Annotated in this window: 59 protein-coding genes (2 of these 59 only partly in view); 27 read left to right on the forward strand and 32 right to left on the reverse strand. The window is 33.1% G+C overall.

Annotated elements, in window-relative coordinates:
- The 4 genes from ACWA1B_RS15315 to ACWA1B_RS15330 all read left to right on the forward strand — a co-directional run.
- Window positions 1-145, forward strand: the end of a protein-coding gene (locus tag ACWA1B_RS15315) for a DUF1573 domain-containing protein (protein WP_142450457.1). It extends 284 nt beyond the left edge of the window; the window shows 145 of its 429 coding nt (coding positions 285-429); its start codon lies beyond the left edge, outside the window; the stop codon is at window positions 143-145.
- A gap of 81 nt (window positions 146-226) precedes the next feature.
- Window positions 227-769 carry an RNA methyltransferase gene (locus ACWA1B_RS15320; RefSeq protein ID WP_456908343.1) on the forward strand — a complete coding sequence of 181 codons (543 nt, stop codon included), beginning with the start codon at window positions 227-229 and terminating at the stop codon, window positions 767-769.
- A gap of 105 nt (window positions 770-874) precedes the next feature.
- Window positions 875-2,956, forward strand: a complete 2,082-nt coding sequence (locus tag ACWA1B_RS15325) for an Ig-like domain-containing protein (protein WP_456908345.1) — start codon at window positions 875-877, stop codon at window positions 2,954-2,956.
- 2 nt (window positions 2,957-2,958) lie between these two features.
- Window positions 2,959-3,309, forward strand: coding sequence for an MmcQ/YjbR family DNA-binding protein (locus ACWA1B_RS15330; protein WP_456908347.1), 351 nt, complete (start codon window positions 2,959-2,961; stop codon window positions 3,307-3,309).
- 67 nt (window positions 3,310-3,376) lie between these two features.
- Here ACWA1B_RS15330 and folK read toward each other — a convergent pair whose 3' ends face one another.
- The gene (gene folK, locus ACWA1B_RS15335; protein WP_456908349.1) at window positions 3,377-4,516 is read right to left on the reverse strand and encodes a 2-amino-4-hydroxy-6-hydroxymethyldihydropteridine diphosphokinase; all 1,140 of its coding nucleotides are present in this window, start codon (window positions 4,514-4,516) and stop codon (window positions 3,377-3,379) included.
- A gap of 169 nt (window positions 4,517-4,685) precedes the next feature.
- On the opposite strand from folK, the gene sppA reads away from it, so the two are divergent.
- From sppA to ACWA1B_RS15350, 3 genes are all read left to right on the forward strand, one after another.
- Entirely contained in the window at window positions 4,686-6,443 is a 1,758-nt protein-coding gene (sppA, locus tag ACWA1B_RS15340; RefSeq protein ID WP_456908351.1) for a signal peptide peptidase SppA, read from the forward strand.
- A 15-nt stretch (window positions 6,444-6,458) separates the two neighbouring features.
- Window positions 6,459-7,406 (forward strand): alpha/beta hydrolase, encoded by a 948-nt coding sequence (locus ACWA1B_RS15345; RefSeq protein ID WP_456908353.1) that lies wholly within the window; start codon window positions 6,459-6,461, stop codon window positions 7,404-7,406.
- 163 nt (window positions 7,407-7,569) lie between these two features.
- Window positions 7,570-10,170 carry an AsmA family protein gene (locus tag ACWA1B_RS15350; protein WP_456908355.1) on the forward strand — a complete coding sequence of 867 codons (2,601 nt, stop codon included), beginning with the start codon at window positions 7,570-7,572 and terminating at the stop codon, window positions 10,168-10,170.
- A 47-nt stretch (window positions 10,171-10,217) separates the two neighbouring features.
- Here the strand turns inward: ACWA1B_RS15350 and ACWA1B_RS15355 are convergent, their stop codons facing one another.
- Both ACWA1B_RS15355 and ACWA1B_RS15360 read right to left on the reverse strand, forming a co-directional pair.
- Window positions 10,218-11,300, reverse strand: a complete 1,083-nt coding sequence (locus tag ACWA1B_RS15355) for a glycosyltransferase family 9 protein (protein ID WP_456908357.1) — start codon at window positions 11,298-11,300, stop codon at window positions 10,218-10,220.
- A 261-nt stretch (window positions 11,301-11,561) separates the two neighbouring features.
- Window positions 11,562-12,356 (reverse strand): DUF2797 domain-containing protein, encoded by a 795-nt coding sequence (locus tag ACWA1B_RS15360; protein ID WP_456908359.1) that lies wholly within the window; start codon window positions 12,354-12,356, stop codon window positions 11,562-11,564.
- A 246-nt stretch (window positions 12,357-12,602) separates the two neighbouring features.
- Here ACWA1B_RS15360 and ACWA1B_RS15365 point away from each other — a divergent pair, with 246 nt between their 5' ends.
- Window positions 12,603-14,111: a GH3 auxin-responsive promoter family protein gene (locus ACWA1B_RS15365; RefSeq protein WP_456908361.1), complete on the forward strand. Its 1,509-nt coding sequence runs from the start codon at window positions 12,603-12,605 to the stop codon at window positions 14,109-14,111.
- A 283-nt stretch (window positions 14,112-14,394) separates the two neighbouring features.
- On the forward strand, window positions 14,395-14,679 hold the full coding sequence (locus ACWA1B_RS15370; RefSeq protein ID WP_456908363.1) for a PsbP-related protein: 285 nt from the start codon (window positions 14,395-14,397) through the stop codon (window positions 14,677-14,679).
- Window positions 14,680-15,120: 441 nt separating this feature from the next.
- Here the strand turns inward: ACWA1B_RS15370 and serB are convergent, their stop codons facing one another.
- From serB to ACWA1B_RS15400, 6 genes are all read right to left on the reverse strand, one after another.
- A complete protein-coding gene (serB, locus tag ACWA1B_RS15375) occupies window positions 15,121-16,350 on the reverse strand; it encodes a phosphoserine phosphatase SerB (protein WP_456908365.1) in 1,230 nt (409 codons plus the stop codon).
- 157 nt (window positions 16,351-16,507) lie between these two features.
- Window positions 16,508-16,945 (reverse strand): VOC family protein, encoded by a 438-nt coding sequence (locus tag ACWA1B_RS15380; RefSeq protein ID WP_456908367.1) that lies wholly within the window; start codon window positions 16,943-16,945, stop codon window positions 16,508-16,510.
- A 54-nt stretch (window positions 16,946-16,999) separates the two neighbouring features.
- Entirely contained in the window at window positions 17,000-17,437 is a 438-nt protein-coding gene (locus ACWA1B_RS15385) for an SRPBCC family protein (protein WP_456908369.1), read from the reverse strand.
- A 2-nt stretch (window positions 17,438-17,439) separates the two neighbouring features.
- Complete coding sequence (locus tag ACWA1B_RS15390; protein WP_456908371.1) at window positions 17,440-17,847, reverse strand: VOC family protein; 408 nt, start codon at window positions 17,845-17,847, stop codon at window positions 17,440-17,442.
- A gap of 122 nt (window positions 17,848-17,969) precedes the next feature.
- Window positions 17,970-18,374 carry an SRPBCC family protein gene (locus tag ACWA1B_RS15395; protein WP_456908373.1) on the reverse strand — a complete coding sequence of 135 codons (405 nt, stop codon included), beginning with the start codon at window positions 18,372-18,374 and terminating at the stop codon, window positions 17,970-17,972.
- Window positions 18,375-18,446: 72 nt separating this feature from the next.
- Window positions 18,447-18,857, reverse strand: a complete 411-nt coding sequence (locus ACWA1B_RS15400) for a VOC family protein (protein ID WP_456908375.1) — start codon at window positions 18,855-18,857, stop codon at window positions 18,447-18,449.
- Between the two features lie 141 nt (window positions 18,858-18,998).
- Here ACWA1B_RS15400 and ACWA1B_RS15405 point away from each other — a divergent pair, with 141 nt between their 5' ends.
- Complete coding sequence (locus tag ACWA1B_RS15405) at window positions 18,999-19,964, forward strand: GlxA family transcriptional regulator (protein WP_456908377.1); 966 nt, start codon at window positions 18,999-19,001, stop codon at window positions 19,962-19,964.
- 140 nt (window positions 19,965-20,104) lie between these two features.
- Here the strand turns inward: ACWA1B_RS15405 and ACWA1B_RS15410 are convergent, their stop codons facing one another.
- From ACWA1B_RS15410 to ACWA1B_RS15440, 7 genes are all read right to left on the reverse strand, one after another.
- On the reverse strand, window positions 20,105-20,758 hold the full coding sequence (locus ACWA1B_RS15410) for a murein L,D-transpeptidase catalytic domain-containing protein (protein ID WP_456908379.1): 654 nt from the start codon (window positions 20,756-20,758) through the stop codon (window positions 20,105-20,107).
- 123 nt (window positions 20,759-20,881) lie between these two features.
- A complete protein-coding gene (gene clpX, locus ACWA1B_RS15415) occupies window positions 20,882-22,114 on the reverse strand; it encodes an ATP-dependent Clp protease ATP-binding subunit ClpX (protein WP_035651600.1) in 1,233 nt (410 codons plus the stop codon).
- A 165-nt stretch (window positions 22,115-22,279) separates the two neighbouring features.
- A complete protein-coding gene (gene clpP / locus ACWA1B_RS15420) occupies window positions 22,280-22,954 on the reverse strand; it encodes an ATP-dependent Clp endopeptidase proteolytic subunit ClpP (RefSeq protein ID WP_456908382.1) in 675 nt (224 codons plus the stop codon).
- 343 nt (window positions 22,955-23,297) lie between these two features.
- Window positions 23,298-24,620: a trigger factor gene (locus ACWA1B_RS15425; protein ID WP_456908384.1), complete on the reverse strand. Its 1,323-nt coding sequence runs from the start codon at window positions 24,618-24,620 to the stop codon at window positions 23,298-23,300.
- Window positions 24,621-24,733: 113 nt separating this feature from the next.
- Entirely contained in the window at window positions 24,734-25,078 is a 345-nt protein-coding gene (locus tag ACWA1B_RS15430; RefSeq protein WP_081909381.1) for a phage holin family protein, read from the reverse strand.
- Between the two features lie 53 nt (window positions 25,079-25,131).
- Complete coding sequence (locus ACWA1B_RS15435) at window positions 25,132-25,896, reverse strand: alpha/beta fold hydrolase (protein ID WP_456908387.1); 765 nt, start codon at window positions 25,894-25,896, stop codon at window positions 25,132-25,134.
- A gap of 23 nt (window positions 25,897-25,919) precedes the next feature.
- Window positions 25,920-26,633 carry a pyridoxine 5'-phosphate synthase gene (locus tag ACWA1B_RS15440; RefSeq protein WP_456908389.1) on the reverse strand — a complete coding sequence of 238 codons (714 nt, stop codon included), beginning with the start codon at window positions 26,631-26,633 and terminating at the stop codon, window positions 25,920-25,922.
- A gap of 117 nt (window positions 26,634-26,750) precedes the next feature.
- On the opposite strand from ACWA1B_RS15440, the gene ACWA1B_RS15445 reads away from it, so the two are divergent.
- The 8 genes from ACWA1B_RS15445 to murI all read left to right on the forward strand — a co-directional run bounded on the left by ACWA1B_RS15445 (window position 26,751) and on the right by murI (window position 35,194).
- Window positions 26,751-27,410 carry a CBS domain-containing protein gene (locus ACWA1B_RS15445; protein ID WP_426486379.1) on the forward strand — a complete coding sequence of 220 codons (660 nt, stop codon included), beginning with the start codon at window positions 26,751-26,753 and terminating at the stop codon, window positions 27,408-27,410.
- Window positions 27,411-27,509: 99 nt separating this feature from the next.
- A complete protein-coding gene (locus ACWA1B_RS15450) occupies window positions 27,510-28,394 on the forward strand; it encodes an NAD kinase (protein ID WP_456908391.1) in 885 nt (294 codons plus the stop codon).
- 173 nt (window positions 28,395-28,567) lie between these two features.
- Window positions 28,568-29,251 carry a type IX secretion system protein PorG gene (porG, locus tag ACWA1B_RS15455; protein WP_456908393.1) on the forward strand — a complete coding sequence of 228 codons (684 nt, stop codon included), beginning with the start codon at window positions 28,568-28,570 and terminating at the stop codon, window positions 29,249-29,251.
- Window positions 29,252-29,255: 4 nt separating this feature from the next.
- On the forward strand, window positions 29,256-29,996 hold the full coding sequence (locus tag ACWA1B_RS15460; protein WP_456908395.1) for an isoprenyl transferase: 741 nt from the start codon (window positions 29,256-29,258) through the stop codon (window positions 29,994-29,996).
- Complete coding sequence (locus ACWA1B_RS15465; protein WP_456908397.1) at window positions 29,929-32,682, forward strand: BamA/OMP85 family outer membrane protein; 2,754 nt, start codon at window positions 29,929-29,931, stop codon at window positions 32,680-32,682. The genes ACWA1B_RS15460 and ACWA1B_RS15465 overlap by 68 nt, the downstream gene beginning before the upstream one ends.
- Window positions 32,683-32,723: 41 nt before the next feature.
- Window positions 32,724-33,749 carry an OmpH/Skp family outer membrane protein gene (locus ACWA1B_RS15470; protein WP_426486381.1) on the forward strand — a complete coding sequence of 342 codons (1,026 nt, stop codon included), beginning with the start codon at window positions 32,724-32,726 and terminating at the stop codon, window positions 33,747-33,749.
- 14 nt (window positions 33,750-33,763) lie between these two features.
- On the forward strand, window positions 33,764-34,267 hold the full coding sequence (locus ACWA1B_RS15475; protein WP_193745234.1) for an OmpH/Skp family outer membrane protein: 504 nt from the start codon (window positions 33,764-33,766) through the stop codon (window positions 34,265-34,267).
- Between the two features lie 150 nt (window positions 34,268-34,417).
- The gene (gene murI / locus ACWA1B_RS15480) at window positions 34,418-35,194 is read left to right on the forward strand and encodes a glutamate racemase (protein ID WP_456908400.1); all 777 of its coding nucleotides are present in this window, start codon (window positions 34,418-34,420) and stop codon (window positions 35,192-35,194) included.
- A 2-nt stretch (window positions 35,195-35,196) separates the two neighbouring features.
- On the opposite strand, the gene ACWA1B_RS15485 is transcribed toward murI, so the two are convergent.
- Window positions 35,197-36,432 carry an aromatic hydrocarbon degradation protein gene (locus ACWA1B_RS15485; RefSeq protein ID WP_456908402.1) on the reverse strand — a complete coding sequence of 412 codons (1,236 nt, stop codon included), beginning with the start codon at window positions 36,430-36,432 and terminating at the stop codon, window positions 35,197-35,199.
- Window positions 36,433-37,764 carry a DUF4270 family protein gene (locus ACWA1B_RS15490; RefSeq protein ID WP_456908404.1) on the reverse strand — a complete coding sequence of 444 codons (1,332 nt, stop codon included), beginning with the start codon at window positions 37,762-37,764 and terminating at the stop codon, window positions 36,433-36,435.
- A gap of 281 nt (window positions 37,765-38,045) precedes the next feature.
- On the opposite strand from ACWA1B_RS15490, the gene ACWA1B_RS15495 reads away from it, so the two are divergent.
- The 5 genes from ACWA1B_RS15495 to ACWA1B_RS15515 all read left to right on the forward strand — a co-directional run bounded on the left by ACWA1B_RS15495 (window position 38,046) and on the right by ACWA1B_RS15515 (window position 42,141).
- Window positions 38,046-38,828, forward strand: coding sequence for a DUF6268 family outer membrane beta-barrel protein (locus tag ACWA1B_RS15495; RefSeq protein ID WP_456908406.1), 783 nt, complete (start codon window positions 38,046-38,048; stop codon window positions 38,826-38,828).
- Between the two features lie 16 nt (window positions 38,829-38,844).
- Window positions 38,845-39,852 (forward strand): Kelch repeat-containing protein, encoded by a 1,008-nt coding sequence (locus ACWA1B_RS15500; protein ID WP_456908408.1) that lies wholly within the window; start codon window positions 38,845-38,847, stop codon window positions 39,850-39,852.
- Entirely contained in the window at window positions 39,842-40,174 is a 333-nt protein-coding gene (locus ACWA1B_RS15505) for a DUF4907 domain-containing protein (RefSeq protein ID WP_456908410.1), read from the forward strand. Before ACWA1B_RS15500 ends, ACWA1B_RS15505 begins: the two co-directional genes overlap by 11 nt.
- Window positions 40,175-41,281 carry a sensor histidine kinase gene (locus ACWA1B_RS15510; protein ID WP_456908412.1) on the forward strand — a complete coding sequence of 369 codons (1,107 nt, stop codon included), beginning with the start codon at window positions 40,175-40,177 and terminating at the stop codon, window positions 41,279-41,281. It begins immediately after the preceding gene.
- A gap of 143 nt (window positions 41,282-41,424) precedes the next feature.
- Window positions 41,425-42,141: a LytR/AlgR family response regulator transcription factor gene (locus ACWA1B_RS15515; protein ID WP_035651556.1), complete on the forward strand. Its 717-nt coding sequence runs from the start codon at window positions 41,425-41,427 to the stop codon at window positions 42,139-42,141.
- Between the two features lie 60 nt (window positions 42,142-42,201).
- On the opposite strand, the gene ACWA1B_RS15520 is transcribed toward ACWA1B_RS15515, so the two are convergent.
- Together ACWA1B_RS15520 and ACWA1B_RS15525 are read right to left on the reverse strand one after the other, a co-directional pair.
- On the reverse strand, window positions 42,202-42,720 hold the full coding sequence (locus ACWA1B_RS15520) for a gamma carbonic anhydrase family protein (protein WP_035651550.1): 519 nt from the start codon (window positions 42,718-42,720) through the stop codon (window positions 42,202-42,204).
- Window positions 42,721-42,726: 6 nt separating this feature from the next.
- Window positions 42,727-43,716 (reverse strand): PorP/SprF family type IX secretion system membrane protein, encoded by a 990-nt coding sequence (locus ACWA1B_RS15525; RefSeq protein ID WP_456908415.1) that lies wholly within the window; start codon window positions 43,714-43,716, stop codon window positions 42,727-42,729.
- Between the two features lie 143 nt (window positions 43,717-43,859).
- Here ACWA1B_RS15525 and ACWA1B_RS15530 point away from each other — a divergent pair, with 143 nt between their 5' ends.
- The 3 genes from ACWA1B_RS15530 to ACWA1B_RS15540 all read left to right on the forward strand — a co-directional run bounded on the left by ACWA1B_RS15530 (window position 43,860) and on the right by ACWA1B_RS15540 (window position 46,202).
- The gene (locus ACWA1B_RS15530; protein ID WP_456908417.1) at window positions 43,860-44,759 is read left to right on the forward strand and encodes a NifU family protein; all 900 of its coding nucleotides are present in this window, start codon (window positions 43,860-43,862) and stop codon (window positions 44,757-44,759) included.
- A 154-nt stretch (window positions 44,760-44,913) separates the two neighbouring features.
- The gene (locus ACWA1B_RS15535) at window positions 44,914-45,297 is read left to right on the forward strand and encodes a YtxH domain-containing protein (protein WP_456908419.1); all 384 of its coding nucleotides are present in this window, start codon (window positions 44,914-44,916) and stop codon (window positions 45,295-45,297) included.
- A gap of 98 nt (window positions 45,298-45,395) precedes the next feature.
- Window positions 45,396-46,202: a mechanosensitive ion channel family protein gene (locus ACWA1B_RS15540; protein ID WP_456908421.1), complete on the forward strand. Its 807-nt coding sequence runs from the start codon at window positions 45,396-45,398 to the stop codon at window positions 46,200-46,202.
- A 6-nt stretch (window positions 46,203-46,208) separates the two neighbouring features.
- On the opposite strand, the gene tsaB is transcribed toward ACWA1B_RS15540, so the two are convergent.
- The 8 genes from tsaB to ACWA1B_RS15580 form a co-directional block, all read right to left on the reverse strand.
- Window positions 46,209-46,883, reverse strand: a complete 675-nt coding sequence (gene tsaB / locus ACWA1B_RS15545) for a tRNA (adenosine(37)-N6)-threonylcarbamoyltransferase complex dimerization subunit type 1 TsaB (protein ID WP_456908423.1) — start codon at window positions 46,881-46,883, stop codon at window positions 46,209-46,211.
- Between the two features lie 24 nt (window positions 46,884-46,907).
- Complete coding sequence (locus ACWA1B_RS15550; protein WP_142450415.1) at window positions 46,908-47,174, reverse strand: hypothetical protein; 267 nt, start codon at window positions 47,172-47,174, stop codon at window positions 46,908-46,910.
- Window positions 47,175-47,180: 6 nt separating this feature from the next.
- Window positions 47,181-48,473, reverse strand: a complete 1,293-nt coding sequence (locus tag ACWA1B_RS15555) for an efflux RND transporter periplasmic adaptor subunit (RefSeq protein ID WP_426486393.1) — start codon at window positions 48,471-48,473, stop codon at window positions 47,181-47,183.
- 7 nt (window positions 48,474-48,480) lie between these two features.
- Window positions 48,481-49,863: a TolC family protein gene (locus ACWA1B_RS15560; protein ID WP_456908425.1), complete on the reverse strand. Its 1,383-nt coding sequence runs from the start codon at window positions 49,861-49,863 to the stop codon at window positions 48,481-48,483.
- 79 nt (window positions 49,864-49,942) lie between these two features.
- On the reverse strand, window positions 49,943-51,064 hold the full coding sequence (locus tag ACWA1B_RS15565) for an efflux RND transporter periplasmic adaptor subunit (protein ID WP_456908427.1): 1,122 nt from the start codon (window positions 51,062-51,064) through the stop codon (window positions 49,943-49,945).
- 39 nt (window positions 51,065-51,103) lie between these two features.
- Window positions 51,104-52,369: an ABC transporter permease gene (locus tag ACWA1B_RS15570; RefSeq protein ID WP_426486395.1), complete on the reverse strand. Its 1,266-nt coding sequence runs from the start codon at window positions 52,367-52,369 to the stop codon at window positions 51,104-51,106.
- Between the two features lie 2 nt (window positions 52,370-52,371).
- The gene (locus ACWA1B_RS15575; RefSeq protein ID WP_456908429.1) at window positions 52,372-53,616 is read right to left on the reverse strand and encodes an ABC transporter permease; all 1,245 of its coding nucleotides are present in this window, start codon (window positions 53,614-53,616) and stop codon (window positions 52,372-52,374) included.
- Complete coding sequence (locus ACWA1B_RS15580; RefSeq protein WP_035651510.1) at window positions 53,609-54,310, reverse strand: ABC transporter ATP-binding protein; 702 nt, start codon at window positions 54,308-54,310, stop codon at window positions 53,609-53,611. Before ACWA1B_RS15580 ends, ACWA1B_RS15575 begins: the two co-directional genes overlap by 8 nt.
- Window positions 54,311-54,485: 175 nt before the next feature.
- On the opposite strand from ACWA1B_RS15580, the gene ACWA1B_RS15585 reads away from it, so the two are divergent.
- Window positions 54,486-55,895, forward strand: coding sequence for a DUF4403 family protein (locus ACWA1B_RS15585; protein ID WP_456908431.1), 1,410 nt, complete (start codon window positions 54,486-54,488; stop codon window positions 55,893-55,895).
- Window positions 55,896-55,911: 16 nt separating this feature from the next.
- Here ACWA1B_RS15585 and ACWA1B_RS15590 read toward each other — a convergent pair whose 3' ends face one another.
- The 4 genes in view from ACWA1B_RS15590 to ACWA1B_RS15605 are tightly spaced (at most 11 nt apart) and all read right to left on the reverse strand, a layout consistent with a single transcriptional unit that may run on beyond the window.
- Window positions 55,912-56,181: a hypothetical protein gene (locus ACWA1B_RS15590; RefSeq protein ID WP_456908433.1), complete on the reverse strand. Its 270-nt coding sequence runs from the start codon at window positions 56,179-56,181 to the stop codon at window positions 55,912-55,914.
- On the reverse strand, window positions 56,171-56,713 hold the full coding sequence (locus tag ACWA1B_RS15595; protein WP_456908435.1) for a DUF420 domain-containing protein: 543 nt from the start codon (window positions 56,711-56,713) through the stop codon (window positions 56,171-56,173). Before ACWA1B_RS15595 ends, ACWA1B_RS15590 begins: the two co-directional genes overlap by 11 nt.
- Before the next feature lies 1 nt (window position 56,714).
- Entirely contained in the window at window positions 56,715-57,404 is a 690-nt protein-coding gene (locus ACWA1B_RS15600; protein ID WP_456908437.1) for an SCO family protein, read from the reverse strand.
- An 11-nt stretch (window positions 57,405-57,415) separates the two neighbouring features.
- A protein-coding gene (locus ACWA1B_RS15605; RefSeq protein ID WP_456908439.1) for a hypothetical protein crosses the window boundary here: on the reverse strand, window positions 57,416-57,671 show its end. 386 nt of this gene lie beyond the right edge of the window; only the last 256 of its 642 coding nucleotides appear in the window; the start codon falls outside the window, past its right edge; it ends in the stop codon at window positions 57,416-57,418.

Consider the following 57,671-nt stretch of genomic DNA (forward strand, 5'->3'; position numbering starts at 1 on the left):
TAAAGGAATCATTGGTGTAAAATATGCTACTGACAGAGTTGGACAATTTACAAAAACTGTAACTGTTACTTCTAACGCTGAAGGACAGCCAACAAAAGTACTTACTATTAAAGGTACAGTTTTACCAGATCCAGTAAAAAGCTAATCTGAAAATAAAACAAAATAAAATAATTGAAAAAGCTTCCTTATCTTTGGAAGCTTTTTTTATGATTAGAATACAGCAAAAATGAGAAAACTAGAAAATAGCGAATTGGACCGCAAATCGATTGAAGATTTTAAAAAATCAGACAAAACCCCTTTAATTTTAGTTTTGGATGACATTCGCAGCTTACACAATATTGGTTCTGTTTTTAGAACGGCCGATGCTTTTTTGATTGAAAAAATCATTTTATGCGGTATTACAGCTACTCCCCCAAATAAGGAAATTCACAAAACTGCTCTTGGCGCTACAGAAACCGTAGCTTGGGAGCATCATGAAAATGTTTTGGAAGTTATACAAAATCTTAAAAAAGAAAATGTCCTAACTCTAGCTATAGAACAAGTTGAAAGTGCTGTTTTTCTTCAGGATTTTAAAACAGAAAAAAATCAGAAATACGCTTTGGTTTTTGGCAATGAAGTTTATGGCGTCGCACAAGAAGCTGTAGCTATTTGCGATGGCTGTATTGAGATACCGCAATTAGGAACTAAACATTCTTTAAATATTGCTGTAAGTGCCGGAATTGTAGTTTGGGATTTATTTCAAAAACTAAACTGGCCAGCAAACAATTAAGAATATTTTTACTTAAAAATTGTGATTATTACCTCATTTTTAGACTTTAATTGTTAGAAATTGAAATATTTTTTTTTATTATTATAAAAGTGATACTTTTATAAAATGAAAAAAAATAGTTCTCTTAATCTATATATCTTATTTATTTTATTACTGTCCAGCTCTTTTGGATTTGCTCAAATTACGACAACTGCTCCTGTTGTTAAAGCAACCGGAGATCAGCCTTATTGTCCTCAAAATACAATAAAAATTGTAACAGATTTCTCCATTACACACGACCCTTTAGAAACAGGAACTAAAGGCGTTTTTATTCAGGTTTCATCTGGTTACTCAAGCGGTTTTGATCAGCTTGCTCTTGCAAATCCAGCGTCACATCCTAACGTAACTACAGGCTGGGATTCAACAGCAGGAAAATTAAGTATAACAAGTTCAAGTTCAACAGGCGGTGATGTTTTATATTCTGACTTAGTTGCTGCAGTAAAAGATGTGGTTTTCACAAATCCTTCAGTGTCAGCTTCCGGAACCAGAACGTTTTCAATAACAATTGGTAATGCTAATTATTTACCTTCAACTCAGCATTTTTATTTATATATACCAAATACCGGCATTACCTGGACTTCAGCACGAGATGCTGCCGCTGCAAGCACTTATTACGGGCTTAAAGGATATTTGGCTACCATATTATCAGCAGATGAAGCCAAACTAATTGGCGAGCAAGCATCAGGAACGGGATGGATTGGTGGAAGCGACGCAGAAACCGAAGGAGTTTGGAAATGGGTAACAGGTCCTGAAACAGGGACTGTAATGACTTATACTTTCTGGAATAATGGAGAACCAAATAATCAAGGAGATGAAGATTATGCACATATAACACAGCCAGGAGTAGGACTACGAGGTTCTTGGAATGACTTATCAAATACGGGATCATTAACTCCCGGAGATAATTATCAGCCTAAAGGTTATGTCGTTGAATATGGCGGATCTGCAGGAGAATCGCCATTAGAAATTGCTGCAAGCACTAAAATTACAATACCTGAAGCAAACGTATTGACACCAAATCCAATTTGTGATTCGGGGAGTTTTACTATAAATGCAACAGCTACTGCTGGAGTAACAATCAGCTGGTACAATCAGGCAACCGGAGGAACAGCAATTGCGACAGGAAGTTCTTATACAACACCAGTAATAAATAGCACGACAACTTATTATGTAGATGCTGGTTGCGAATCCAACCGAAAATCAGTTACAGCTGTAGTGAATAAAACTCCTAATACACCAACTGTGGCTTCATCAAATGTTTCGCGTTGTGGTCCAGGAAGTGTCGACCTTCAAGCAACAACTAATGTTGGCGTTATTAATTGGTATACTTCTTCAACAGGAGGAACAAGCATTTTTACAGGAAATAATTTTACAACACCAACAATTAGTACATCAACTATTTATTATGCCGAGGCATCAAACAGTGGTTGTTTAAATACCAATCGTACTCCTGTAAGCATTACCATTTACACACCACCGGCTGTTACGGACGAAACTGTCGTGTTATGTCAATCTAAAAAGAAAATACTCAATGCCGGAATAGCTGGTATGACTTATTTGTGGTCAACGGGAGCTACTACTCAAACTATTGAGATAGGAATTGGTGGCACCTATACTGTTGATGTGACAAGTCCAGCCCCTCAAAGCTGCACAAGCCGAAAAACAATTGTAGTTGAAGAACATGAAATTCCGCAAATAGATCGTATTGATGTTGAAGGAACAAGAGCCATAATTTATCTTAAAAAAGAGCAGTCATATTTTGAATATTCTGTTGATGGTTCAAACTTTCAAGATTCTAATATTTTTTACGATGTTCCAGGCGGATTGCAAACTGCTTATGTAAGAGAAAAAGGCGGTTGCGGCGGCACGGCGAAAAACTTTGTAGTTTTAGTTTTCCCTGCTTTCTTCACCCCAAACAACGATAGTTATAATGATGTCTGGGAAGTAACAGGAATGGAGAATTATCCTCAGGCACAAGTGACCATTTTTGATCGCTATGGAAAACTATTAGCGCAATTAAGTGCTTCAAGAATGAGCTGGGATGGAACTTTTAATAAAATACAACTTCCTGCTTCAGATTATTGGTATGCTTTAAAAATTGACGATACGCACCCTATTTTACGAGGTCATTTTTCATTAAAAAGATAAAAATGGATATAGAAACAATTCGCGAAATATGTCAAAAACTGGCTGGAACAACAGAAGACATAAAATGGGATCATGATCTTGTTTTTTCAGTTGGAACTAAAATGTATTGTGTTGTTGGTCTTGACCAAAATCCAACTTCGGCTTCTTTTAAAGTTTTGGATGAAGAGTTTGAAGAAATGAGCAATAAACCGGGATTTAAACCTGCTCCTTATGTTGCCAAATACAAATGGGTTTTGATTGATGATATTTCAAGAATGAAAAAATCAGAATGGGAAAAATACATTCACCAATCGTATCGTCTGGTTAACGAAAAACTATCTGCAAAACTGAGAAAACAACTTGGAATATTATAATTAGATAATGTGTCAATTAGAAAATTAGATAATTCTAAAAAGAGTCGGAGACAAATTTTCTAATTATCTAATTAAAATTCAGTTTCTTCTTAATTTCATTTAATATAAAAAGATAATCCTCATGTTTTTTTACAAAATCACGATCTGAAACATCTATAATCAAAACATTCAAATCGGTTTGTGATTTTATGTAATCCAAATATCCTGTATTGATTTTCTCCAAATAACTAGCTTCTATATTTTGTTCATAGCTGCGGCCGCGTTTCTTAATATTTTGAAGCAAGCGTTCTGTGTTTTGATACAAATAAATATACAAATCGGGTTTTGGCATTTCTTTGTAGATAATATCGAACAGATTTCTGTACAAACGATATTCATCTTCTCCAAGTGTAATTTTGGAAAAAATCAGTGATTTAAAGATATGATAATCGGCTACAATAAAATCTTTAAACAAATCAAATTGTTTCAAATCATCGGCTAATTGCTGATAACGATCGGCCAAAAAAGACATTTCTAACGGAAAAGCATATCGGTTTTGGTCTTTATAAAATTTAGGCAAAAACGGATTATCAGCGAAACCTTCCAATATAGTTTTAGCATTAAAATCTTCAGCAATTTTATAAACCAATGTTGTTTTACCGGCACCAATATTTCCTTCAAAAGCAATATAATTGAATTTTTCCAATGCAATTTCCTGCAACGGACTTTTCAAGTTTTGAACGGCTGTACAAATGCTATCGTCTGGAGAAATTGCAATTAATTCTGAAATAGTTTTCTGAAAAATTGGATGTTTCCAATCTAACTTTAAATCCTGAACCGGCAATAACACAAAATTTCTGTTTTGCATCAGCGGATGCGGAATCTGCAATTTTTCAGTTTCTATAATTTCATCATCAAAAGCAATTAAATCAACGTCGATAATTCGGGATTGATATCCCTCTTGATTGGATCTGATTCTTCCTAATTGTTTTTCAACTTTTAAAACCTGATTTAATATTTTTTGCGCCGATGAAGTACTGTGCAAGAGAAGCGCACAATTATAAAAAGCATCACTTTCAAATCCCCAGGCAGGAGTTTCATATAGCTTTGAAACCCTGATAACAGTTCCTACTTCCTGATGTATTAAGGCAATACAACTTTCAATATTTGCTAATCTGTTTCCCTGATTGCTTCCTATAGATAAAACGACTTGATGCTGTGACTTCATAATTAATGCAAAGTAACTAAAACTATTTTAGAATTGAATACATTATTTAGTTGGTTTAAAAAATGTAGAATCAACAAATATTTAATAAATCGTATAACGGAGTTAATTCGTATTTAGATATATTTGTAACGAAGCAGTCTTTTTTGCTACTTATTAAAAAAATATACTTATGAAATTTTTAGGAAATGTAATTGCCACTGTAATTGGTATTTTTGTATTTATCATGTTATTCTTTTTCGGAGTAATCCTTATTGGGGCTATTTTTGGAGGAGATGATGCGGTTTCCGTAAAAAGCGATTCGGTTATCGAACTGAATTTAAAAGATATTAAAAATGACTATGCCGGAAAGTATAAGGATCCTTGGGTAACAGTTTTTTCAGAACAAAAAGGAATCGGAATCTCTGACGTTATCAACGCTATTGAAGCTGCAAAAACAGATGATAAAATTAAAGGAATTTCTATTTTAAACGATGAATCTTCGCTTGGTCTTGCTCAATACAAAGACCTAAGAAATGCTCTTGAAAGCTTTAAAAAATCAGGGAAATTTGTTTGGGCTTACGCCAATACTTATTCTCAAAAAGAATACTATTTGAATTCTGTAGCCAATACTGTTTATATAAATCCTGCTGGCGATTTAGATTTCAAAGGCCTTTCGTCTGAAGTAATGTTTTTTAAAGATTTTCAGGACAAATCTGGAATTCATATGGAAGTTATTCGTCACGGAAAATATAAAAGTGCGGTAGAACCATTTTTAGAAAATAAAATGAGCGATGCCAACAGAGAACAAGTTACTGCTTTATTAAATTCTATTTGGGCGACAGTTTCTGCTGACATTTCAAAAAGCCGAAATATTCCGCTTCCAAGATTAAACGAAATTGCAAATGGTTTGCTTGCAAGAACTCCAGAATTGGCAAAAGCAAATGGTTTAGTTGATATTATAGCTTATGAAGATGTTTATCACAACGCGATCAAAAAACAGTTAAAAGTAACTGGCGATGATGATTACAATAAAATATCAATTGAAGATTATACGCAAAACAATGTAACAACAGCGCTAACCAATACAGCAACTGACGAAATCGCCATTATTTACGCTCAAGGCGAAATTGAAAGCGGCGAAGGTGATGTTACCGTTATTGGAGAAGGTTCAATGCGACGTGCACTTCAGGAAGCCAGAAAAAATGATGACGTAAAAGCAATTGTTTTAAGAATTGACAGCCCGGGAGGAAGCGCTTTAACTTCAGATTTAATTTGGAGAGAAATTGAAGTAACTAAAAAAGTGAAACCTGTTGTGGTTTCTATGGGGAATTACGCAGCTTCTGGCGGTTATTATATTGCCTGCAACGCTGATAAAATTTTCGCAGAAAGCAACACAATTACAGGTTCTATCGGGGTTTTTGGAATATTGCCAAATTTCAGTCCGTTAGCTAATAAATTAGGAATTAATACAGAACAGGTAAAAACACACGAAAACTCAGCAAATTATAGTCCGTTTGTTCCTGTTGACGAGAAATTCAAAGCTTTTACTTTAGAAGGTGTTGAACATATTTACAAAACTTTTGTAACGCATGTTGCCGAAGGACGAAAAATGACTTTTGCTCAAGTTGATGCTATTGCTCAGGGAAGAGTATGGTCTGGAAGTCAAGCTTTGAAAATTGGTTTAGTAGATAAAATCGGTGGTTTGAATGATGCGATAGCTGAAGCTGCGAAAATGGCTAAAATAAAAACATACAGCACTCAAAATTATCCAGAATATGAAAAAACATTTGGTGATATTTTATCAAAAATGCCTTTTGCGAAGTCCAAAGAAGCCTTCATTAAAGAAGAAATTGGAGAAGAAAATTATCTGATGATTGAACAGATTAAAAAACTTCAAAAACAAAAAGGAGTTCAGGCGATGATGCCTTTTGGAATTAATATTAAGTAATTCAAATCTTAAAAAATGAAAAAGATATTTTTGTTTTTGAGCGTTTTATTTCTTTCTGCAACAAATGCGCAAAACGCAAAGCAAGGCACTTTTAAAGAAACCAATGTAACTTTAAAAATCAATATCGACCAGCTTTACGGGACATTGACCATTCCTGATGTCGCCAAAAAATGTCCTGTTGCTTTAATCATTGCAGGTTCAGGACCAACGGATCGAAACGGGAATAATCCGATGATGAAAAACAATTCGCTGAAAATGCTGGCGGAAGCTTTAGCAAAAAACGGAATTGCATCTTTACGATATGACAAAAGAGGAATTGGCGAAAGCAAAGCTTCAGCTGTATCAGAATCAACTTTAGTTTTTGAAAATTATACCGAAGATGCCAAAAGCTGGATTAATTTTTTAAAACAAGACAAACGCTTTTCTCAATTAATTGTAATTGGACATAGCGAAGGATCATTAATTGGAATGATAGCCGGAGCAAAAGCAAATAAATTCATTTCGATTGCCGGTGCCGGCGAATCTGCCGACAAATTATTGAAAGAACAAATTTCTTCAAAATCAAATAAACAAATTGAAGACATGACTTTCCCAATTATTGACAGTTTAAAAAACGGTAATAAAGTAAACAAAGTTGATCCTCTTTTAAATTCGCTTTTCAGACCAGGCATTCAGCCTTATCTGATTTCGTGGTTTAAATACGATCCGCAGACAGAAATAAAAAAGTTAACGGTTCCTGTTTTAATCATTCAGGGAAATAAAGATTTGCAGGTAAATGTTGCAGATGCTGAAAGTTTATCAAAAGCAAGCAAAAATGCTGAATTGGCAATTGTTGACAAAATGAACCACATTTTAAAAATTATTGACGGCGACAATAAAGCCAATTTTGAAAGTTACAACAATGAAAACCTTCCTATTTCGGAGGAATTAACTAATAAAATTGTATCGTTCATCAAAAAATAAAACAACGTTAAAAAGCAAATCCGTTTGAATGTATCAAGCGGATTTTTTATTTCTGTAAAAATAATCCATTTCTTACTTTTTAAGAAAACTTTATCTTCACCCTTTGGCAAAAAAAACTATTTTTGCAATATCCGATTTTAAGTAAACCCTCAAATCTATAAATATGTTTAAGAAAATTTTAAAAGTAACCGCCATTGTAATTGTGGTTTTTGTGGCCGCCCTATTCGCCATTCCTTACTTCTTTAAAGACCAAATCAAAGCAAAGATTTCTGAAGCAATTAATGAAAGTGTCGATGCTAAGGTAAGTTTTGCAGATGCCGATTTAAGTTTGTTCCGAAACTTTCCAAACGCCGCAGTCGGGATTGAAAAACTGGTGATAATCAACAAAGCTCCTTTTGAAGGTGATACTTTGGTTTCATTAGGACAATTAAACTTGAAAATGAGTATTAAAGAGCTTTTTAAAGGAAAAGATGAGCCTTTAAACATTCAGGGAATTACATCTGAAAATGGTTTGATTAATATTATTTTCAATAAAGATGGTGTTGGAAACTTCGATATTGCTTTAAAAGACAAAAAAGAAGAAACCAAAGATGAGAATAGCAAACCGCTTTCTTTAAAAATACAGAATTACAAAATTGAAAATTTTACGTTCCGATATATCGATCAGGGATCTAAAATCAAAATGGTAATTGACAGCCTAAACCACGAAGGAACAGGAGATTTTACCAACTCAAAATTAGATTTAACTACAAAATCTACTGCAAAAGTATCTTTGGATATGGATAAAGTAAATTACATGAAAAATGTAAAATTGACTTTAGATGCTGTTTTAGGAATTGACCTTGATAAAAGCAAATATACTTTTAAAGAAAATAAAGCTTTAATTAATCAATTGCCGTTAGAGTTTGACGGATTCATTCAGATGACTGATAAAGCGCAGATTTATGATTTAAAATTCAAGACTCCAACATCTTCATTTACAAACTTCTTAGGTCTAATTCCGTCAGCTTATGCAGCTGGTTTAGATGGTGTAAAAACAACTGGAGATTTTACCGTTTCAGGTTTTGCAAAAGGAGAATTAACAGATACGACAGTACCAAAATTCAATATTGCAATTGCATCAAACAACGGTTCATTTCAGTATCCGAACTTGCCAAAATCAGTTCAAAATATCGTAATTGATACAAAAATCATCAACGAAACAGGAATTCTAAATGATACCTACGTCAACTTAGACAAACTGACTTTCAGGATTGATCAGGACGTTTTCAGCGCTAAAGCAAGTATCAAAAATATTACGGTAAATCCAATTGTTGATGCCGCTTTAAAAGGAACAATCAATTTGGCCAATCTTTCAAAAGCATATCCAATTAAAATGGATAAACCGCTTGCAGGTATTTTAAAAGCTGATGTTACTACAAATTTTGATATGGCTTCTGTAGAAAAAAGTCAATATCAAAACATTAAAAATGCAGGAACGATGAGTTTGTCAGGATTTAAATATACGGATGAAAACAATAAATCGATGAACATCAGCATTGCGCAGGTCGAGTTCAATCCGAGTAAAATCAACCTAAAACAGTTCAATGCTACAACAGGAAAAAGTGACATTGCCATCAACGGAATTTTAGAAAACTTCTATGGTTTCATGTTTAAAAAACAGGAATTAAGAGGAAACTTCAATATGAGTTCAAATCAATTGGCTGTTGATGATTTTATGACGGCTGGCGAACCTGCAAAAGAAGAAACAAAAACAGCTGCAAAACCAGCTGAGGCAATGAAAATTCCTGCTTTCTTAAACTGTACATTAAACGCAAAAGCAAATACTGTTTTATATGATAACTTAAAACTAAAAGATGTTTCTGGAAAACTGATCATTAAAGATGAAAAAGCACTTTTAGAGAACTTTAAAACATCGATTTTTGGAGGAACAATTGGTTTGACCGGAGCGGTTTCTACAAAAGAAAAAGTACCAACTTTTGATATGAATTTAGGTTTTAACCAAGTTGATATTGCGCAGACTTTTACGCAATTAGATATGATGAAAAAAATTGCACCTATAGCAGGAATCATCAACGGTAAATTGAATTCTACTATCAAATTGAATGGAAATCTGGATGCTAATGAATTGACTCCGGATCTAAAATCAATTTCGGGAGATTTGCTTGGACAATTGCTTTCGACAACTGTAAATGCTAAAAATTCAACTTTACTTAATGCACTTGGTTCAAACATTAAATTTATTGATATGAACAAAGTGAATTTAAATGATATTAAAGCTGCTTTAACTTTTGATAACGGTAAAGTAAATGTAAAACCTTTCGACATTAAATATCAAGATATTAAAGTTACAGTTGGCGGAACTCACGGTTTTGACCAAACAATGAACTACAACTTGAAATTTGACGTTCCGGCTAAATATTTAGGAAGCGAAGCAAATGCTTTCATTGCAAAAATGTCACCTGCTGATGCTGCAAAACTGGAAAATATTCCAATTAATGCCTTGATCACTGGTAATTTTTCTAGCCCAAAAATCAGCACTGATATGAAAACGGCTGTTAGCAGTTTAGCGACTCAGGTTGCAAATCAGCAAAAAGAGAAATTAACACAAAAAGGTACTGCTGCTTTAACTGATTTGATTAATAAAAACACAAAAGCAAAAGATACTACGCAAGCTGCAAAAACAGAAAAAGAACAAAAAACTCAGGAAGTAACCAAAAAAGCAAGCGACCTGCTTAATGGATTATTTAAGAAAAAGAATTAAATTAAAAAAAGGCATCCGAATGGATGCCTTTTTTTATTGTTTTAACTTTATATTGCTTTTGAATAGGTATTTAGTCTACCGTTATTCAAAATCGAATTTATAGTTTTGATATATTCTCTTTTTGTATAAGTATTGATATCTATTGCGATGCTGCAATTATCGTATGGTTCATATTTTTTAATGTTTGCGCCCGAAAACAATCCTATAGTTGGAGTCTGAACTGAACTTGACAAATGCATAATACCACTATCAGCACCAATAAATAAATCTCCATTTGCAATCACAGATCCTATCTCCCGAATATCTTTACTATAAAATGTTGGCGCTTTAAATCCAATTTGTGAAACATTTTCGACAGGCAAAATTTCAACGATATTGTAATCTTTATATTCTGTTGTTATTTGTTTATAGAACTTCCCCCACCAATCTTCGGAAAGACATTTTGCTCCGGTCGCATATGTGAAAATGAAGATTGTTCTTTTATCATTGTTTACCAATTCATTTAAAATCTTTCTTCCATTGGCGATTTCAGAAGCCGACAATTTTAAATCTAAAGGAGCAATTATTTTATTGCTGTTTGTAAACAATCTCAATTTTGTTAAATAATGTCGGAAATTATAAACCGGATATTTTGCAATATGCTCAAAATCCTTTTTTTTCTGATCCTGTTCATCTATTGCATCTCCAAAGAATTTATATTTTGCATTCGAAAACTGAACCGCCAATCTTCCTGATGAAGAGTTTTGATCAACATTAATTACCATATCATAGGATTCATTTTTTATTGAAATCCAAACCTTTAAATACTGAAACAAGCTTTTAAAAGGTTTTTTAGGCAAGTGAATTGTTTTATTGACAACAGGATAATTTTCAAAAATAATGGGTGCTAATGTGCCTTTTACAAACAAATCGATTTTACAATTTGGAAACGTTTCTGCAACTTCCTGAACGAGAGGTGTGATCAATAAAAGATTGCCTAACCTTCCGTTGGGTCTACAAATTAGAACTTTTTTAATTTCAGCTTTATCAACCAAAATAAAATCATCCTGCATCTTTGGTTTCCCAATGTTCTTAGTCAAATTGCGCATTATATTGCGTCTGTAAACATTTACTTTGCTTAAAACACTCATCTATCAAATAATTTACGAATTATTAAATCTAAATCTAATTTTAGTAGTAAAACCTGAAATGATTATGACTCAAATCTAAGGTCTTTTACTTTTTAAAATTAAATTCTTCCAATAAGCATTTGTTACAAAATTGTAACCAAATGTACCAACATTCACATATTTGTGTTCTTGGAAATCGACTTAAAATTACAGCAAATTATTTAATTATCAACAACTTAATATACTATTAAGCAAAAAACAATCGACGATTGAGGGAATTTTCTAGACGTTTATTGTGACAACATAACCTTCGGAACCGCGAATATTAAAAACCGTTCCGTTCTCAAATAATAAATATTGTCCTTTAATTCCAACTAGTTTTCCTTGAAAAGAAGGTGTTTTATCTAAATTCAAACTATTGATTTTTGCAGGATAATTTAGTACAGGATAATTTAATTCGTAAAGATCATTTTTTTGGCTGTAGAAATAATCTTTTGCTTCAACTGGAATTAAGTTCTCCACTTTTGCTTTCTCAACGATAAGATCACATGTTTCTGATGTAGCTTGAAGCATTTTTCTCCAGTTTGTTTTATCTGTATAATGATCTTTTAGAGCGACTTCGGTAATTCCGGCTAAATAACGATTTGGAACCTCAACGATAGAAATAGCCTGAGTTGCGCCCTGATCGATCCATCTTGTCGGAACTTGAGATTTTCTCGTAACGCCTACTTTTACTTCTGTTGAAAAAGCCAGATATACAACGTGAGGCTGAAGCTGCGCTTTTGATTCAAATTCTAAATCACGATCTGCAATTCCTAAATGAGCAGTACTCAATTCAGGTCTCATAATCCAATCACCAGCCGCTGCGCTTGAATAAAAACAATCATAACAAAAACCTTGTCTGTATATTTTTTTCTTTTTTCCGCAATTTAAACATTGAAAACCCACAAAATTTATTTCAATATCTTTATTTAATAATTGATTCATACTTAAGAAACTATCTTCGAAAACCAAATAATATTGAATTGGATTTCCAATTTCAGTTTGCATTTTTGTAAGTACGCCTTGATAAGTCATTGTATTTTAGATTGCTGATTTTAGATTTTAGATTTGCTTCTTTGAGTTCAGAATTTAATTTCTAATTCAATTTAATTAGAATCTTTACTCAAAATAGAATGGTTTTTTTTACAAAAAAATACTATTTTTGATAATATGACAAAGTTAGTGTTTGTCTATTGATATTCAAATTTTAAATTTCTTGATTTTGCGCAAAACGTTAAATCTAAAATCTAAAATCATCAATCTAAAATCTAAAATTCACTCATGCCTGTATCAATCATAAATTCTTTCGCATCTTGGGTCCTTAAACAAAGGATACACCAAATCGAACTTTTTCTAAAATATCCGAATGAAGTTCAGGAAGAGCTATTGCATAATTTATTGACGGCTTCAGAAAATACTGTTGTGGGGAAAAAATATGATTTTGCATCGATAAATTCATACAAGACTTTTAGCGAAAGAGTTCCCATTTCGACGTATGAAGAATTACAGCCTTTAATTGAGCGCACGCGTCAAGGCGAGCAAGGCGTTTTTTGGGAAACACCAATAAAATGGTTTGCAAAATCAAGTGGTACCACAAATGCCAAAAGCAAATTCATTCCGGTAAGTAACGAGGCTCTTGAAGATTGTCATTATAAAGGAAGCAAAGATTTGCTCTGTTTGTATTTGAATAATAATGAAGATTCTGAATTGTTTTTAGGAAAAAGTCTTCGCTTGGGCGGAAGTTCTCAAATTTACGAAAACAATAATACTTTCTTTGGCGATTTATCAGCAATTTTGATCGAAAACATGCCTATTTGGGCTGAATTCAGCAGTACGCCAAGCAGCAAAACTTCGCTTATGAGCGAATGGGAAAGCAAAATTGCAGCAATTATAAATGAAACCAAAAACGAAAATGTAACTAGTTTTGCAGGAGTTCCGTCCTGGATGCTGGTTTTAATGAATAAAGTTTTAGAAAATACTGGCAATCAAAATTTGCTTGAACTTTGGCCAAATCTTGAAGTTTACTTTCATGGAGGCGTAAGTTTTTCTCCTTATAAAGAACAATACAAGAAAATCTTGCCTAGTTCTGATTTTAAATACTACGAAATTTACAATGCTTCCGAAGGCTTTTTTGCTATTCAGGACTTGAATTATTCTAGCGATTTATTACTGATGCTGGATTACGGAATTTTCTATGAATTTATTCCAATGGACACTTTTGGAACTCTCAACCAAAAAGTAGTACGTTTAGCAGATGTTGAACTCAATAAAAACTATGCAATTGTTATTACTACCAATTCTGGTTTGTGGCGTTACTTAATTGGCGACACCGTTCGATTTACATCATTAAATCCATACCGAATTCGAGTTACCGGAAGAACCAAGCATCATATTAATGTTTTTGGCGAAGAATTAATGGTCGAAAATACAGATCAGGCGATTGCTAAAGCCTGTCAAATAACCCAAACTGAAGTTATCGATTATACGGTTGCTCCTATTTTTATGCACGATAAAGAAAAAGGTGCGCACGAATGGATGATTGAATTCAAGAAAAAACCGGCTGATGTTGGTCTTTTCCAAAAAGTGCTCGACGAAACCTTACAGACTTTAAATTCTGACTACGAAGCGAAACGCTACAACAATATGACTTTAAATCCTTTGGTGATAAATGTTGCGCGTGAAAACTTGTTTTATGATTGGTTGAAAGAACGTGATAAATTAGGTGGGCAACATAAGATTCCTAGACTTTCAAATCAGAGGGATTATTTGGAGCAGTTGAAGGAGATGTAGATTCTCTGTCATTACTTAAATTATAATAATCGTAAATCAAAAAAACTGTTTCATGAAATTTAAATTGTTATTGTTATCACTTATCATTTTTCAATTTATTAATTCTCAATCGAAATCAACAAATAATTTGAAAGAAATAAATAGAAATGGCTATAAGATTTTTTATAGTCCTGATTTAAGATTAGATGAAAGTGGAAAAAACGGAACAGAATTTTAATTATTTATTCAAAAAGAAAATCAGGAAGACAATTTCGCAGAGAATATAAACTTAATGATTCAAAATTTGGAAACTTTAAATATTGACTTAAATAAGTTTGTAGAAATATCTGAAAAACAAATTAATACTTATGGTAAACTAATTGAAAGCAAACGAAATAAAATTGGTCAAAATGAATTTCATCTATTTCTTTATGAAGCAAAAATGAATGGCTTTGAATTAAAATTTTTGCAATATGATTTTGTAAAAAATAATAAAGCATATATTTTGACTTATACGGGTAAAAAAGATGATTTTGAAAAGTTCAAAAACCAAATGGAAAAAATCATGCAGAGTTTCAAACTAATATAATTTATTCGAACGGCTTCTTTTTCTACAACAATTTCATTTTCATAAAACATTTATCAAAAATTACTCTTTCTTTTAAAAACACATAATTCCACTAGACTCGCATGAGGGATAGAAGTGGAAATCCTTTTGTGTCTCGTTTCTTTAACGAGACACAAAAGATTGAAACGGATAGCCCGACCCGGAGGGGCATGCCATTATTAAGATTCTGAGACTCTAAGTTGCTAAGCTTTTCTCAATATTGTCATTTCGACGAAGGAGAAATCTTCGTGAGAAACTCAACAAAGATTGGATCATCTTTACGGAGCTACTTGCGAAGATTTCTCCTTCGTCGAAATGACAAAAATGAACTGAATTTTGTCTTTATTTCGATTGTCAGGCTGAGCGAAGTCGAATCCCTTTTCAACAATAAAGCCTTCGACTTCGCTCAGGGTGACAATTGTATTACATCATATCAATATATCGATCGTGATATCCTAAAAGATACAAAACACCGTCAAGTCCTAAACTTGAAATTGACGTTGAAGCGCTTTCTTTAACTTTTGGTTTTGCGTGAAAAGCGATTCCGAGGCCGGCTAAGTTTAGCATTGGCAAATCATTTGCTCCGTCTCCAACTGCGATGGTTTGATTGATGTGAATTCCCTCTTTTTCGGCGATTGCTTTTAGTAATTCGGCTTTCTTTTCTCCGTTTATAATATCACCTAAATATTTACCGGTTAATTTACCGTCTTTAATTTCCAGTTGATTGGCATGAACGTAGTCGATTCCTAATTCTTTTTGCAGATAATCTCCAAAATAAGTGAAACCTCCCGAAAGAATTGCAGTTTTATATCCGTAATACTTAAGCGCTTTCATCAAACGATGTGCCCCTTGGGTAATTGGTAAATTGATGGCAACATTTTGTAAAACTTCTTCGCTCAAACCTTCCAGTAAAGCCATTCGTTGTTTGAAACTTTCGTTGAAATCAATTTCACCATTCATCGCCGACTCAGTAATTGCACGTACCTGATCGCCTACTCCATTTAATTCTGCCAATTCGTCAATAACTTCAGTTTGAATTAAAGTCGAATCCATATCGAAACAAACCAAACGACGGTTTCTTCTGTAAATATTATCTTCCTGGAACGAAATATCGACGTTTAATGTTCTTGAAATCTCCATAAAACTTGCCGTCATGACAATTTTATTTACAATTTCGCCCGTAACCGATAATTGAATACAAGAACGCGGATATTCTTCTTTTTCAACAATTGAAGTTCTTCCTGTTAATCGTATAATTGAATCAATATTCAGATTTTGATCTGACATAATTTTAGTCACTGCAGCCAATTGAGAAGCAGCCAGTTTTTCGCCTAAAATATTGATTATATAACGTTGTTTTGATTGTGATTTTACCCATGTTTCGTAGTCTTCGATAGAAATTGGAATAAATTTCACTTTAATTTCTAATTCGTAAGCCTTGAACAATAAGTCTTTTAAAACGGGCGCTGAAGATGAACCTGCAGCAATTTCAAACAAAATTCCTAAAGAAAGTGTATCGTGAATATCGGCTTGACCGATATCTAAAATATTAGCATCATAAGTCGCCAATACAGCTGTTAAACCAGCTGTCACTCCTATTTTATCGTGTCCTGAAACTTTTAATAAAATAATTTCTTTATCCTCTATTGCCATTTTTTCTTTATTGATTTTGAAGCGACAAAAATCGGCAATCTATTGGTGATAAAAAAGAATAATCTTTGTTTTTTTTGCAAACAAAAAGCGCATATACATGCGCTTTTTCAAGTAATTTAACAATTATGTTCCGCTTTTAGAATAACATAACTTATTGTTATTTAGCTGGCTGATTTTCGTCAAAGTTTACCATCCAGTTGATTCCAAACTTATCTTTGAACATTCCGAAATAAGCACCCCAAAATGTTTTATTCATAGGCATTTCTACTTTTCCGCCTGCTGAAAGTCCGTTAAAAATTCGATCTGCTTCTTCAGTACTTTCAGTATTAATCGAAATTGAGAAATTTTCTCCAAAAGGCAAATCGCCAAATCGTGTCGAACTGTCGCTTCCCATTAAAATAGTATCGCCAATTGGCAATGAAACGTGCATAATTCTTTCAGCATCTGCTTCAGAAACTTCGTCACAGCCTTCTTCTTTAGGCATGTCTTTAAATTTTCCGATGTATGGAAATTCACCTCCAAAAACGGATTTGTAAAATAGAAATGCTTCTTCGCAATTTCCATTAAATAATAAATAAGGGTTTACTGCTGCCATGATTTTTTTTATTTATTGTTGATTGTTAATTATTTTTTTTTGATTCTTTCTATTCTATTTCTCTGCTAATTCTTTTACTTTCTCTAAACCTTTTGGAAAAGCTTCTTTAAAATAATCAATATACTTTTCGACAACATCAACTTGGGCTGTCAAATCAGTAAATTCATTATCTGATGCTAGTCTATAGGTTTCCATTGCTCCGCTCCATTTTTTAGTCTCTTCGTCAAGAGGCAATTCTTTAAAATCTTTGATCTCTCCGATATGTTTGAAGGCCATATATTCATTTGGAATTTTAGTTTCAATAATGCTGTTCATTCCTTCGCCATTTGGTGACATAAAATGTATTTTGTCGCCTTCATTCCAATCACTTATTGCATACGAACCTTCGCAAAAAGCGCCCGTCCATTCTCTATAAGTGGCATCGTTCCATAAAATCTCCCAAACTTTTGGAGAAGGAGCTTTAATTCTAATTTTAAATTCCAATTTTTCCATAACTACGATAGTTTACTAAAATCCATAAACAAAACATTCCAGCGATGTCCGTCTAAATCTGCAAATCCACAGCCATACATCCAGCCCTGGCTTTCTGCTGGTTCTGCAAAAACAGTTCCTCCGGCCTCAGTCACTTTCTTGGCTAATTCGTCAACTTCTTCTCTGCTTTCTGCATCAATTGAAATCAGAACCTCAGAACTTGATTTTGTATCTGTAATAGCATTTTGCGAAAAACTTGAAAAAAGCATTTCTTCAAAAAGCATTACCACAAAATGTCCTTCACCAACCACCATACAAGTAGAACTTGGCGTATCATGCTGTTCATTGAACGAAAAACCTATTTTCCAGAAAAAATCTTTCGCTTTTGCAATATTCGTAACCGGCAAATTCAACCATATTTGTTTTGTCATTTTTTGATTTTTTTTGTTAAACAATTTATTTTAAACCATATAAGTTATGTAAGTCAATTTAGGTTTAATCTGTATTATAATCTTTGAACCTCTGCACCTTTGAGACTTTGCATCTAAAAAAACTAATTATTCTCTATATAATTTTTAAAATTATCTAAAATCGCCTGCCAGCCTGCGCGCTGCATTTCTTCAGGATTTACTGTTTCCGGATCAAAACTTTCAACGATTTCAACACCTTCTGTCGTTTGAGTAAAAGTAATTTCAACTTTTCTTCCGTCAGCCATAACATACGAAAGCGCTTCATTTGGTTTCACCAAAGTAAATTCACCTTCAAAATCAAAGCTCATGCTTCCGTCTTTTGCCGCCATTGTTGATTTGAATTTTCCTCCTTCTCTCACATCAGCTTCTGCGTAAGGCGTATGCCAGTCTGGAGAAGCAAAACTCCATTTTGTAATATGTTCCGGCGTATTCCAAAACTTCCAAACTTTTTCTGCAGATGCATTAACCGTGCTTTTTATTGTTATCATTATATATTAAATTTAGTTTTAAAATTTTTCTGTATATTTTTTAAAGTTATCATTATTGTTCAATTAAATTGATTACATCTCATTTGGTATTTTGCTTTCATCCATATAGAAAACTTCCCAATGATGTCCGTCAACATCAAGAAAAGTTCTTTGATACATCCATCCGTAATCTTTTGCAGGAATATAATCTACTCCACCAGCTTTAATCGCTTTTTCTATCATTTCATCAACTTGTTCACGAGAATCCAAAGAAATTGAGATAAGAACTTCACTAGTTGTAGCCGTATCGCAAATTTGCTTTTTAGTAAACGTTTTATAAAACTCTTCGACCAAAATCATTACATTAATATTTTCATCAATAACAATGCAAGCTCCCTTTTCATTTGTGAATTGTGAATTGACTGAAAAGCCAATTTCAGTAAAAAAAGAAATCGCCTTATTTAAATCTTTTACCGCAAGATTTAAGAATATCTTTGTTTTCATCTTTATAAAATTACAAATTAATAAAAACAAATTTAAAATTTTAGGATTAACTTAAAGTTACATAAAAAGTCATTTTTAGGGTCATTTAAGACAAATTACTTACTTTTGTAAGAATGCTAATCTTTCAAAAAGAAAAACATCATGAGCAAAAAAACAGGTTTAATAGTGCCCCACGACTATAAATTGTTGAGCATAGCAGCGATATTAGAAGTTTTTGAAACAGCCAATAAATTGAGTAAAGAACATGAAAAACCTTTTGAAATTATGGTTTTTCAATCGGCTAAGCAAATTACTCAAGAACAATTATTTGGCTATAAAGTTCATACTATTGAAAATTCAGATATTGCTCTAGATTTGATTTTGATTCCGGCTTTTACCACAGATAATATGAGCGAAATGATTGCAAAGAATAAAGATTTTATTCCGTGGCTAAAAAAACAACATCAAAACGGAGCCGAATTAGCCAGTTTTTGTACCGGTGCTTTTTTGTTTGCTGCTTCAGGATTATTGAATGAAAAATTAGCAACTACGCATGTTGACGCTTGCAGTGCTTTCACAAAAGCTTTTCCGTTAGTAAAATTAAAACCTGAAGAAACTTTAACTGCCGATGGAAGTTTATATACCAGTGGCGGCTCAACCTCAACATTTCATTTATTGATTCTTTTGGTTCAGAAATATTGTGGAAATGAAATTGCAGTTCAGATTGCCAAAATTTTCTCAATTGACTTAAATCGATACAAACAAAGTTATTTTAGCACTTTTAGACCAAATCATTTGCACAACGATACTTTGGTCGCGATGTTGCAGCAAAAAATCGAAAGCCAATACCATTCAATTGAAAAACTGGAAGAAATCACCAAAGATATTCCAACCAGCGCTCGCAATATGACACGCAGATTCAAGCAAGTAACCGGAATTCCCCCAATTGAATATCTGCAAAATATTAGAGTCGAAAGCTCAAAAAAATATTTGGAACAAACACAGCTTTCAATTTCAGAAATTATCGAAAAAACGGGTTATAACGATCCAAAAGCATTCCGAAAAGTGTTTTATAAAATGGTTGGAATGAAACCTATTGAATACCGAGAGAAATTCAGAGTTCAGTAATTTTTAGGAGCAGAAATATTTCTTTTCAAAAGAAGTTCTGTCCTGCTCTACACTATATCTTTTGCTCTGAACGCCAGAGCAAAAGGATGCCGTTTCGATCAGGGCTAAACGAGAAGTTTCATTTTCATGACATCCGTAAATTAGGATTTAATAATCCACATCAAAACTTTTTTGTTCGTTTTCAAAAGTTCATCGATTTCTTTCATGCTTTCATTTGAAACCGCCGGACAACCCCAGCCTTCAGGAGTTCCTTCTGGATAAACTTCATTTTCAGAAACTGCCTCCCAGGAATGCAAAACGATTGCACGATTTCTCGCATTTGAATTGGTTTTGTCTTTTCCCTGCAAAATGTAATTGACTCTAATTCCCCATTGACTTACGCCTCGATCTAAAATAACATATTTACCGATCGACGAACAATGCGAATCAAATTCATTACTGATCTGTACTTTCTCTTTAGTCGCTGTCGCGCCCCATCTATTATCTCCGCAACCGTGACTAACCATACAAGATTTCACAATTGTATTCTTTTGAAAATCATAAATAAAAAATCTTTTATATCCAGAATGCAATCCCAAATCAATTAAAATAAATTTATCGTTAATTAAATTGTTTCGAAGAGCGTACTCTTTTGCTTCTTTGTAAAATTTACTGTAATCAACTTCGACTCGGGGTTTGGGCTCTCTAATTATTTCAGTTTTATTTTCATTTTTAGAAACCATAATTTCTTTCTTATCCTTTTGATTACAAGATAAAATCAAAACCGAACCAATTACAAAAATCACGTTTTTCATGTCTACAATTTACATAAAATCTCAAACGAAAATCTTGCTTAAAAATTATAAAAAAAACCTGTTCAAATAAATGAACAGGTTTAAAAGAGATTTGCCAAAACTTGACAAAGTTATTTTTATAATTTACGAAGCAATTTCCATACGCTTCAATAAGTTTTTACTTAAAGTATGTTCTGCATATTCTTTGTCGATTGTCAGAGTTGTATCATTAGAACTTGGCAATTCGTACATCGCATCAGTTAAGATAGCTTCACATAACGAACGCAATCCACGAGCGCCTAATTTGTATTCTAAAGCTTTATCAACAATAAAATCCAATGCTTCATCAGTAATACTAAATTCAACATCATCCATTAAAAATAATTTCTGATATTGTTTTACCAATGCATTTTTAGGTTGTGTCAAAATTGCACGCAAAGTTTCTCTGTCTAAAGGATCCATATGCGTCAATACTGGCAAACGACCAATAATCTCCGGAATCAAACCAAAATCTTTAATATCTTTTGGAATAATATATTGCAATAAATTGTTTTTATCAATATTATCGACATTTTTAGAAGTTGAATAACCAACTGCCTGACGATTCAAACGTTTTGAAATAATACGTTCTACTCCGTCAAAAGCACCACCGGCAATAAACAAAATATTTTGAGTATTAACCTCAACAAATTTTTGATCCGGATGTTTACGTCCTCCTTTTGGCGGTACGTTTACAACTGTTCCTTCTAATAATTTCAATAAAGCCTGCTGTACACCTTCACCAGAAACATCACGAGTTATTGATGGATTATCGCTCTTACGGGCAATTTTATCAATTTCGTCAATAAATACGATTCCTCTTTCGGCTTTAGCTACATCATAATCTGCTGCTTGTAGTAAACGTGTCAAAATACTTTCGACATCTTCACCAACATATCCAGCTTCTGTAAGTACAGTCGCATCAACAATTGCCAAAGGAACGTCTAACATTTTTGCGATAGTTTTTGCTACCAATGTTTTTCCAGTTCCGGTTTGACCAACCATAATAATATTACTTTTTTCAATCTCAACTTCATCGTCTAATTGCTGTTGCATTAAACGTTTGTAGTGATTATAAACAGCAACCGACATTACTTTTTTTGTCTGATCCTGACCAATAACATATTGATCCAGAAAAGCTCTGATTTCTTTTGGTTTCTTTAAAATCAAATCCCCAATAAGTTTCGCATTTCCGCTAGACTTTAATTCTTCTAATACAATTCCGTGTGCTTGTTCAATACACTTATCACAAATATGTGCATTAATACCCGCAATTAATAAATTAGTTTCTGGCTTTTTTCTTCCACAAAACGAACATTCTAATACTACTTTTGCCATTCTTTATTTAAGTTACTAAGCTGCAAAGATACTAAGTTTCTAAGCTTTTTAATTAAAACTTTAGAACTTAACTCCTTACAGCTTAATATTTTTTTGTTTAAAGTTCAAAGTTTCAGGTTTCAGGTTCGCCAAAGCAACTTGAAACATGAACCCTAAAACTAATTTTTAGCTTCTTCTTAATACTTCATCAATCATTCCGTATTCTTTTGCTTCATCAGCAATCATCCAGTAATCACGCTCACTGTCTTTATGAACTCTTTCAAAAGATTGTCCTGAATGCTGAGAAATAATATGATACAACTCATCTTTTAATTTCAACATTTCACGCAAGTTGATTTCCATATCTGTTGCAACCCCTTGTGCACCTCCAGATGGCTGGTGAATCATTACTCTTGAGTGTGGCAATGCAGAACGTTTTCCTGCTGCACCGGCACATAATAAAACTGCTCCCATAGAAGCTGCCATTCCTGTGCAAATTGTTGCAACATCGGGTTTTATGAATTGCATTGTATCATAAATTCCTAATCCTGCGTAAACGCTTCCTCCTGGAGAATTTAGATAAATTTGGATATCTTTTGAAGCATCAGCGCTTTCTAAAAATAATAACTGAGCCTGAACGATATTAGCGATTTGGTCATCGATACCTGTTCCTAAAAAGATAATCCTGTCCATCATTAATCTTGAAAAAACATCTAATTGAGAAACGTTCAACTGGCGCTCTTCGATAATATATGGAGTCATGTTTGTTGGGTTCATCGCTGCTATGATTTTGTCATAGTACATTGCGTTTACTCCTTGGTGCTTTGTAGCAAATTTTTTGAATTCTTTACCGTAGTTCATATTTTTAGTTTAAAGTTGAAAAGTGTAAAGTCAGAAAGTGACTTAAACGAATTAAACAAAGTTCATACCTTTTTATAAAGGATGCCAATTTGTCTTCTTTTTAAAGATGCTAAGATTCTAAGGTGCTACCATTCTAAGTTTTTTTTAAAACTAAGAAATGTTATCCACTTGAAACCTAAAACAAAAAAAGAACGTCAACAGAAGAAAAACTTCCATTGACGTTCAAATATAATTATTTTTATCTTTCAGTTTCTGTAATAAAATCTTAATTTTTAAAATCGAGTTAATGAAGTCTGCTTCTTAACTTTAGACTTTACAACTTTAGACTTTTTTCATACTAAATTTATTCTCCGTAAGACGCAGCGATAAATTCTTCGTAAGTAACCTCTTTAGTTGTTGGGTTTGCTTTTTCCTTGAAGATATCTAACATTTTAGCTGCTACAACTTGCTCAGAAAGTCTTTTCACTTCTTCTTGGTTAGATAAAACTCTAGCCACGATTCCTTGAACTTCTTCGTCGGTTGGGTTTGTTTGTCCAAATTGAGCCATTTGTTGTCTGATAGCGTTTGATGTAAACTCTTTCAAGTCTTCAAATGTAATTTGGATATTACTTTGAGCTAATGCTTTTCCTTCGATTAATTGGAAACGTAAACCTTTTTCAGATCTTGCGTATTCAACTTCAGCTTCTTCTGCAGAAAGTTTTTTCTCTCCAACAGTTTGTAACCATTTTTTCAAGAATTCAGCTGGTAAATCAAATTTAGTGTTCTCGATCAAGAAATCCTGAACATCTAATAATAATTTTTGGTCAGCTTGTTGTGCAAATTGAGATTCAGCATCTTCTTTAATTTTAGATTTTAAATCTTCTAAAGAAGCTACTTTTCCTTCACCAAAAAGTTTGTCAAATAATTCTTGGTTTAATTCTGCTAATTCAGCTCCGTTGATTGCTTCGATAGTAAAGTTTACTTCGATATCTAAACCATGAACGTCATCATGAGCTACTTTTAAGTAATCCATTAATTGGTGATCGTCTTCGAATAAACCTTTTGTACTTACTGTAACAACATCTCCAACTTTTTTACCGATGAATTTATCTCCAGCTTTTTTATTGAAAGTAGATACAGAAATTGTAGTTGTATTGTTGATTCCTTTTTCTTCGTTTGTGAAAGTTCCAGTTAAATCTGAATCAGCTTCAACTTTATCTTGAGGAATTGCTTTTCCGAATTGTTTTTGGATACGCTCAACTTGTCCGTCGATTAATTTATCATCAGCAGTAACGATATATTTTACGATATTGTTTTTAGCTTCTAAATCAATTTCGAAGTTTGGCACTAAACCAATTTCGAATTCAAAAGTTAATTCTTCTGCATCCCAGTCAAGGTTTTCGTTTTCTTTAGCAAGAGGAGTTCCTAAAAGGTTTAGTCTTTCAGATTGAATGAAACGCTCTAAAGCCAAGTCAACTACTTTCTTGATTTCTTCTTGTTTAATAGCTTTTCCGTATTGTTTTTCAACAAGATCTCTAGGAACCTGTCCTTTTCTAAATCCTTTCACTTGAGCCAAAGGCAATTTTTCGTTGATTCTTTTTGCTACTTGACCTTTATAATCCATATGAACAACGTTCATAACAATTGTCTCGTTTACAGCGTCTATTGCTACTCTTTTAATATCCATCTTCTTCTTTAATTTACATAATAAAATTGGGTTGCAAAATTATAAAATTTTTGCAACCCAACCAAGTTTTTAATCTATTGTATTTGAAGCAGTTTTAATCTGCTCAATTTGCTTTATTTATCGTCTCCGAGTATCTTATAAGTGATAGATTGCAGAATTGACAAAATAACACTAAAAATTAAGGCAGTCCAGAACGAATCTACAGCAAAACCTCCGACAATTTTAGTACAAGCCAAAATCATTAAAGCATTTATGACCAGCAAAAACAAACCTAGTGTAACCACTGTTACTGGTAACGTTAACACGACTAAAATAGGTTTTATAAAAACATTCAGCAAGCCTAAAACTACCGCAACAATTACAGCTGTTCCAAAACTAGTAACCACAACCCCTGTTAAAAGGTTAGATAATAACAAAACCAAAGCAGCTGTAACAAGAAGTCTGAGTAATAATTTCATAGTTTTTCAGGTTTAAAATTTATTTAAAAATAATAAAATTTTTATCAAAAGCGCTATTCTTTTAAAAACCCCGCTGTAATTTCAAAAAACATTTTAGGATTTTCAGCATGAAGCCAATGTCCTGCATTTGGAATCGTTTCTAATTTTAAATTCGGGAAATGCTGTTTTATCGCATCAATATCTTCATCCTGAATATAGCCAGATTCTCCTCCTCTGATAAATAGTGTCGGTTTATCAAAAACCAGACCTTCCGCCAAAGGCTTTCCAATTGCATCCAGATTATTATTAAAAACTTCCAGATTAAATCGAAACGCTAGTTGTCCAGGTTCTTTCCAATATAAATTCTTTAACAAAAACTGACGCGTCCCAAAATCAGGAACATATCGCGCAACTATTGTTTCGACATCAGCTCTGCTTGGTTTTACTGAAAAATCAACTGCATTCAATCCTGCCAAAATATCCTGATGATGTTGTTTGTAAAATCTCGGACCAATATCTGCTACAATTAACTTATCTACAATTTCGGGATGTGTCGTCGCAAAAAGCATTGCCACTTTTCCTCCCATCGAATGTCCAAGAATATCAATTCTCGTTAAATTATTTGCTTCACAATATTCAAATACATCCTGAACCATCGCTTCATAACTCCATTCATCGGAATGAAAACTGCGCCCGTGATTTCTTAAATCTAAAATATGAACCTGAAATCCCGCTTCTACATATTGTCCTGCGAGTGTTTTCCAATTGTCTGACATTCCCAGAAATCCATGCATTATAACAAATGGTTTTCCTTCGCCTTCTATTTTTGAGTAAAGCATACTTTTATTTTTACTTTGAAGATTTATTTCAACTTATTCAAATACATATTTACAACATTATCTAAACCAAGATAAAGCGCTTCAGAAATTAAAGCATGTCCGATTGACACTTCAAGCAAACCTGGAATATTCTCTTTAAAAAATTTGATATTATCCAAACTCAAATCATGTCCGGCATTGATTCCTAAACCTAATTCTGCTGCTAATTCTGCTGCTTTTGTGTAAGGTTCTATTCCCCTTTTATTTCCTAAATCATATTGATGCGCAAAAGCTTCAGTGTATAATTCAATTCTGTCAGTTCCCGTTTTTTTCGCTCCTTCAATTATTTCTAAAACTGGATCAACAAAAATTGAAGTTCGAATTCCGTTTCGCTGAAATTCCTGAATTACTTCTGTCAAATATTCTTGATTTTTAATTGTATCCCAACCTGCTGACGATGTAATTGCTCCAATAGCATCTGGAACTAAAGTAACCTGATCTGGTTTGCATTCTAAAACCAAATCAATAAAATTATGCTGTGGATTTCCTTCAATATTATATTCAGTTGTAACAATAGCTTTTAAATCGCGTGCATCCTGATAACGAATATGGCGCTCATCCGGACGAGGATGAATGGTGATTCCCTGAGCTCCAAAATTCTGAATATCTGCAGCTACTTTTAATAAATCAGGAACATTCCCGCCACGTGCATTTCTTAAGGTTGCAATTTTATTGATATTTACACTTAACTTTGTCATATAAATAGATAATTAATTCTAGTAACACTATATTTGTAATGACAAAAATACAAAGTAAAACGTCGTAGTTTTTGGTATTTTTTGATTATTTTGCAAGGAAATATCTTCAATTGATTTATGACAGAAATTACAAACTATATCACCAATGATTTCAGAGCGATTGATAGTCAGGAAACGATAGCATCTGTTCAGGACTTTTTTGCTGATGTCGATTTTTCGCATTTTCCGGTTTTAGAAGGCGGAATCTTTATAGGAAGTATTGCCGCTGACGATATTGAAACTTTTGATACGGACAAGAAAGCAATCGACTACAAATATACTTTAGAACGTTTTTTTGCCCGAAAATCAATGATCTGGCTTGACGTTTTAGAGGTTTTTGCTAAAAATCATACCAATACAATTCCAGTATTGGATGAAAACAATGAATATATTGGATACTATGAAATGGAAGATATCATGCGATTCTTTCAGGAAACTCCATTTCTAAAAGAACAAGGAGGTATCATAATTGTTCAAAAAGGTCTTTTGGATTATTCTATGGGTCAAGTAACACAGATTGTGGAAAGTAATAACGGAAAAATCCTAGGCTGTTTTATTTCTGAAGCTGATTTGGAGAATGTTCAAATTACAGTCAAAATCGGCGTTGGACCAATGAATGAAATCATCCAGACTTTCAGACGATATAATTATGAAATCATTTCTGAACATCAGGAAGATGCCTATATCAACAGCCTTAAAGAACGTTCTGATTATTTAGACAAATACCTTAATATATAAATTACGAATGTGCCAATGAGAAAATTAGTTAATTAGACAATTTTTACATTTGCAAATTATCTAATTGACACATTGACAAATTATCTAATTTAAAAAATAATGAAAATAGCCATTTACGGACAATATTATCAAAACAGCACCGAGCCAATTATAAAAGATATTTTCTCGTTTTTTGCTTCAAACAATGTTGAACTCGTTATTGAAGAAAATTTCCTGGAGATGCTTTATGAAAAACAGCTCATAAAAAAAGACTATAAAACATTTTCGTCAAGTACAATTTTAGATAATAGTTTTGAAATGCTGATTAGTATTGGCGGAGATGGAACCGTTTTAAGATCTGCTGCTTTTGTTCGTAATTCAGGCGTACCTTTATTAGGCATAAATGCAGGAAGACTAGGTTTTTTAGCCAAAGTTCAAAAAGAGAATATTGACAGTTTATTGCAATTCGTTATTGATCAAAATTACACGACTTCTGAACGTACTTTATTAGGATTGACTTCTGAGCCTAAAAATGAAGCTTTTGAAGAATTGAATTTCGCCATGAATGAAGTTACTGTCAGCCGTAAAGACACTACTTCGATGATTACTGTAGAAACGTATTTAAACAACGAATACTTAAATTCCTATTGGGCTGACGGCCTAATTATTTCTACGCCAACCGGATCTACAGGCTATTCTTTAAGCTGTGGCGGACCAATATTAACACCAGATGTAAAAAGCCTAGTTATTACGCCAATCGCGCCACATAATTTAACAGCACGCCCTCTTGTGATTCCTGATGACACCGAAATAACATTACGAGTTACAGGAAGAGAAGATCAATATTTAGTTTCTTTAGATTCCAGAATTTCATCTGTAAAGAACGAATCTATCTTAAAAATTAAAAAAACAGATTACAAAATCAAAATGGTAGAGATTCCTGGCGAAACTTTCCTGAAAACCTTGAGAAATAAATTGCTTTGGGGAGAAGACAAAAGAAATTAAGTCTTTTTCTGACGGCTGACTATACGATAATACCACTTTTTCTCGTTCTGCATGTATCGAATCCGCATTAAATGTCTCAAAATCATAATGTAAATTGAAAAAAAAGCACATTTAATCAAAGCAACGTTGATTCGTATCGATAATTATTATATTTGCACGCAATTTTGAATTAAATGAAGAAAATTTTTAATTTATTGTTATGTTTTTTCCCCTTTATTACACTAAATGCTCAGATCAATGAGATTGGTGTTTTTCTAGGTGGAAGCAACTTTGTTGGAGACGTCGGAAGTACGACATATATCAATCCAGACAAACTGGCTTTTGGCGTATTATACAAATGGAATAAAAGTCCACGCCATGCGTATCGCTTTTCTTACACACAATCTACAGTTGCCGGAAACGATGTCGACTCAGATGAGACAGGAAGAAGCAAAAGAGGGTACCGCTTTAGAAACAACATCAAAGAACTTTCAGCCGGTTTAGAATTTAATTTTTTTGATTTCAACCTGCATGATTATCATACAAAATTTACTCCTTATATATATTCAGGTCTAAGTTACTTTTTTTATGATGATTTATATATAAGTGGAGGAGAAACGAGAAAGTACAAAACTTCAAGTTCAATTGCCATTCCGATGACTTTGGGAATAAAATCAAATGTGACACCTCATTTTGTTATAGGGGCAGAAGTTGGTGCTCGCTATACTTTTACTGACAATATTGATGGAAGCAATCCGTCAAGCAGCAATTTTTCGAATTTGCGTTTTGGAAATTTAAATAATAACGATTGGTATGTCTTTTCTGGAATTACATTAACGTATACCTTTGGACAAAAACCGTGCTATTGCGCAGAATAATACAATGAATTTACTAGACTCTATAGATCACACCAACCTCCCAAAACACCTTGCCATTATCATGGACGGAAACGGGCGCTGGGCAAAACAACAAGGATTTTTACGTGCTTTTGGTCATGAAAACGGAACGAAATCAGTAAAAAAAACAATTACCAACTGTGCCAAACTTGGCATTGAATATTTAACGCTATATGCTTTTTCAACAGAAAATTGGAATCGCCCAAAACTAGAGGTTGAAGCGTTAATGAAAATATTGATCAATTCATTGAAGAAAGAACTTGTTACTTTACAAGAAAACAACATAAAGCTTAATGCAATTGGAAATCTTGAAAAATTGCCTAAATCAGCGCAAAAGGAACTTTTAGACGTTATTGAAAAGACAAAAAACAATACACGCCTTACCCTTACACTTGCTTTAAGTTACGGATCACGAGAAGAATTGGTAAATGCCGTGAGAATCATCAGTGATAAAGTTAAAAATAATATAATTTCATTAGACACTATTGACGATTCAATTATAAATGAGCATCTTTACACGCAAAATTTACCAGACGTAGATTTATTAATACGAACAAGTGGAGAACATAGAATAAGTAACTTTTTGCTATGGCAGATTGCCTATGCAGAATTGTATTTTACGAATGTCTTGTGGCCAGACTTTAAAGATCAAGATTTATATGAGGCTATCATTAGTTATCAAAAAAGAGAACGTAGATTTGGAAAAACCAGTGAACAAATTAAATAATTTTTTAGTGTTACAAAAAAGAGTACAAATAGTCCTTACCCTACTACTTTTGGGTAGTTTTTCACAAATAAAAGCACAAGATCGAGTTCCTTTTGATCAAGGAAAAAAATATATTCTTGCTAAAGTATCTGTTGTTGGTAAAATAAGCTTCAATGAACAAACAGTGGTTACCTTTTCTGGCCTTCAAAAAGGACAGGAAATAACAGTTCCTGGTGAAGAAATCAGTAGCGCTATCAAAAAATTAGGCAAACTTGGCCTTTTTGATGAAATTGCATTTTATGTAAATAAGGTAGAAAACGACAGTATTTATCTTGATTTAGATATTGTTGAACTTCCTAAATTAAACGAAGTTAAAATCGTTGGTGTCAAGAAAAGCAAAATCGAAGGACTTATTAAGGATAATAATTTGACAAAAAATAAAATTGTCAATGAAAACTTAATTACGACCACCAAAAATTATATTGAAAATAAATACAAAAAAGAAGGCTACTATAACACAAAAGTTACCATTACAAATACACCTGACACTCTTGCCGGGAACCAAGTCAATATGCTTGTCCGAATTGACAAGGGCGACAAGGTAAAAATTAGCAGCATTGACTTCATCGGAAATCAACAACTAACTGACACTCAATTAAGAGCCGCAATGAAAGACACAAAACAAAAGAATGTTTTACGTGTTTTAAAAGCTTCAAAATTCATACCTGAAAAATACAAAAGCGACTTAGAAAAAGTAGTTGCTGCTTACAAAGAAAAAGGATATCGTGATGCACGTATTATCTATGATTCTGTGACTTATAACAAGCAAAAAAATATGCTTGCTATCAAAATTAATGTGGAAGAAGGAAACAAATATTACTTCGGAAATATTAAATTTTTAGGAAATACTGTTTATTCTGATCAGTTGCTTCACCGTTATTTAGGAATCAAAAAAGGAGAAACTTACAACGGAGTTTTACTTGAAAAACGTATTGCTGATAAAACAAAACCAGATGCAGAAGACATTACAAACTTGTATCAAAACAATGGTTACCTTTTCTCTAATATTAATGCTGTAGAAGTAAAAACAGTTAACGATACTATTGATTTCGAAATTAGAGTTACAGAAGGTCCTATTGCTTATTTCAACAAAATATACGTTACAGGAAACGACAAAACAAATGACCACGTAATTTATCGTGAGCTAAGAACTAAGCCAGGAAACAAATACAGTAAAGAAGAATTAGTTAGAACAATTCGTGAAATTGGTCAGTTAGGTTTCTTTGACCCGGAATCTATCAAGCCAGAATTTAGAAATGTTGATGCAGGAGCAGGAACAGTAGATATCGAATATCAACTTGTTGAAAAAGGATCTAGCCAGGTTGAGCTTCAGGGTGGTTATGGTGGAGGTGGCTTCATTGGAACCTTAGGTCTTTCGTTCAACAACTTCTCGGCAAGAAATATTTTTAATAAAGAGTCATATAAACCGCTTCCGATGGGAGATGGCCAAAAAGTAGCGCTTCGTTTACAAGGAAGTACCTACTTCCAAACGTATAGTTTATCATTTTCTGAACCTTGGTTTGGCGGAAAAAAACCAGTACAATTTAGTTCTGCGATTTCTTATAGTAAGCAGTTCAACAACAATTATGCAACAAGAACTGTTGATAAAAGCAAAAGTTTTAATATTTTTACAGTACAAGTTGGTTTAGCAAAACGTTTACAGGTACCTGATGATTTCTTTGTGTTATCACAATCTGTAAGTTACCAGCACTATGACTTAAATAACTATTACACTGGATTGTTTACCTTTGGTAATGGAGCATCACGAAATCTTGCTTATACTATAGGTCTTACAAGAAATAATAAAGGTACAAATCCTATTTTCCCAATTTATGGTTCGGAATTTAGCATTTCAGCAAAAGTGACACCTCCATATTCTCTATTCAATGGAGTTAACTATAAAGATTTAGAAAACCAAAAAGAATACAAAACACAATATACCGGAGCACCTGACTCTGGAGTAGATGGCCAACCATTAAACACAGGCGATTATGTAAAAACAGAAACAGTTAATGGAAAAACTGGATATGTAAGTGTTGGATCCGACTATGCAAGCGCTGATACAGATGTTGCTAAAGTCGATCAGAAGAAATACAATTGGCTAGAATACTATAAAATTAAATTTAAAGCAGACTGGTATACAAAAGTATATGGTAAATTAGTTTTAAGAACCCTTACAGAATTTGGTTTCTTAGGAGCTTACGATCAAGCAAGAGGTGTTGTACCATTTGAGCGTTTTTATTTAGGTGGAGACGGAATGGCGCAATACTCAATGGATGGTAGAGAAACGATAGGTCTAAGAGGTTATCCAAATGGATCATTGACTCCAACAAATACTGCAGGTCAGCAAATTGGGGCAACAATTTATAACAAATTCTCTATGGAGTTACGTTATCCTATTACATTAAAGTCGTCAGCATCTATATATGCGTTGACTTTCTTAGAAGCAGGTTCATCATATCCAACATTTAAGGATTACAATCCGTTTGATTTGAGTCGCTCTGCAGGTGTAGGTTTACGTGTTTTCATGCCGGCATTCGGATTATTAGGGATTGATTTCGGTTACGGTTTCGATGCTTTGCCTAATTCTGTTACCAATAAAGCAAATGGATGGGAAACTCATTTCATTATTGGACAACAATTTTAGACAATTAGCGTTTGGTTAAAAATCATCAATAAAGTTATGTTATGAGAAAACAGTTTTTATTTTTATTTTTAGCCTTGATTGTAGCAAATACAAGTCAGGCACAGACACGAACGACAAGAATTGGCTACATCGATATGGAGTATATTCTTGAAAACGTTTCTGACTATAAAGAGGCAACAGCTCAATTGGAGCTAAAGGCTCAAAAGTGGAAACAAGAGATTGAATCCAAAAAAATAGAAATAAATAAACTGAAAGAAAGCTTAAAAGCCGAAAAAGCGCTTTTGACGAAAGAACTTATTGATGAAAGGGAAACAGAAATAAAATTCATGGAAACCGAGATGATGGATTATCAGCAGAAGCAATTTGGCTCTGATGGAAATTTAATTCATCAAAAGATGGCATTAGCCAAACCAATCCAGGATCAAGTTTTTACTGCGGTGCAGGATATTGCAGAAGCTAAAAATTATGATTTTATTTTTGATAAATCTTCTGATTTGACAATGCTTTTCAGTAATAAAAAATTTGACATAAGCGATCAGGTTATACGAGTTTTAAATAGAACTGATAAAAGAGAGCAATTGACTAAAAAACAATTGAAAGATCAGGAAATCAAAGAAACTCGTGAAAATGAAATTGACGAAAATCCAGCAATGGCTGATCGCCAAAAAGCACTTGACGAAAAGAGAGCTGCCAGAGAAAAACTAATTGAAGACAGAAGATTAGAACAGGAAGCTAAGAAAAAAGAATACGACGACAGAAGAAAAGCGATTCAGGCAGAAAGAGAAGCTAAAAAAAATGGCACGGTTTCTGAACCTGCAAAAACAACTGAAGCAGCAAAAACAACTGAAACCAGTAAAACTGATGCAACAGCGAAACCTGCAACAGGAACTGAAACTTCACCAGCAGCAACTGAGCCAGCTGTAGACAAAGCTGCTGAAAGACAAAAGTTGTATGAACAACGTAAAAAAGAATTAGAAGAAAGAAGAAAGAAAATATTAGAAGAGAGAGAAGCGGCTAAAAAAGCAAAAGAAGCCGAAACACAAAAACCTAATACGACCAATAATTAATTAATATTTTAAAAATGATGAAACAAATCAAAACTTTACTAATTGCTGCCGTTTTAATTTTAGGCGCAAGTAACACAATGAATGCACAGGCTAAGGTTGCCCATGTTGATGTTAGCGAGATTATGTCGAAAATGCCTGCTATGCTAGATGCTCAAAATCAACTACAAAAATTAAGTGGTACATACGACGCAGAATACAAAAAAATGGTTGAGGAATATCAAACTAAAATCAAAAAGTACGAAACTGAATCTACTACAGCAACTGAAGCTGTTAACACAGAGCGTGCTAAAGAAGTTCAAGATATGCAAAAAAGAATTGTTGATTACAGAGACAATGCACAAAAAGAACTACAACAAAAAGATAATGATATCATGAAACCAATTATGGAAAAAGTAAAAGCTTCTATCCAAAAAGTTGGAAAAGCAAAAGGTTTCCAATATGTTTTAGATGGTTCTACTCTTATCTTAGCTGATGGTCCAAACATTACCGCTGATGTTAAAAAAGATTTAGGATTCTAATAAACGAATTTCTTCTTATCAAAAACTGCTCAAACTTTTAGTATTGAGCAGTTTTTTTTTACAATAAATTAAAATTAAAAAAGAAAATAATTCGCGGATTTCAACTAAATTCAAATACCAATTTATTTCAAAAAATATTAAATTTGTATTATGACAAACAATAATCCTATAGGCGTTTTTGATTCTGGAATTGGAGGAACTTCAATCTGGAATGAAATTCACAATCTCCTTCCAAACGAGAAAACCATTTATTTAGCAGACAGCAAAAATGCGCCTTACGGTCAAAAAACCAAGGAAGAAATTGTTGCTCTTAGTAAAAAAAACACAGATTTATTAATTGAAATGGGCTGTAAATTAATTGTTGTTGCCTGTAATACTGCAACAACAAATGCAATTAGAGAACTTCGCGCAGCTTATGATATTCCGTTTATAGGAATAGAGCCCGCAATTAAACCAGCAGCAAATAATTCTAAAACTCAGGTTATTGGAATTTTAGCTACCAAAGGAACTTTAAATAGTGAACTGTTTAACAAAACAGCCGAAATGTTTCAGCACACCACTATAATCGAACAAGTTGGTCATGGTTTAGTTCAGCTTATAGAAGATGGAAATTTAAACTCCCCTGAAATGACTCAGCTGTTAGAATCTTATTTACGACCAATGATCGATGCCAATATTGATTATCTTGTTTTAGGTTGCAGTCATTACCCATACTTGATTCCTCAAATAAAAAAAATTCTGCCGGACCACATCCAAATCATAGATTCTGGAGAAGCGGTGGCCCGTCAGACTCAAAATATTTTGCGTGAAAAAGTTGGTTTTTCTGAACTTAAACAAAGCGAACCTGAATTTTATGTCAATTCAAATCCGGCAGTGTTAGAATCAATTTTAGATTATAAGTATCCTGTAATTCACAAGGATTTTTAACATTATTCTATTTTTCGCTTGACGAACCAAATTCCGTCTAACGATAAATTGAGTGATAATTTATGGTAGTTTTCTTTTATTAAATCATCTGCTATTCTTCCTTTTTGTCCATATGAATAGGAAATATTCAGAGTAGTTAATGTATTTTCTATCGGAAGAGAAAGTCCGATTGAAAATGCGGCATTATTTACGCGCTTTCCATCCACTTCAAGATAACCATTATCAAAATTGGCTCCCATTGCGTATTGCACCCTATCCCAGTATTTTCGGAAATCTTTTTTGGCACGATAAGTAAATCCAAGGGCAAAACGATCCTGATTTACAAAATTCCCGTATAGCTCAGATTGATTGGTTCCGTTCCAAAAGCTTTTTTCATAATCTAAAGTCATATTCAAATTATTCTTAAAGCGTTTACTGAACCCCACTCCTATTTCCAGAGGCATATAATAATCATCAACATCGGAAGCTACATTAGACTGTACTGTTGTGACAACCTCATCTGCAATAACCTCAACACTCTGTACTTTTGACGCTTTGACTTGAGCTGGCAATTTAACTACCGGAGCAATTGTAAAAGTAGAATCAATTTTGTACTGCGCTCCAAATGTTGCCCGAAGGCCATTGTAACTTGTCTTTTTGGTTACTGTTGTAAGCGTATTCTGAATCAGGAAATTTCGTTCATCGGCTGTACTTCCAAATAATACTGAACCAGACAAGCCAACAGAAAGTTTCTTCCCAAATCTATATCCGTATGAAAAATCAAAATTATTTAATCCGCCAGATCCTACTGCCGTTAAATAGTAATATTCCTGACTATTTTCTATTGGCAATTTTAGATTTGAAATTTTAAAAGCACCACTTGAATAAGGGCGTAATGCTAAACTAAATCCTGAATTTTTAGTTACAGGAAAAGCAAAAGCCAGGTGTGAAAACTGGAAATTGTTTCTTTTTTCTGAGCGGGAACTACTCTGATAAGTTGTTGCAATAGCTCGTCCTCCAACATCAAACATAAAATGATTTAACGAACTAAAACCTAACGATGCAGGATTTAAGTTATTGATAAAAGTATCTGAAGGCAAAGCCATTCCCGATGAACCAATTGAAGGAAGAATTCCAAAATCAGACTCATAAACACTTCCAACACCATAAAGAGAATATGGCGAACTTGAAATACTTTGAGAAAATGAAGTCAGCGACAATAAAATGGCGCCAATTAAATAAATTATTTTACTTTTCATTTAATATGATATATAATAAATTTTCAATTGAATTTTGTTATTCAAATGCTTTTGATCACCTAAGACTATTCGATTTACGGTTTTGTAAATTCCGGGAAGGGCTAAAATCAAAGACGATCTTGCATCAGATTTTTTCAGCATTTCCCGCTGCAAAAAATTACCAACCGGAATTGAATACCCTACATCTTCATTGAACTCATCACCCTTTTTATTTAAAATACCGTAAACAGTTGTTCCCGCAGAATTTACTAATGAAGCACTTATTCGGTTTAGATTATCTGCTACAAATACAGACAAGGAATCTGCCAGAGGATATTTAGAAGAATACGTATTGTTGACTGGTTTTAAGATAAGCTCTGCATTGACAATCGCTCCATTATCTGAAATGCTCTTCAGTTGTTTTATGTTTGGAAAATCGATTCTGCAGGCCACACCTGTCCCCGACTGAATGAAGCCTTGCCGATCAGTGAGCGAACTGGATAATTTGCTGCTGGAAATTGGCAAATTCTGAAGCAAAGTTCCCGTTTTATCTGACGAAATAGCATTGAATTGTCTTTCTGGATCTGTAATTGTAAAATCTACGACATAAGATATCTCCTCGGTATCGGCCTGATATTTTGAATAATACAATCGTACTTTGCTAGTTCCCACATGAAAACCAATCATACTTGATGAATTTGAAGTTGAGGGCACAATAACAAGTCCTCTGAGATATTCTGAAAAACTATCAAAATCTGTAATTTCTCTTTTCTTAAGTTTTTGAAAAAGTGCCGAACCAAATGCATCACTCATTTTTATTGTAATAGAATCTTTTTCGATTGGCCTTGGCTTGTATGAAATACTTCCTATACTTTCACTATTATAAGTTAGTGAAGAGTTATTATAAAAATTCTCATCTTCAGAATTTGGTTTTACTGTTTGCATCACTCTATGAATATCCAACGTCTGGACTTTTGTCGTATCTCCATAATAGTAATTATCATATTTTAAAATCATTGCAATCGAATCGAAGACATAATTCACATTTTCTGTATCTGAACCACCCACAGAATTTAAAGAATAGGAATCTCCAGCCAATTGGAAATAACTGTTTGATTTTACTTTTCCAAAAATAGGGTCGTCATAATTCCCAACTAAAATTCTGCTTTTGTTTGAAGTGATCAATGAATCAAAATTTATTGTTGCCATATCCACTGTAACAGTATCAATTAAAATCACTTTGTTGTTGACCGCTAAATAATCTGATCCAACAACAAATTCACCAGCATCAGTATCAGTTCCGCAGGAAAGTATCGTGATAGCAAAAAAGAACATCAATATAAACTTGTGCATAATAAAATTTTTCGGCAAATATAGAAGGCTGTAATCTGCACCACACTATAACATATACAGCCACTGTTTTTTGGACTACAAACAGCAAAAAAACATCTATGATACAGCAACATAAACAAATCTCCGTTTCAACCTCTAAAAAAGCGATTTAGTCTATCAAAAAACGCCATACATATATATTCTTTTTTTTTAAGGCATCAGCCATCTACTTTTGAGCCAATAATTAAGTAATGAGAATAAGGCTTTTAATATGTTCGGTTTTTACAATTTCATTTTTTAGTATGAAGGCTCAAGAAACATTTTTGGCAGATGTGAATTTAAAAACAGAACCTACTGATAAAATTGATTTCAATGAAAGCAATATTTCGGTAGTATTCAATAAAAAAATACGCACTAAAAATCAGGTTACAAACACATCTGAATATTCCAATCTGAATGTAAATTATGAGTTTTCGGAATTTGAAAATCTAAATCGGTTTAATCAATTTCAAAACAAAACAGACTATATATTTAGGGCTTCAGATAAAACAAAATTGAAATTTTCGCTTACGCCAATGTTCAGTTTTCAGGAAAATTTAGATTGGTCTGATTTTTCTCTTTTAGGTAGTTTTGAAGTTAGCCAGCAAGTGAATTCCAGAACAAATATCACTATTGGTGCTGCTCGATCGGCCATTTTTGGAGCTGCGAAATTTATTCCTATAGCAACAATAAACTATGCAATAAGCGACGAAAGCATGGTTTCAGTTGGATTTCCGGATTCAAAGATTTCATATTCAAATAATGTCCGAAATACATTCAGTTTAACAAACAGTTTCAATGGAAGTTTTTATCATTTAGATCAAAAACCAGCTTTAGATTATGCTGCTTCTAAAATGAGTTTATCGCAAATGACATCAGCTTTTGAATATGAAAGAAACGTAGATTCAAATTGGTTTTTGGATTTTAAAGCGGGCTATGATTTTAACAAAAAATACAATCTTACTGATTCTGAAAACCATACCGCATATAATTTTAATACAGGGAATGGATACATTTTTGGTATTGGCATCAAATACAAACAATAAATAAATTTAATACATTATGAATAATTTGAAAAAAGGAATATTATTCGCAACTCTAATTTCGGCTCTCGTTTTTGTAGGCTGCAGTAATGATGATAACGATGATGATTTGATTGGAAACTGGATTAAAAAGTCGGCATTTGATGGCCCGGCAAGATCTAGCGCCACAAGTTTTGTTATTGGCGATTATGCATATGTAGCAACTGGTTATACTGGCGATGTGTATTTAAAAGATTTATGGGCTTATAATTCTAATGGAGATTACTGGGAGCAAAAAGCTGATTTTACAGGTGTAGGAAGAAGTTCTGCTTCGAGTTTCACCCTAAATGAAAAAGGATATGTTGGTCTTGGTTATGATGGAACTAATAAATTAAAAGATTTTTTTCAATATGACCCAACAAGCAACAGCTGGACTCAAAAAGCAGATTTTGCCGGAACAGGACGTTATGGTGCGCTTGGATTTCAAGTAGGCGGAAAAGCGTATTTTGGAACTGGTTATGATGGAAATTACCTAAAAGATTTCTATCAATACAATGACCAAACAAATGCCTGGACATTGGTAAATGGTTTTAGTGGAAATAAAAGACGTAATGCAACTGTTTTCGTAATTGGTGAGAAGGCTTATTTAGGAACAGGAATAAATAATGGTGTTTATCAAGAAGATTTTTGGGAATTTGACCCAGCCACAGACGTTTGGACAAGAAAACGCGATATTGACAAAGATACTGATGATGATTACTCATACAATGATGAATATGCCGTGACACGTTCAAATGCATCAAGTTTTTCTATGAATAGTCTAGGATATGTTGTGGGCGGCGATGGTATAAAAACGGTGTGGGAATATAATCCTTCAACTGATCTTTGGACAGAAAGAACTTCTATGGAAGGCGCAACCAGAACTGATGCTGTTGGTTTTGCCATTAATAACCGTGGATTTTATATGTTAGGCCGAACAGGTTCAACTTATTTTGATGATGCCTGGGAATTTAAACCACTTGACGAACAAAGCGACGATGACAATTAATACCAAAAAACAATTCTTCTGGAGTAAAATCCAGAAGAATTTATTGTTTATTTTATTTGCTTTACAATTCACCGCCTGTACAAAAAAAGAAACATTTAAAATTGATTCTTTTCAAACAAAAACAGGCTGGGGATATACTATTTCAAACAAAGACAAAATTTTAATAAAACAATCTATTATTCCGGTAATCAATAATACTAAAAGCTTTTCAACAAAAGAAGAAGCTCTAAAAACTGCTGAATTAGTAGTTAGCAAACTAGACCAAAATATGTCACCCACTCTAACGAAAAATGATTTAATTTTATTAAAAATAAAATTCTAAATGAAGATTGACGCCATTAAAAATACAAATTCAAACAAAATTCTATTTCATTGTATCATATGGATTTTCTTTATATTGACTTCTTTAATTCAATTTTACGAAAGTCCTTTCCGAATCAATAATGATTTTTATGCACAATGGGTTACAGGAATTATATTGTTTTATCTGAACTATTTTTACTTGGTTCCCGTTTTGCTTTTAGAAAAAAAATACTGGCTCTACTTTGTATTTGCTCTTGCGCTCATAATATTGTTTATGATTATCCGAACAAATTATTTTATTCCGGAATTCAGGCATCTGAGACCCGAAAATATGCGCCCGCCCAGAATGATGCCCGATTCAAAATTTTTCCCAAAAGACGTTCATTTTAGAACTGAAATAAGACAGCCTTTCTTTTTTAAAATAGCTCCTTCCTTTTTCTATATTTTAATACTTACTATAAGCGCAATTATCAGAACACTGACTGAATTTTATAATAATCAGCAAAACAAATTAATTGCCGAAACACATCGAACAAGTACTGAATTGATTTATTTGCGAAAACAAACTAATCCGCATTTTTTATTCAATTCCTTAAACAGTATTTATTCATTAGCACACAAGAAATCTGATTTGGTCCCTGATGCCATCGTGACATTGTCTGAACTCATGCGATATATGTTGTATGAAACTGACAATAAAACGGTGGCTTTAGAAAAAGAAATCAACTACATTCAGAATTATATTGAATTGCAAAAATTGAGGCTTAATAACATTGAGGATATTGTTATAAATGTACATGGCGATACAAAAAACAAGTTCATTGAACCTTTGCTCCTAATTTCGTTTGTCGAAAATGCTTTTAAATATGGAACTGATTATAAAGGTGCGGCTCATGTTAAAATCAAAATTTTTATTCATGAAAACAGCCTTGATTTCTGGATAGAAAACACAATCGAAAACTATGTAAAAGATCCCGAAAACTCAGGAATTGGATTGGTAAACATTCAAAACCGGCTTGATCTTCTTTATCCAAATGCACATCAGCTTGCTATCACGCAGGACAATCAATATTACAGAGTTCATCTTCATTTAAATTTAGATGAAATCCAGACCGCCATTAGTTAAAATGAGATTGTTATTGTGCTTAAACGTTAAGAGATAATTATAAAACAAACACTTATTTTATGAAAATTTTAAAACTTAATTGATTGATTTCAAAGTACTTTTGAGCACCAAAACAAAATTTTTAAAAATCTAATTTCCAGCAAATGAAATGTGTAATTATTGACGATGAACCTTTAGCAGTCGAATTATTAGAAGATTTTGTCAAAAAAGTAGACTATCTTGAATTGGTAAATACTTTCAATAATGCTATTGATGCTGTATCTTTTATCAATCAAAACAATATTGATTTAATTTTCCTCGACATTCAAATGCCTCACTTCTCTGGAATTGATTTTTTAAATACAATTGAAAAAAAACCTTTGGTTATTTTTACAACGGCCTATTCTGATTATGCTGTCGAAGGTTTTAATCTTGGTGCTGTGGATTATTTAGTAAAACCTATTCCGTTTCATCGTTTTTTAAAATCGGTTGTAAGAGCGCAGCAGATTATAAATCCCGCAACGGCAATTCAGGCCATTTCTGAAAATACGACTGTACCCGAATTAGAACAGGATTTTATGTTTGTAAGAGCGGAATATGAAAATGTGAAAATGAATTTTGCAGACATCCTATTTATCGAAGGGCTAAAAGATTACGTAAAAATTTACACTACAGACAATAAATTCACGCTGACTTTAATCAGTTTAATAAAACTCGAAAATTTGCTTTCCAGCAAAGGATTTTCGCGAATTCACAGATCTTATATCATTAATATAAAACATGTCAAATCGATACAAAAAAATAAAGTTTTGATTAGCGATAAACGAATTCCAATCAGTGAAAGCTATAAAACTGCTTTTTTCGAAAAAATCAATTTGTAAAACAATTAAATTTCAAAATAATCCCGATAGCTATAGGGATTATTTTATTATTTTAAAATTTTATTCTTCGTTTTTAAACCAACCTGAATACATTACATAATTGTTTGAAATGCGCTCGATTTCGCCGGCAAAATCAGATTGATTGATATCTTTCACTTTTTTCGCCGGTACGCCAGCATAAATACTTCCTGATTCGACAACCGTATTTTGAGTTATAACAGCCCCGGCAGCAATAATTGAATTGCTTTCGATAACACAGTTATCCATAACGATTGCTCCCATTCCGATTAAAACATTATCTTTTACAGTACAGCCGTGAACAATTGCATTATGACCAATTGAAACATTGTTTCCAATAATTGTGGGATGCTTTTGATAAGTACAATGTATAATCGCTCCATCTTGAATATTTACCTTATTCCCAATTTTAATAAAGTGTACATCGCCGCGAATAACAGCATTGAACCAAACGCTGCATGAATGTCCAAATGAAACATCACCAACAATTGTAGCATTTTCAGCAACATAACAATCCTCTGGAATCAAAGGAGATTTTCCGTTTACAGATTTGATCAACATAGTAAATTAATTAATCGCAGGACAATTACAATCGTAACGTTCTTTTTTACAAAATAAATTGATTCCTAAAGTAATTTGGTGATAAGCACCAGTATCAAATTTCACATCACCCATAACTTGTGAATACGTATACGCAAACATAAAGTTGTTATAATTGATTCCAATTATCGGGGTAAAATATTGCAACTTTTGAGCCTTCACACCGCTTCCGGTGCTGTATTGTGCACCATCAAAACTTCTTCTGTATGAAAGTGCAGCCCATAAACTTCCAAAATCCATATTTTTATAGCCTTTAAAGTTCAAGTCAATTGTCTTTTCTTTTGTTTTGTCAAAAACCTGAAGCAATACAGAAGGTTCCCAGGTGTAATTATCATTTTTGCCAAAAACATATCCGGTACTAAACAAAAACTTCCTCAAATTATCGCTTTCATAATCTGTATATAATTCTCTTCTTGTTTCTAACAATCCCTGAACTGTAGCGTGTGCAAAAAAGTTTAAATAATTATATGATGCTCCAACATCAACATTGAAATAAGAATCTTTTTGAATTGATCCAAAAACAATTGGGTCAAAAGTTCCACCAAATTTAGTTTCATCTAACTGACTCTGAATAACGCCTCCGCTGATACCAAATGAAAGCTGATTCAAATCAAGTTCATCTCTCGAAAACATAATATGGTGGGCATAAGTAAGCTTTAATCCTTTTTGAGAATGGTACCCGTTTTTATCATTAAAAACAATAATTCCGGCTCCAGAGCGTTCTCCAATTCTGCCATTAAAACTCAAAGTCTGCAGTGAAGGCGCTTCTTCTTCTCCAAACCATTGTTTTCTTGCAGTTAATCTAACTTTGGCACAATTTGCTGCACCGGCCATTGATGGATGAATCAAATAAAGGTTATCCGACAAATAATCTGAGTAAACAGGAATTCCTTCTTGCGAATAGGAATAAAATGATGTAACCAAAAATATGAATAAAACCTTGATTCTAAATTCCATAAAGGCAAATTTGTTTAAAGAAATTTTTGACTCTCATAATTTAATACGATTTATTTGAAAAGAGTCTTAATTATTTTATTAAAAAACCAAATATAGGTATTAGTAGAAAATAACTTTACTAAATTTGCAAAAAATATATGACCATGACAAAAATCACTATAAAGGAAACACAAAATCCAACTATTCTTAAATTTGAGTTTGATGATTTTATTACTCAAAATCAAAATTTCGAGTTCAAAAACATTGACGAAGCAAAATCTTCACCTCTTGCACAACAATTATTTTATCTTCCGTTTGTAAAAACCGTATATATATCAGGAAACTTCATCGCTATTGAACGATTCAGCATTGTGGAGTGGGACGATGTAAAAGACGCTGTAGCAGAACAAATTGAAGCCTTTGTTGATAAAGGTGGCGTTATCATTACTATTGACGAAAACACTCCTAAAAAACAGCCTATTACGGTTTATGGAGAAACAACTCCAAATCCAGCAGCTTTAAAATTTGTAGTAAGCAGAATGTTGACCAGAAATGCGGTTGAATATAAAAACATTGATCAAACTGCATCTTCTCCACTGGCACAGGAATTATTTAAATTCCCTTACGTAAAAGAAGTTTTTATCGATGAAAATTACATTTCGGTAACTAAATATGAAATCAATAACTGGGATGAAATTACTTTAGAATTGAGAACTTTTATCAAACAATTTATTGAAAACGGAGGGACTGTTTTAGATGAAAGTTTGATTGAAACTAAAACTAAAAATGAAGCTTCAAAAGATGAAGCATTTGACAAATTAGACGTTACTTCTCAGCAAATCATCAATATTTTGGAAGAATACGTAAAACCAGCAGTTGCGGCTGATGGTGGAAACATTGCTTTTGATTCTTATAATGAAGATAACAAAACTGTAAAAGTAATTTTGCAAGGTGCTTGTAGCGGTTGTCCGTCATCGACTTTTACTTTAAAAAGCGGTATCGAAAATATGTTGAAAAGCATGCTGAATGATGAAGCAATTACAGTTGAAGCTTTGAATGCTTAATCCAAATTACAGACATAAAAAAACGTCCGCATTATGCGGACGTTTTTTTATTTAACCTTATAGTAATCTTACTTTCAATAAATTATCCACACAAGAACATTTTTATTCTGCAAAAAAGTTTAATATTGTATTCTTAACCAATCAATATAAAACTATGGGATTATCATCTTTTTTCAAGAATTTATTTGGCTCTACCAAAGAATCTGTAACCGAATTGGCAAATAATGCCGAAAGTACTTTTGAGCAAGCTAAAGAAGCTGCCGCTCCATACATTGAAAAAGCTGAAACTTTTGCAGAAGAAACCATTGCAAAAGCAAAAGAAGCATCAGAACCGATAATCGAATCTGCTACAGAATATGCGCATCAGGCTAAAGAAGTTGTAAGCGAATATGCTGAGAAAGCATCAGACGCCATAAGCGATGTTATTGAAACTGTAAAAGAGAAAACCGCTGAAGTTGCTGATGATACGAGAACAATCGCTTCTGAAACTGTTGTTGACATAAGCGAGCCAGCAATTGAAGAGGCTGACAAGGAATAAAAGTGCATTCTTTTCTTATAAAAATAAATATTCTTTATATTTGCAAAATATTTCACCTTCTCTTTTGAGAAGGTTTTTTTATTCTTAAAAACACAAATATGAGCCCGGAACAATTAAGCAGTTACGCCAACGCATTAATAAGAGTATTAGTAGATTATGCCCCAAAATTAGTCTCAGCCCTTATTGTTTTATTTGTTGGTTTATACGCCATCAGATTAATAAACAGATCGATCAGAAGAATAATGGTGAAACGAAATTTAGATCCAACACTGACTAAATTTCTCGCTGATATTTTATTATGGGCACTAAGAATTTTATTATTTGTAACCTTTATTTCAAATCTCGGAATTCCAACTACATCATTTGTTACTATTTTAGGAGCCATGGGTCTTGCAGTGGGCTTATCACTTCAGGGTTCACTTTCAAATTTTGCCGGAGGAATGCTAATTATTGTTTTCAAACCTTTTAAGGTGGGGGATACAATCGAAGCACAAGGCGTAATTGCAACAGTATTAGAAATTCAGATTTTTGTAACTAAAATGCTAACTGGAAACAATCAAACTGTTTTTATTCCAAATGGCGCTTTATCAAACGGCACGATTATAAATTATTCAATGCAGGGAGAAAGACGAGCCGATTTGACTTTTTCAATCTCTTACGATTCAGACATCAAAAAAGCAAAAGATATACTTTTGGATGTTTTAAATAAAAACCCAAAAGTCCTTAAAACACCAGCGCCAGAGGTTTTTGTAAAAAACCTATCAGCAAGTTCTGTTGATTTTGCAGTGCGTCCTTGGGCAAAAAATGCTAATTACGGTGCTGTTTTTTCTGAAACTTTAGAGAATTGCAAAATCGCTTTAGACGAAGCAGGAATTTCTGTTCAGCCGTTTACAATTCAAAAATAAATAGAATTATTGTTTTTTTGATGGCATTGTCATCATAAAGTCTTTTAAATAATAAGGCTCAAAATAAGCGACATCAACATTGTCGCTTTTTTGATATTTATCGTAACTGATTTTACTCATTTCGCGTGCTGAAGGGTATTTGATTTCCTCTAAAAAAATAAAGTTTTCTTTTGTCAAAACTGGCTTACATTTATCAGCACAATCGCCGACAAAATAAAGCAGCTCATTATATTCCGCAAAAGAATCTTCGGAAATAATTTCTGCCTGAATAGCTCTCTCTACTTTTAGATCAGCAGTAAAAATTTCGCTGTACACTTCCATTCTTCTCGCATCAAGCATCGGAATAATTTTCCCTTCTGAAACAGATACTTTTGAAGCCAAAGTTTCTAGTGTATCGACAGCTATCAATGGAATATTTAAAGCATAACATAATCCTTTTGCTGCAGAAACTCCAATTCGTAATCCTGTATAAGAACCTGGCCCTTGACTTACAGCAATTGCTGCTAAATCCTGAACCGAGATATTTGATTCTTCTATTATTTCCTCAATAAAAACATGAAGCTTTTCGGCATGCGAATATCCTTCTTCAGCTATTTCTTTACATAAGATGGTTTCTCCATTTTTTGCAATTGATACTGAACAATTTTTAGTTGCTGTTTCGATATTGAGAATAAAAGACAAAATATTTATTTTTTTAAATTAAAATTATTTACGAACTGCGACAGCTATCCCGATAAAAATGAATGACAATATCCAAAACAATGCAACTGCAATGAATAAACTGACAATCAAAAAACCTATATACAAGAACAACTTTTTCCATGATGAAAAATAAACGTATTCTTCATTATAATATTCTGATCTATATACACGATAATGCATGTAAATAAGAAATACTGCAATAGTTATTAATGCGGCGCCGAACCCATAAAGCATTTCTATCGAAAATCCGCCATGCAATGCAATAATCATAGCAACTTATTTCTTAGGTGTTTCTGCTTTTTTAAGTTTCACTTTGTCGCCAGAATTCAAATCTTTAGAAACGGTTGTATAAGGGCCTGTAATTACTACATCACCGGGTTTTAATCCAGACATTACTTCAATATTAGTGTCATCCTGAATTCCGGTTTTAATGATTCTGATTTTAGCTTTATCGCCTACTTTCACAAAAACACATTCGTATTTTTTATCGCTTTTTGGCGCTGCTTTTTTATCTTCATTTGGATCTTCAACTTTAAAATCTTTTACAGCTGTTGTATCAGATTTTACAACGACAGAACTAATTGGCACTGCCAGAACATTCGTTTTAGTTGTTGTGATGATATCAACCGTAGCCGTCATTCCAGGTCTGAAAGGCGAATAAGCTGCAGGTTTTCCTTCTAATAACTCTTTATAAGAATCCTTTAAAATTCGAACTTTAACCTTAAAGTTAGTAACCTGATCTGAAGTCAAAGCCGTACTTGCCGAATTTGAAATACTGGTTACTATACCTTTGAATTTCTTTTTCAGATAAGCATCTACTTCAACATTTGCTTCGTCTCCAATTTTAATTTTTACAATATCATTTTCGTTGACATCAACTTCAACTTCCATATTATTTAAATTGGCAACTCTCAAAAGTTCAGTTCCTGCCATTTGCTGTGTTCCTAAAACACGCTCTCCTAATTCAACATTTAATACCGAAATGGTACCATCTGCAGGAGAATAAATAGTAGTACGCCCTAAATTGTCTCGAGCTTCAGTAACAGATGCTGTGGCACTTTGAACATTATAATACGAACTTTGTTTTGTTGCTTTCGCCACCTCATAAGCTGAAACGGCTTTGTCCCAGTCTGATTTTGAAATTACTCCTTTATCATACAAGGTTTTGTTACGCTCATAATTTGCTTTAGCCTCTCTAAAACTGGCATCAGACTGTGTCAAACCTGCTTTAGTTCCTGCTAAATTTGCAACAGAACGTTCTAAGCCTGAGGTGTACAAATCAGGATTTATCTTTACTAATAAATCTCCTTTTTTAACAACTTGGCCTTCTTTTACATTTAGCGCTATAATTTCACCCGAAACCATTGAAGCGATTTTTACTTCAATTTCAGGCTGAATTTTTCCAGTTGCTGAAACCGTTTCAACAATTGTTGAAGATTCAACTTTTGAGATTTCTACTTCTTTTCCTTCATCCTTATTTCCTATAACTCCCTTTTTCGACAGAACTATTAAAGTACCAATTATAATAATTGCACCCCCAACTAAGAAATAAATTGTTTTTTTTGACATAAGTAAATTATTTTGCAGGAATTGGAACAATTGGAATTCCAAAATAGAATTCGAGAATTTTTATTTTAAATATATAATCGTATTTGGTTCTAATAACATCAGATTGTGCATTTGTTAATAATGTTTGAGCCTGCGTAAAATCAAATGAATTCATCAATCCTACATCATACTTTTCTTTCGCATAATTGTAAGCCTGTTGTCTTGCCTCTAAAGTTACAGTTGCAGCTTCATAGGTATTTAACGCAGCTTTTGCATTTGTAAACGCAGTATACACGTTACGTTGCAAATCTAAACTTTTTTGTTCTAAATCTATTTTAGATTTCTCTAAACTTACTTTATTTCGTTCAACATTGTTTCTAACTGAGAATCCATTGAAAATTGGAACATTCAATTGCAGACCAAAATTATGTCCTTTATTGTCGCTAAATTGTTGGAATATTGGATCTGGCCCTGTAGTATAAGGCTGATTTTGATCGTCAAATTTTACTTGATCACTATAACTTGCTCTTGTGTTAAAGCCATAAAAACCAGTAAGAGTTGGTTGATAAGCCCCTTTAGCGATTGCTACATTTTTTTCGGCAATTTCAAGATTGGTTTGTGCCAGTTTTAACTCAGTTCTAGTTTCCTTTGCCTTATTATAAATATCAACTGGATTTTGCGCCATGATATTATTTTCATCTTTTGCATTTGTATCATCTACAACATCAAAATCGGCAAATTCCTTAAGCTGTAAAAGTTGTGCTAGACTTAATTTTGAAATCAATAAATTATTTTCTGAAACTGCAATATTTTGCTTATCTGTTGCAATAGTTGCTTTCAGATCAAATAAATCACCGCGAGGAATAGTTCCTGCACTAACCATTTCTTCAGAACGTTTTAAACGTTTTTCATCGATAGAAAGCTGTTCTGTTTTGATTTTTAGATCTTCTTTATAACCCAAAATCTGAAGAAAAGCATTCGCTACATTCAATGAAATATCTTCCTGCATTTTCAATAATTGATATTGAGATGCAATAATAGCAAGTTTTGTTCGTCTGTATGTATTTTGGTTTTGCAGACCTTTGTAAATATCAACCCCAGCATTTAAACCTACAGATGAATATTGAGTTGTTTGATTACGCAAAACTCCTGTAGTCACATCCTGGTTCAAACCAATATTCCATGAATGCGATGCATTTCCGTTTACTGACGGAAGATATCTTCCAAAAGCATCCTTTTTATTTATTTCAGCATTTTCAACATCTAATTCCGAAACTTTAATAGTAATATTATTGTCCAATGCATATCTTACACATTCCTCTAATGTCCATTGTTTTGTCTGCGCCTGACCTGATGCTGCAAATCCGAAAAGCATGGCAAAAACTAAACTATTTATTTTATTTATTTTCATATATCTTGAATGAAGCACGGCAAAAAAGCTATGCAAATTTAACATTTTAAAAACCCAAAAACTCTTTTAAATAATCAAATTATTTTTTCTCCTTGTCCCCTTCGTTGATCAAGCCCTGATTCCAGATTTTGATTTTATCTGAATCTTTTACACCGCTTTTAACTTGAACATAAATTCCATCACTAACTCCTAATACTAAATCTCTTCTTTGAAATTTTTGCGGAGCAGTTTCAATTTCTACATAAGGTTTTTGAGTTTTCTTGTCAAACTGCACAAGCGATTCTTTAATAGCCAATACTTTGTCAGCTTTTTCTAAGATAATCGATGCGTTTGCACTTAAGCCAGCCCTGATAAAAGTATCTCCTTTATTTTCTAATTTTGCTTTAATTTCAAACTGAATAGCGCCATTTTCTACAACACCCTTCGGCGCAATATCTGTCAAAACTGCATCGAATTTTTTATTTTCAATTGCACCAACTGTAATCTCAATAGGCATTTTTTCTTTTATTTTACCTACTTCAGATTCATCAATTTTTCCAATGAAAATCATTCTTCCAACGTCAGCAACACTGGCAATTGTTGTTCCTTCATTAAAATTATTACTTTCAATAACTTGATTTCCAACCTTTACTGGTACCTGCAACACCATTCCGTTAACTGTCGAACGAATTAATGTATTTGCATAAGTTCCTAAAGATGTTGTTGTCCCTGTTTTAACAATATCTAAACTTTGTTTTGCAGCCAAATAATTTTGTTTGGCTTGTTTATAAGCCACCTGGGCTGCATCAAAGTCATTTGCAGAAATTACATCTTTATCAAAAAGCGTTTTTTGTCTTTGATAGATTTTTTCCTGATTGTCTAATGCGATTTTTGCAGTCTGTACTTGATTTTGAGTACTGCTTACGTTTGAAACATTGGCAACAACTCTAATTTTAGCAATCATATCTCCGGCCTTAATTTTTTCACCAGCTTTGATATATACTTCTTCAATAATTCCTGAGATATTTGGTTTGATTAGGACCTCTTCATCAGGCTGAATATTACCCGTTGCAATGGTATTTTTTACGATCGTTTTAATCTCTGCCTTTTCTGTTTGAAAGACTATTGGCGACTCTTGATTTTTAGCATACAAATAATAAAGTGCACCAAAGAAAACTATTGCAATAAAGATTAAAATGGTTACGGTTACTCCTTTTTTCATTTTGTTTTTGGTTTAATCGATTATATTTTGATTGATAATTTATTCTGTTCGTAAAGCGTCTACAGGCTTCACATTAATTGCGGTTTGTGCTGGAATAAATCCGGCAAGCAAACCTGAACCCACTAATATTAATAAGGCAACAAATACAACTCCTAAATCTACGCTTGGACTAGCAAACATAGTATTACTATCTGGCGGCATGGAATCCAGAATCATGTTTAAAATGGCTATAATTCCGGTGGCGACTGCTATTCCTAACATTCCTGAAATAATAGTCAAAAAGATAGATTCTGATAAAATTTGTCCGCGAATTGCTGCAGGAGTTGCTCCTAAAGCTCTTCGAATTCCAATTTCTTTTGTACGTTCTTTAACTACAATAAGCATAATATTCGAAATTCCGATTACTCCCGAAATCAGAACCAGAGTTCCAACAAAATAAGCAATGATTTTCAAGATATTAAACAAGCTCTGCACTTTATTAAACTGTTCGTATAAATCAAAATTACCCACCGCTCTATCATCTGCAGGATTTATCGAATGCAATGCTTTAATAATTTCCAGAATTTTTGGTTTTAAATCAGTAATAGACGTTTCATCCTTTGCAGTAAGCGCCATCCACCCCACTTTATCTCCGTAATTAAAAGCTTGCTGGAAAGTAGTAAACGGGATAAAAATATTTTTTTGTTCCTGTTCTGCATTTCCTCCTTGTTGCTTGGATTTATACACTCCAACAACCATAAAGTTTATTCCGTTGATTTTGATATAAGTTCCAATAGCTTCTTCCTCTTTACCATAAAGTTCGCTGATTACTCCCTTACCAATTACGCAGACTTTTCTTCTACCTTCAATATCCTGTTGATTTACAAATCTGCCTTTTATAATATCCATTGGCTGTTGTTTAATCAGCTCCGGATAATCTCCATAAATGGTAAATGCAGATGTTTTTGTACCTCGCACAACATTATTTGTTCCATTAAAATCTCCTAATTGATTTCTTGGCGAAACATATAACAAATCTGGCAAAGCAGCTTTTAGTGCCGTAACATCACTATTTCTAAAATCATAACGTCGTGTTTTTGGCAAACCTTTATATGCTTTTGATGTTGTTTGGCTCCACATAAACATGGTATTTGTTGCAATTCCATCAAAACCTTTTTTAATTCCGTTTTCAAGACCATTTCCAGCCGCAAGCAAAATCACCAAAATGAAAATTCCCCAAAAAACACCAAAAGCCGTCAGAATTGTTCTGAAAGGGTTTGCCGTCAAGGCCTGTAAAATCTCGTCCCAATTATCTTTCTTAAACATAATTATTCGTCTCTAAGTGCTACAATAGGTTTAATTTTAGCTGCTCTGTATGCCGGAAAAAAACCAGCCATTGCACCAGCGAATACAAGTAAAACAAGTGTTGTCAATGCTACGCTAAAATCGACTTCAGGATTTCTGAAATATTCGCTCTGTACCATTGGCCCAACTAATTCCAACAACAATAAACTTGCTAATAATCCAACAAAACCAGCAATTGTGGTAATAAATATAGATTCATGAAGTATCATTGTAATAATAGAAAATGGCGATGCGCCTAACGCTTTTCGAATTCCAATTTCTTTCGTTCTTTCTTTTACGATGATCAGCATAATGTTACTTACACCAACAACTCCCGCTATAATCGTACAAATACCAACCCACCAAAAAAACAATCTGATGTATAAATTCAAATCATAAAATTGCTTAGCATCTTTTACTGAATTATATGCACCAATTCCGCTATCATCATCTGGTGCGACCATATTTTTACTTTTAAGTAAATCTTTCAAATCCTGAGTAAATTTTTCAGATTGTGCCAGCGCTTCATCATAGTCATTTGTCTTTTTCAATGTAAAAAACATATTGCTAATTTTGTCACCTGCTCCAAAGGCCCTTTGTACTGTAGTCAACGGTAAATAAGCTCTTGCTTCTTCTCTTTCTCCTCCAGGATCTGTAAAAACGCCTATTACTTTAAAATTGATATTATTGATTTGTATTTCTTTTCCAAGCGCATCCTGATCTTTAAACAAATCGGTTTTGATTTTCATACCAATAGTAGCTACTTTTTCATTGTTTTCTAAGTCTTTACTATTAACATATCGCCCTTGAACAATCACAAGATTTTCAACCTGACCATAATCAGGATTGACACCTCTGTATTGATAATTTCCATTTTCTTTGCCGTAAGCGAACTGTGCTCCCCAATAATTTTGTGTTGAGGCCCTTAAATCCAGTTTATCTTCAAATTTTTGAACGGATTGATTATAATCACTATTTCTAAACTGGACTTGTCTTCCAGGGTTAAGCCCTTTGTACTCCTTTGTAGTTGTACCTGACCAAACCTCTATAATTCCAGCGGCATCGCGTTCAAATTGTTTTTCAATACCATTTTGAAGACCTTTTCCCGCTCCAAGCAAAATCACCAAAATAAAAATTCCAGACGCCACTGAAACTCCGGTCAAAAATGTACGCAGCCGGTTTTTGGAGATTGCTTCAAATATTTCTTGCCAACGCTCAATATTAAACATAAGATGAAGCTCTAACTTGTTCTACTTTTTTATCATCGATAATTAATCCGTCTTTCAGGACCACATTTCTCTTGCACATAGCGGCAATATCAGGTTCGTGTGTAACGATCAAAATAGTTTTACCTTCATCGTTAATTCCTTGAATAAGTTCCATAACTTCATAAGAAGTTTTAGTATCCAAAGCTCCTGTAGGCTCATCAGCAAGTAATACTTTTGGGTTTGAGGCTAATGCTCTTGCGATTGCGACACGCTGTTTCTGACCTCCTGAAAGCTCATTTGGCAAGTGGTGCGAATGGGAACCCAAACCAACTTTCTCCAAATATTTCATAGCAATGTCATAACGCTCTTTTCTTTTTATTCCCTGATAATACAACGGCATAGCCACATTATCAAGTGCACTTTTATAATTGATTAAGTTAAAAGACTGAAAAACAAACCCTAAAAATTTATTACGATATTTAGAAGCTATAGTTTCGTTCAGTTTTTTAATTGGCGTTTTATCTAAAGTATAACTTCCAGAATCAGCCTCATCTAAAATTCCTAATATATTAAGAAGCGTCGATTTACCAGATCCTGAAGATCCCATGATAGCCACAAGCTCACCTTCTTCAATATTAAAATTAATACCTTTTAACACATGCAGTTCTGAACTTCCCATTTTATAGGATTTATGCAAATCTTTGATTTCAATCATGGTATTGTTAATTTTTTAAAACAATAATAATATTTTTTATAAGTAAATTATGATAACAAAACGTTAATAATTTTTATTTTAATATTTAAATAAGACGGCGCACTTTTGTAATTGTTACACTTTTTTACAATTATTTAATTGTTTTCTTAATTTTGTATCATTCAAAAAAAATGTAATGATGAAGTTTACTTCAATTTTCGCTCTATTTACAGCAACTGCATTCCTTGCCAGCTGTTCTACATCTCAAAAATTAGAAACTTTAAAACCTGAGCCAGACGATGCAAGTCCTTTGGTATATGATGCAAATCCATCTTTTATCAATTTGCCGATAACGGTAAAACTGACTGATATTGAAAATCAAACCAACACGCTTCTAAACGGGTTAATTTATGAAGACAATAATATCGAGGATGATGATATTGAAATGAAAGTTTGGAAGCAGGCACCAATAAAAATTCAGAATGATCCTTCAAATCCCGATAAAAAAATCAAAACAATTCTGCCTTTAAAAGCAACGGTCAAATACAGAATTGGAACTAAAAAACTAGGCGTTGATCTATATGACACACGCGAATTTAATTTAAACGGGGTTATCACATTATCGAGCGATGTTGCGCTCACCAATTGGAAATTAAATACAAAAACAGAATTCAAATCACTGGACTGGAACGAAAGTCCAACTATGATGGTTTTTGGAAAAAGTATACCGATTACTTATTTGATAAATCCAGCAATTTCTATTTTCAAATCAAAAATCGAAAAGAAAATCGACGAATCAATTGAAAAATCGATGGATTTTAAACCGAATGTTTTAACTGCGCTAGAAAAAATTTGTACGCCATTTCAAATGAGCGACACGTATGAAAGCTGGTTAAGAATCGCTCCAATTGAAGTTTATTCAACGAACGCAAAACTCAAAAACGATTCCTTTTTACTAGACATGGGGATGAAATGCAATATGGAAACCATTGTTGGCAAACAACCCGAATCAAAATTCAATGCCAATAAAATTGTTTTGAAACCAGTCGTTAAAATCCCTAATCAAGTTAGTGCTAATATTGCAGCAATTTCAACCTATGCGGATGCTTCCAAAATAATGACGAAAAATTTTGCAGATCAAGAATTTGGATCAGGAAGCAAAAAAGTAACTGTAAAAAATGTTTCTATTTGGCATAAAGACGGAAAAATGGTAATTGCGCTAGATGTTTTAGGATCAATAAATGGAACATTATATCTAAATGGATTTCCACAATATAACCCTCAGACAAAAGAAATCTATTTTGACAAACTGGATTATGTTTTAGATACCAAAAGCAAATTAATGAGAACCGCAAGCTGGCTGGGACAAGGTTATATTTTAAGAAAAATGGAAGCAAGTTGCCGTTACTCAATCCAGCCAAATTTGGAGGAAGGTAAAAAAAGCATGGCTTCGTATCTTAAAAACTATTCGCCAATGCCAGGAGTTTTTGTAAATGGAAAAATGGACGATATTCAGTTTGATAAAATTCAATTGACAAATCAGGCGATTATCGCTTTTATCAAAATAAATGGAACAGTTAATGTTTCTGTTAATGGATTAAAATAAAAAAAGCAGTCTAAATTTAGACTGCTTTCTTCTTTTTAGATTGATACATTCTATAAATCAGAACACCAATTATACCTACTAGCAAATACGGAATAACCATTAAATATACAATTCCGTCATTTACAGCCTCCGCTTTTTTTGTGTTTGAATCTCCCGCTAGTGCTGCGCGACACATTGCACATTGCGCATTTGCCGAAATTCCAATTAAGAAGAAGCAAATTCCAAAAAACAAAGTTTGAAACCTGAAACTTGAAACTTGAAACCTATTTTTTTTATTAGTGTACATAGTATGGAGAAATCATTAAGTAAACTACAACACCTGTAACCGCAACATATAACCAAAGCGGAAAAGTTATTTTAGCTATTTTTTTATGCTTGTCGAAACGCTGTGCTAATCCTCGAACATATGTAATTAATACAAGAGGAATAATAGCAATCGACAATAAAATATGAGTAATCAAAATAAAGAAATAAACGTAACGCAAAACGCCTTCTCCACCATATTTAGTAGAATCTGCTGTCATATGATACGCAACATACATTACCAAAAAAGCAACAGACAAAGCAATAGCAAAAGTCATTAAACGTTCGTGCAATAAACGTTTTCCATTTTTAATAGCCATTACAGCCGCAACAAGTACAACCGCTGTTATACCATTTATTGTCGCATAAACCGGAGGCAACATAGATAATGGTTCAACATTATATCCAAAATCTTTTAGTTTTACACCAAATAAAATTGCAACTACAACCGGTATTACAATTGAAACCGCAATAATAAATTTATTGTATTTTTTTTCTATTGAATTATCTTCCATTTTATTCTTCTAATAATACTTTAATATCCTCTTGAATTTCTCTAACACCTTTTTTATCTAAACCATCGTAATACAAAATAGGATTTCCAAACTCATCTTTTCTGCATCTAATTTTACCATCTTTATCAATTAAAGCAAATAAACCTGAATGTTCAAAACCTCCATTCACTTTATCATTTTCTCCTGCATATAGATTAAAACCTTTGTTAGACAAATCCATAATCGTTGCCTTGTCTCCTGTTAAGAAATTCCAATTTGATGATTTAACACCTAATAACTTTGCGTGATCTTTTAAAACCGCAGGCGTATCATGACCAGGATCTATTGTAATTGAAACAATTCCGAAATTAGGATTTCCAAAGAATGTTTTCTCAATTTCCAGCATACTTAAATTCATCTTTGGACAAATTGAAGGACAAGTAGTAAAGAAAAATTCCAAAACATAAACCTTTCCTTTATAAGTTTCATTTGAAACTTTTGCACCATCCTGATTTGTCAATTCAAATTTAGGAGCTGGTCCAATGGTTAATAATTTAGCCGAATCTTTTGCGCCTTTCAAACCAACATTATCTAGACGATTCCCTTTTACAACTTCGCCGTTTTGAATTCTGTCAACAATTTTGGGCACTGCATAAATTCCGAAAATCAAAATGACAAACGAAATCCCGATATATGATTTATTTTTAAACATGTAGGTAAAAATTAAAGTTGTTTAGTGGCATTGTGGTTCTTTTTAAGAGCCGCGCGATATTCATATAAAATGATTTTAAAATCATCTAGCATTTCGTTGCTCAACTCAGAAGGATGAAAAGTATTGTATCCTTCTTTGTATTCCTTTTTATCTTTTCTTCCTCTAAGATTTCTTTCTTTATCAACAATATAAACATTTGGAGTTTCAAGGTTCTTATTTAGTTTTTCTTTTAAATGAAGTCCATCGTAAAACTTTAGAATTTCTTCA

Source organism: Flavobacterium xizangense (assembly GCF_054075145.1).

Bases quoted from the DNA above. Each gene is read 5' to 3' on its own strand.
- ACWA1B_RS15320 (WP_456908343.1), top strand. From the start codon at position 227: ATGAGAAAACTAGAAAATAGCGAATTGGACCGCAAATCGATTGAAGAT.
- ACWA1B_RS15325 (WP_456908345.1), top strand. From the start codon at position 875: ATGAAAAAAAATAGTTCTCTTAATCTATATATCTTATTTATTTTATTA.
- ACWA1B_RS15330 (WP_456908347.1), top strand. From the start codon at position 2,959: ATGGATATAGAAACAATTCGCGAAATATGTCAAAAACTGGCTGGAACA.
- folK (WP_456908349.1), bottom strand. From the start codon at position 4,516: ATGAAGTCACAGCATCAAGTCGTTTTATCTATAGGAAGCAATCAGGGA.
- sppA (WP_456908351.1), top strand. From the start codon at position 4,686: ATGAAATTTTTAGGAAATGTAATTGCCACTGTAATTGGTATTTTTGTA.
- ACWA1B_RS15345 (WP_456908353.1), top strand. From the start codon at position 6,459: ATGAAAAAGATATTTTTGTTTTTGAGCGTTTTATTTCTTTCTGCAACA.
- ACWA1B_RS15350 (WP_456908355.1), top strand. From the start codon at position 7,570: ATGTTTAAGAAAATTTTAAAAGTAACCGCCATTGTAATTGTGGTTTTT.
- ACWA1B_RS15355 (WP_456908357.1), bottom strand. From the start codon at position 11,300: ATGAGTGTTTTAAGCAAAGTAAATGTTTACAGACGCAATATAATGCGC.
- ACWA1B_RS15360 (WP_456908359.1), bottom strand. From the start codon at position 12,356: ATGACTTATCAAGGCGTACTTACAAAAATGCAAACTGAAATTGGAAAT.
- ACWA1B_RS15365 (WP_456908361.1), top strand. From the start codon at position 12,603: ATGCCTGTATCAATCATAAATTCTTTCGCATCTTGGGTCCTTAAACAA.
- serB (WP_456908365.1), bottom strand. From the start codon at position 16,350: ATGGCAATAGAGGATAAAGAAATTATTTTATTAAAAGTTTCAGGACAC.
- ACWA1B_RS15380 (WP_456908367.1), bottom strand. From the start codon at position 16,945: ATGGCAGCAGTAAACCCTTATTTATTATTTAATGGAAATTGCGAAGAA.
- ACWA1B_RS15385 (WP_456908369.1), bottom strand. From the start codon at position 17,437: ATGGAAAAATTGGAATTTAAAATTAGAATTAAAGCTCCTTCTCCAAAA.
- ACWA1B_RS15390 (WP_456908371.1), bottom strand. From the start codon at position 17,847: ATGACAAAACAAATATGGTTGAATTTGCCGGTTACGAATATTGCAAAA.
- ACWA1B_RS15395 (WP_456908373.1), bottom strand. From the start codon at position 18,374: ATGATAACAATAAAAAGCACGGTTAATGCATCTGCAGAAAAAGTTTGG.
- ACWA1B_RS15400 (WP_456908375.1), bottom strand. From the start codon at position 18,857: ATGAAAACAAAGATATTCTTAAATCTTGCGGTAAAAGATTTAAATAAG.
- ACWA1B_RS15405 (WP_456908377.1), top strand. From the start codon at position 18,999: ATGAGCAAAAAAACAGGTTTAATAGTGCCCCACGACTATAAATTGTTG.
- ACWA1B_RS15410 (WP_456908379.1), bottom strand. From the start codon at position 20,758: ATGAAAAACGTGATTTTTGTAATTGGTTCGGTTTTGATTTTATCTTGT.
- clpX (WP_035651600.1), bottom strand. From the start codon at position 22,114: ATGGCAAAAGTAGTATTAGAATGTTCGTTTTGTGGAAGAAAAAAGCCA.
- clpP (WP_456908382.1), bottom strand. From the start codon at position 22,954: ATGAACTACGGTAAAGAATTCAAAAAATTTGCTACAAAGCACCAAGGA.
- ACWA1B_RS15425 (WP_456908384.1), bottom strand. From the start codon at position 24,620: ATGGATATTAAAAGAGTAGCAATAGACGCTGTAAACGAGACAATTGTT.
- ACWA1B_RS15430 (WP_081909381.1), bottom strand. From the start codon at position 25,078: ATGAAATTATTACTCAGACTTCTTGTTACAGCTGCTTTGGTTTTGTTA.
- ACWA1B_RS15435 (WP_456908387.1), bottom strand. From the start codon at position 25,896: ATGCTTTACTCAAAAATAGAAGGCGAAGGAAAACCATTTGTTATAATG.
- ACWA1B_RS15440 (WP_456908389.1), bottom strand. From the start codon at position 26,633: ATGACAAAGTTAAGTGTAAATATCAATAAAATTGCAACCTTAAGAAAT.
- ACWA1B_RS15445 (WP_426486379.1), top strand. From the start codon at position 26,751: ATGACAGAAATTACAAACTATATCACCAATGATTTCAGAGCGATTGAT.
- ACWA1B_RS15450 (WP_456908391.1), top strand. From the start codon at position 27,510: ATGAAAATAGCCATTTACGGACAATATTATCAAAACAGCACCGAGCCA.
- porG (WP_456908393.1), top strand. From the start codon at position 28,568: ATGAAGAAAATTTTTAATTTATTGTTATGTTTTTTCCCCTTTATTACA.
- ACWA1B_RS15460 (WP_456908395.1), top strand. From the start codon at position 29,256: ATGAATTTACTAGACTCTATAGATCACACCAACCTCCCAAAACACCTT.
- ACWA1B_RS15465 (WP_456908397.1), top strand. From the start codon at position 29,929: ATGAGGCTATCATTAGTTATCAAAAAAGAGAACGTAGATTTGGAAAAA.
- ACWA1B_RS15470 (WP_426486381.1), top strand. From the start codon at position 32,724: ATGAGAAAACAGTTTTTATTTTTATTTTTAGCCTTGATTGTAGCAAAT.
- ACWA1B_RS15475 (WP_193745234.1), top strand. From the start codon at position 33,764: ATGATGAAACAAATCAAAACTTTACTAATTGCTGCCGTTTTAATTTTA.
- murI (WP_456908400.1), top strand. From the start codon at position 34,418: ATGACAAACAATAATCCTATAGGCGTTTTTGATTCTGGAATTGGAGGA.
- ACWA1B_RS15485 (WP_456908402.1), bottom strand. From the start codon at position 36,432: ATGAAAAGTAAAATAATTTATTTAATTGGCGCCATTTTATTGTCGCTG.
- ACWA1B_RS15490 (WP_456908404.1), bottom strand. From the start codon at position 37,764: ATGCACAAGTTTATATTGATGTTCTTTTTTGCTATCACGATACTTTCC.
- ACWA1B_RS15495 (WP_456908406.1), top strand. From the start codon at position 38,046: ATGAAGGCTCAAGAAACATTTTTGGCAGATGTGAATTTAAAAACAGAA.
- ACWA1B_RS15500 (WP_456908408.1), top strand. From the start codon at position 38,845: ATGAATAATTTGAAAAAAGGAATATTATTCGCAACTCTAATTTCGGCT.
- ACWA1B_RS15505 (WP_456908410.1), top strand. From the start codon at position 39,842: ATGACAATTAATACCAAAAAACAATTCTTCTGGAGTAAAATCCAGAAG.
- ACWA1B_RS15510 (WP_456908412.1), top strand. From the start codon at position 40,175: ATGAAGATTGACGCCATTAAAAATACAAATTCAAACAAAATTCTATTT.
- ACWA1B_RS15515 (WP_035651556.1), top strand. From the start codon at position 41,425: ATGAAATGTGTAATTATTGACGATGAACCTTTAGCAGTCGAATTATTA.
- ACWA1B_RS15520 (WP_035651550.1), bottom strand. From the start codon at position 42,720: ATGTTGATCAAATCTGTAAACGGAAAATCTCCTTTGATTCCAGAGGAT.
- ACWA1B_RS15525 (WP_456908415.1), bottom strand. From the start codon at position 43,716: ATGGAATTTAGAATCAAGGTTTTATTCATATTTTTGGTTACATCATTT.
- ACWA1B_RS15530 (WP_456908417.1), top strand. From the start codon at position 43,860: ATGACAAAAATCACTATAAAGGAAACACAAAATCCAACTATTCTTAAA.
- ACWA1B_RS15535 (WP_456908419.1), top strand. From the start codon at position 44,914: ATGGGATTATCATCTTTTTTCAAGAATTTATTTGGCTCTACCAAAGAA.
- ACWA1B_RS15540 (WP_456908421.1), top strand. From the start codon at position 45,396: ATGAGCCCGGAACAATTAAGCAGTTACGCCAACGCATTAATAAGAGTA.
- ACWA1B_RS15550 (WP_142450415.1), bottom strand. From the start codon at position 47,174: ATGATTATTGCATTGCATGGCGGATTTTCGATAGAAATGCTTTATGGG.
- ACWA1B_RS15555 (WP_426486393.1), bottom strand. From the start codon at position 48,473: ATGTCAAAAAAAACAATTTATTTCTTAGTTGGGGGTGCAATTATTATA.
- ACWA1B_RS15560 (WP_456908425.1), bottom strand. From the start codon at position 49,863: ATGAAAATAAATAAAATAAATAGTTTAGTTTTTGCCATGCTTTTCGGA.
- ACWA1B_RS15565 (WP_456908427.1), bottom strand. From the start codon at position 51,064: ATGAAAAAAGGAGTAACCGTAACCATTTTAATCTTTATTGCAATAGTT.
- ACWA1B_RS15570 (WP_426486395.1), bottom strand. From the start codon at position 52,369: ATGTTTAAGAAAGATAATTGGGACGAGATTTTACAGGCCTTGACGGCA.
- ACWA1B_RS15575 (WP_456908429.1), bottom strand. From the start codon at position 53,616: ATGTTTAATATTGAGCGTTGGCAAGAAATATTTGAAGCAATCTCCAAA.
- ACWA1B_RS15580 (WP_035651510.1), bottom strand. From the start codon at position 54,310: ATGATTGAAATCAAAGATTTGCATAAATCCTATAAAATGGGAAGTTCA.
- ACWA1B_RS15585 (WP_456908431.1), top strand. From the start codon at position 54,486: ATGATGAAGTTTACTTCAATTTTCGCTCTATTTACAGCAACTGCATTC.
- ACWA1B_RS15590 (WP_456908433.1), bottom strand. From the start codon at position 56,181: ATGTACACTAATAAAAAAAATAGGTTTCAAGTTTCAAGTTTCAGGTTT.
- ACWA1B_RS15595 (WP_456908435.1), bottom strand. From the start codon at position 56,713: ATGGAAGATAATTCAATAGAAAAAAAATACAATAAATTTATTATTGCG.
- ACWA1B_RS15600 (WP_456908437.1), bottom strand. From the start codon at position 57,404: ATGTTTAAAAATAAATCATATATCGGGATTTCGTTTGTCATTTTGATT.